At 68.5% G+C, this 46,607-nt stretch carries 38 protein-coding genes, 1 tRNA gene and 1 pseudogene; 19 read left to right on the plus strand and 21 right to left on the minus strand.

Features of this window, described 5'->3' with window-relative positions; translation table 11 throughout:
- Window positions 1–60 precede the first annotated feature (60 nt).
- The 6 genes and pseudogenes from RMN86_RS09660 to hutI form a co-directional block, all read right to left on the minus strand.
- Window positions 61–645, minus strand: a complete 585-nt coding sequence (locus tag RMN86_RS09660) for a HutD family protein (RefSeq protein WP_309605632.1) — start codon at window positions 643–645, stop codon at window positions 61–63.
- Entirely contained in the window at window positions 642–2,309 is a 1,668-nt protein-coding gene (hutU, locus tag RMN86_RS09665; protein ID WP_309605633.1) for a urocanate hydratase, read from the minus strand. Before hutU ends, RMN86_RS09660 begins: the two co-directional genes overlap by 4 nt.
- A complete protein-coding gene (gene hutG / locus RMN86_RS09670) occupies window positions 2,306–3,118 on the minus strand; it encodes an N-formylglutamate deformylase (RefSeq protein WP_309605634.1) in 813 nt (270 codons plus the stop codon). The genes hutU and hutG overlap by 4 nt, the downstream gene beginning before the upstream one ends.
- A pseudogene (hutH, locus tag RMN86_RS09675) lies at window positions 3,115–4,674 on the minus strand (histidine ammonia-lyase). The gene hutG and the pseudogene hutH overlap by 4 nt, the downstream one beginning before the upstream one ends.
- A complete protein-coding gene (locus RMN86_RS09680; RefSeq protein WP_309605635.1) occupies window positions 4,641–5,462 on the minus strand; it encodes a phytanoyl-CoA dioxygenase family protein in 822 nt (273 codons plus the stop codon). The pseudogene hutH and the gene RMN86_RS09680 overlap by 34 nt, the downstream one beginning before the upstream one ends.
- Complete coding sequence (gene hutI / locus RMN86_RS09685; RefSeq protein WP_309605636.1) at window positions 5,459–6,664, minus strand: imidazolonepropionase; 1,206 nt, start codon at window positions 6,662–6,664, stop codon at window positions 5,459–5,461. Before hutI ends, RMN86_RS09680 begins: the two co-directional genes overlap by 4 nt.
- A gap of 220 nt (window positions 6,665–6,884) precedes the next feature.
- Here hutI and RMN86_RS09690 point away from each other — a divergent pair, with 220 nt between their 5' ends.
- The 4 genes from RMN86_RS09690 to RMN86_RS09705 all read left to right on the plus strand — a co-directional run bounded on the left by RMN86_RS09690 (window position 6,885) and on the right by RMN86_RS09705 (window position 12,435).
- Window positions 6,885–8,243, plus strand: coding sequence for a formimidoylglutamate deiminase (locus RMN86_RS09690; RefSeq protein WP_309605637.1), 1,359 nt, complete (start codon window positions 6,885–6,887; stop codon window positions 8,241–8,243).
- Window positions 8,244–8,417: 174 nt separating this feature from the next.
- The gene (locus RMN86_RS09695; RefSeq protein WP_309605638.1) at window positions 8,418–10,601 is read left to right on the plus strand and encodes a TonB-dependent receptor; all 2,184 of its coding nucleotides are present in this window, start codon (window positions 8,418–8,420) and stop codon (window positions 10,599–10,601) included.
- A gap of 26 nt (window positions 10,602–10,627) precedes the next feature.
- On the plus strand, window positions 10,628–12,094 hold the full coding sequence (locus tag RMN86_RS09700; RefSeq protein WP_309605639.1) for a PepSY domain-containing protein: 1,467 nt from the start codon (window positions 10,628–10,630) through the stop codon (window positions 12,092–12,094).
- Window positions 12,091–12,435 (plus strand): DUF3088 family protein, encoded by a 345-nt coding sequence (locus RMN86_RS09705; RefSeq protein WP_309605640.1) that lies wholly within the window; start codon window positions 12,091–12,093, stop codon window positions 12,433–12,435. The genes RMN86_RS09700 and RMN86_RS09705 overlap by 4 nt, the downstream gene beginning before the upstream one ends.
- 5 nt (window positions 12,436–12,440) lie before the next feature.
- Here RMN86_RS09705 and RMN86_RS09710 read toward each other — a convergent pair whose 3' ends face one another.
- The 5 genes from RMN86_RS09710 to aroA all read right to left on the minus strand — a co-directional run bounded on the left by RMN86_RS09710 (window position 12,441) and on the right by aroA (window position 18,363).
- Window positions 12,441–13,202 (minus strand): UTRA domain-containing protein, encoded by a 762-nt coding sequence (locus RMN86_RS09710; RefSeq protein ID WP_309605641.1) that lies wholly within the window; start codon window positions 13,200–13,202, stop codon window positions 12,441–12,443.
- 112 nt (window positions 13,203–13,314) lie between these two features.
- The gene (locus tag RMN86_RS09715; RefSeq protein WP_309605642.1) at window positions 13,315–14,127 is read right to left on the minus strand and encodes a DUF4198 domain-containing protein; all 813 of its coding nucleotides are present in this window, start codon (window positions 14,125–14,127) and stop codon (window positions 13,315–13,317) included.
- 377 nt (window positions 14,128–14,504) lie between these two features.
- Window positions 14,505–16,211, minus strand: coding sequence for a 30S ribosomal protein S1 (rpsA, locus tag RMN86_RS09720; RefSeq protein ID WP_309605643.1), 1,707 nt, complete (start codon window positions 16,209–16,211; stop codon window positions 14,505–14,507).
- A gap of 161 nt (window positions 16,212–16,372) precedes the next feature.
- Window positions 16,373–17,026, minus strand: coding sequence for a (d)CMP kinase (gene cmk, locus RMN86_RS09725; protein ID WP_309605644.1), 654 nt, complete (start codon window positions 17,024–17,026; stop codon window positions 16,373–16,375).
- Window positions 17,027–17,037: 11 nt separating this feature from the next.
- Window positions 17,038–18,363: a 3-phosphoshikimate 1-carboxyvinyltransferase gene (gene aroA / locus RMN86_RS09730; protein ID WP_405041341.1), complete on the minus strand. Its 1,326-nt coding sequence runs from the start codon at window positions 18,361–18,363 to the stop codon at window positions 17,038–17,040.
- 144 nt (window positions 18,364–18,507) lie between these two features.
- Between aroA and RMN86_RS09735 the strand changes: the two genes are divergently transcribed.
- Entirely contained in the window at window positions 18,508–18,963 is a 456-nt protein-coding gene (locus RMN86_RS09735) for a TIGR02300 family protein (protein ID WP_309605646.1), read from the plus strand.
- Between the two features lie 134 nt (window positions 18,964–19,097).
- Window positions 19,098–19,173, plus strand: a tRNA-Ala gene (locus tag RMN86_RS09740).
- On the opposite strand, the gene RMN86_RS18155 is transcribed toward RMN86_RS09740, so the two are convergent.
- Both RMN86_RS18155 and RMN86_RS09745 read right to left on the minus strand, forming a co-directional pair.
- Window positions 19,144–19,335: a hypothetical protein gene (locus RMN86_RS18155; RefSeq protein ID WP_405041338.1), complete on the minus strand. Its 192-nt coding sequence runs from the start codon at window positions 19,333–19,335 to the stop codon at window positions 19,144–19,146. The genes RMN86_RS09740 and RMN86_RS18155 overlap by 30 nt on opposite strands.
- Window positions 19,336–19,491: 156 nt before the next feature.
- Entirely contained in the window at window positions 19,492–20,247 is a 756-nt protein-coding gene (locus RMN86_RS09745) for a LytTR family DNA-binding domain-containing protein (protein WP_309605647.1), read from the minus strand.
- A gap of 140 nt (window positions 20,248–20,387) precedes the next feature.
- Between RMN86_RS09745 and RMN86_RS09750 the strand changes: the two genes are divergently transcribed.
- The 4 genes from RMN86_RS09750 to RMN86_RS09765 all read left to right on the plus strand — a co-directional run bounded on the left by RMN86_RS09750 (window position 20,388) and on the right by RMN86_RS09765 (window position 23,727).
- Complete coding sequence (locus tag RMN86_RS09750) at window positions 20,388–21,011, plus strand: DUF2306 domain-containing protein (protein WP_309605648.1); 624 nt, start codon at window positions 20,388–20,390, stop codon at window positions 21,009–21,011.
- Window positions 21,012–21,135: 124 nt separating this feature from the next.
- Window positions 21,136–21,753 (plus strand): biotin/lipoyl-binding protein, encoded by a 618-nt coding sequence (locus tag RMN86_RS09755; RefSeq protein WP_309605649.1) that lies wholly within the window; start codon window positions 21,136–21,138, stop codon window positions 21,751–21,753.
- The gene (locus RMN86_RS09760; RefSeq protein ID WP_309605669.1) at window positions 21,753–22,214 is read left to right on the plus strand and encodes an HlyD family secretion protein; all 462 of its coding nucleotides are present in this window, start codon (window positions 21,753–21,755) and stop codon (window positions 22,212–22,214) included. Before RMN86_RS09755 ends, RMN86_RS09760 begins: the two co-directional genes overlap by 1 nt.
- Before the next feature lie 43 nt (window positions 22,215–22,257).
- A complete protein-coding gene (locus RMN86_RS09765; RefSeq protein ID WP_309605650.1) occupies window positions 22,258–23,727 on the plus strand; it encodes an efflux transporter outer membrane subunit in 1,470 nt (489 codons plus the stop codon).
- Here the strand turns inward: RMN86_RS09765 and RMN86_RS09770 are convergent.
- Window positions 23,717–25,708 (minus strand): elongation factor G, encoded by a 1,992-nt coding sequence (locus RMN86_RS09770; protein WP_309605651.1) that lies wholly within the window; start codon window positions 25,706–25,708, stop codon window positions 23,717–23,719. The two genes, RMN86_RS09765 and RMN86_RS09770, sit on opposite strands and share 11 nt — an antisense overlap.
- 248 nt (window positions 25,709–25,956) lie before the next feature.
- Here RMN86_RS09770 and RMN86_RS09775 point away from each other — a divergent pair, with 248 nt between their 5' ends.
- The gene (locus tag RMN86_RS09775) at window positions 25,957–26,382 is read left to right on the plus strand and encodes a PEPxxWA-CTERM sorting domain-containing protein (RefSeq protein WP_309605652.1); all 426 of its coding nucleotides are present in this window, start codon (window positions 25,957–25,959) and stop codon (window positions 26,380–26,382) included.
- An 81-nt stretch (window positions 26,383–26,463) separates the two neighbouring features.
- On the opposite strand, the gene RMN86_RS09780 is transcribed toward RMN86_RS09775, so the two are convergent.
- The 3 genes from RMN86_RS09780 to RMN86_RS09790 all read right to left on the minus strand — a co-directional run bounded on the left by RMN86_RS09780 (window position 26,464) and on the right by RMN86_RS09790 (window position 32,134).
- Complete coding sequence (locus tag RMN86_RS09780) at window positions 26,464–27,276, minus strand: sulfite exporter TauE/SafE family protein (protein WP_309605653.1); 813 nt, start codon at window positions 27,274–27,276, stop codon at window positions 26,464–26,466.
- A 338-nt stretch (window positions 27,277–27,614) separates the two neighbouring features.
- A complete protein-coding gene (locus tag RMN86_RS09785; RefSeq protein ID WP_309605654.1) occupies window positions 27,615–30,107 on the minus strand; it encodes a TonB-dependent receptor in 2,493 nt (830 codons plus the stop codon).
- Window positions 30,108–30,319: 212 nt separating this feature from the next.
- The gene (locus RMN86_RS09790; RefSeq protein ID WP_309605655.1) at window positions 30,320–32,134 is read right to left on the minus strand and encodes an aminopeptidase P family protein; all 1,815 of its coding nucleotides are present in this window, start codon (window positions 32,132–32,134) and stop codon (window positions 30,320–30,322) included.
- Window positions 32,135–32,390: 256 nt separating this feature from the next.
- Between RMN86_RS09790 and RMN86_RS09795 the strand changes: the two genes are divergently transcribed.
- Together RMN86_RS09795 and RMN86_RS09800 are read left to right on the plus strand one after the other, a co-directional pair.
- Window positions 32,391–32,963: a GNAT family N-acetyltransferase gene (locus RMN86_RS09795; RefSeq protein ID WP_309605656.1), complete on the plus strand. Its 573-nt coding sequence runs from the start codon at window positions 32,391–32,393 to the stop codon at window positions 32,961–32,963.
- 30 nt (window positions 32,964–32,993) lie between these two features.
- Window positions 32,994–33,338: a GIY-YIG nuclease family protein gene (locus RMN86_RS09800; protein WP_309605657.1), complete on the plus strand. Its 345-nt coding sequence runs from the start codon at window positions 32,994–32,996 to the stop codon at window positions 33,336–33,338.
- On the opposite strand, the gene RMN86_RS09805 is transcribed toward RMN86_RS09800, so the two are convergent.
- A complete protein-coding gene (locus RMN86_RS09805; RefSeq protein WP_309605658.1) occupies window positions 33,335–34,198 on the minus strand; it encodes a 50S ribosomal protein L11 methyltransferase in 864 nt (287 codons plus the stop codon). The genes RMN86_RS09800 and RMN86_RS09805 overlap by 4 nt on opposite strands.
- Window positions 34,199–34,239: 41 nt before the next feature.
- A complete protein-coding gene (locus tag RMN86_RS09810; RefSeq protein ID WP_309605659.1) occupies window positions 34,240–34,680 on the minus strand; it encodes a hypothetical protein in 441 nt (146 codons plus the stop codon).
- 266 nt (window positions 34,681–34,946) lie between these two features.
- On the opposite strand from RMN86_RS09810, the gene uvrB reads away from it, so the two are divergent.
- Window positions 34,947–37,208 carry an excinuclease ABC subunit UvrB gene (gene uvrB / locus RMN86_RS09815; protein ID WP_405041339.1) on the plus strand — a complete coding sequence of 754 codons (2,262 nt, stop codon included), beginning with the start codon at window positions 34,947–34,949 and terminating at the stop codon, window positions 37,206–37,208.
- 22 nt (window positions 37,209–37,230) lie between these two features.
- Here uvrB and RMN86_RS09820 read toward each other — a convergent pair whose 3' ends face one another.
- On the minus strand, window positions 37,231–42,099 hold the full coding sequence (locus RMN86_RS09820) for an NAD-glutamate dehydrogenase (RefSeq protein ID WP_309605661.1): 4,869 nt from the start codon (window positions 42,097–42,099) through the stop codon (window positions 37,231–37,233).
- A gap of 251 nt (window positions 42,100–42,350) precedes the next feature.
- Window positions 42,351–43,496 (minus strand): AI-2E family transporter, encoded by a 1,146-nt coding sequence (locus RMN86_RS09825; RefSeq protein WP_309605662.1) that lies wholly within the window; start codon window positions 43,494–43,496, stop codon window positions 42,351–42,353.
- A gap of 574 nt (window positions 43,497–44,070) precedes the next feature.
- On the opposite strand from RMN86_RS09825, the gene RMN86_RS09830 reads away from it, so the two are divergent.
- From RMN86_RS09830 to RMN86_RS09850, 5 genes are all read left to right on the plus strand, one after another.
- On the plus strand, window positions 44,071–44,355 hold the full coding sequence (locus tag RMN86_RS09830; RefSeq protein WP_309605663.1) for a DUF6516 family protein: 285 nt from the start codon (window positions 44,071–44,073) through the stop codon (window positions 44,353–44,355).
- Window positions 44,352–44,714, plus strand: a complete 363-nt coding sequence (locus RMN86_RS09835) for a hypothetical protein (RefSeq protein ID WP_309605664.1) — start codon at window positions 44,352–44,354, stop codon at window positions 44,712–44,714. Before RMN86_RS09830 ends, RMN86_RS09835 begins: the two co-directional genes overlap by 4 nt.
- Window positions 44,711–45,244, plus strand: a complete 534-nt coding sequence (locus tag RMN86_RS09840; RefSeq protein ID WP_309605665.1) for a hypothetical protein — start codon at window positions 44,711–44,713, stop codon at window positions 45,242–45,244. The genes RMN86_RS09835 and RMN86_RS09840 overlap by 4 nt, the downstream gene beginning before the upstream one ends.
- Before the next feature lie 128 nt (window positions 45,245–45,372).
- Window positions 45,373–45,810: an Hsp20 family protein gene (locus RMN86_RS09845; protein WP_309605666.1), complete on the plus strand. Its 438-nt coding sequence runs from the start codon at window positions 45,373–45,375 to the stop codon at window positions 45,808–45,810.
- A gap of 72 nt (window positions 45,811–45,882) precedes the next feature.
- A complete protein-coding gene (locus RMN86_RS09850; protein WP_309605667.1) occupies window positions 45,883–46,140 on the plus strand; it encodes a DUF1150 family protein in 258 nt (85 codons plus the stop codon).
- The last annotated feature ends 467 nt before the right edge of the window (window positions 46,141–46,607 follow it).

The following is a 46,607-nucleotide window of genomic DNA, read 5'->3' on the forward strand; positions in this document are numbered from 1 at the left end:
GTTCTCCGGTCCCTTGCCGGGCTATCGGATTCACCCCTCGGGACTGGACGCCGGACGTCGTCAGGCGGCCTGGCTGGCCTCCCGCCTCAGAGAGATTGTGATGCAGGGACCCCGGAGCGCAAAGAGTCGGACTCCCGGAAGGTCTGCGGCCGCCACCAGGGCGGCGTCGTACCGATGCAGGTCCCAACGCCTCTGAGCCGCCATCATCTCGACGACGCCAAGCGCCAGGAGCAGGTTGATGTCCCCTACGGGGTTCCAGAGGTTACCCTCCAGTCGCTCGACCTGCGCGCGATACCGACCCCGCAGGACCATGACATTCAAGTCCACGACCGGGCCGCCAGCCGGGGCGCCGTGGCACGCGATGTCGCCGGCAAACGCGTAGGGTGCTGACCTGTGGGTCAGCGTGACGGGGTCGCCGACCGCAAAGCCAAGCGTCAGTTGCCCTTCAAGAACCGACAGCGTGCGATCAACGCCGGGGAAGGTCGAGAACGGTCCAGGCGCGCTGACTTCGGCGAGGCTCACCCGCCAGTCGAAGGCGGCCAGTCCGGAACCGACCGGCCCGCAGGCGATTTCCCGCGTCACCCCGCCGCCATTTTTCCAGGACTGTTCCAGGCGGTCGGCCGCCCGAAGAAGGTGCGGCGTCACCCAAGGATACCCGGCAGGTCCAGACCTTGCTCGCGGGCGACCTGCAAGGCGATGTCATAGCCGGCGTCGGCGTGGCGCATGACGCCGGTCGCCGGATCGTTCCATAGGACGCGGGCGATGCGCCTGGCGGCGGCCTCGGTCCCGTCGCAGACAATGACCATGCCGGCGTGCTGAGAAAACCCCATTCCGACCCCGCCGCCGTGATGCAGCGACACCCAGGTGGCGCCGGAGGCGGTGTTGAGCAGCGCATTGAGCAGCGGCCAGTCGGACACCGCGTCGGAACCGTCTCGCATGGCCTCCGTCTCCCGATTGGGAGAGGCGACAGAGCCGGAGTCCAGGTGGTCGCGGCCAATCACGATCGGAGCCTTCAGTTCGCCTGACGCAACCATCTCGTTGAAGGCCAGGCCCAGCCGGTCGCGGTCGCCGAGGCCGACCCAGCAGATCCGGGCGGGCAGGCCCTGGAACCTGATCTTGCTGGCGGCCATGTCGAGCCAGTTGTGCAGGTGCGGATTGTCGGGGATCAACGCCTTCACCTTGGCGTCGGTCTTGAAGATGTCTTCCGGATCGCCCGACAGCGCCACCCAGCGGAACGGCCCCATCCCGCGGCAGAACAGCGGGCGGATGTAGGCAGGAACGAAACCCGGGAAGTCGAAGGCGTTGGCGACGCCGGCCTCCTTGGCCATCTGGCGGATATTGTTCCCATAGTCGACGGTCGGCACGCCCGCGGCCTGGAAATCCAGCATGGCCTGCACGTGCTCGGCCATTGAGGCGCAGGCTGCGGCCTCGACCTGAGCCGGATCCTGGTCTCGCATGGCGGCCCAACGTTCCAGCGTCCAGCCCTTGGGCAGGTAGCCGTTCACCGGGTCGTGGGCAGACGTCTGGTCGGTCAGCAGGTCGGGCCGCACGCCGCGCTTGAAAAGGTCGGGCAACAGTTCCGCGGCGTTTCCGAGCAGGCCGACCGAAACCGGCGCCTTCGCCGCGCATGCCCGTGAGATGATCGCAAGTGCTTCATCGACATCGTCCGTGGCCTGGTCGAGGTAACCGGTGCGTAGCCGCATCTCAATCCGCGAGGGTTGGCACTCGATCGCCAGGCACGAAGCGCCGGCCATGACCGCCGCCAGGGGCTGGGCGCCGCCCATGCCGCCGAGGCCAGCAGTCAACAGCCAGCGGCCGGCCAGGTCGCCGCCGTAGTGCTGGCGGCCCATCTCGACAAAGGTCTCGTAGGTGCCCTGAACGATGCCCTGGGCTCCAATGTAGATCCAGGAGCCGGCGGTCATCTGGCCATACATGGCCAGGCCCTTGCGATCGAGTTCGTTAAAGTGCTCCCAGGTGGCCCATCGCGGGACGAGATTGGAATTGGCGATCAGCACGCGCGGGGCGTCGGCGTGGGTGCGGAACACGCCCACCGGCTTGCCGGACTGCACCAGCAGGGTCTCGTCGTCCTCCAGCCGCCGCAGGGTCTCGACGATCTTGTCGAAGCTTTCCCAGTCGCGGGCGGCGCGACCGATGCCGCCGTAGACCACCAGCTCTTCAGGTCGCTCGGCGACATCGGGATGCAGATTGTTCATCAGCATTCGCAGCGGCGCTTCGGTGAGCCAGCTCTTGGCTGTTCGTTCGACGCCGGTGGCGGCGCGGATGACGCGGGTGGTGTCGAGGCGGGTCATGAGCGGGCGAAATCCAGACAGGCGTTGAGAACTTGGGTCAGGACCGCCCGCATCGGGGCGGCGCGGTCTTCGGAGTAGTCGGTGGGCCAGGCGCGCGAGGTGAGCAGGCCCGGCGGCTCGTCCATGTAGCCGCGGCAGGCGAGCTCCATCTGGATGGCGTGGACGCCGTCGCCGGGGCGGCCGTAACGGCGGGTGGTCCAGCCGCCCTTGAAACGGCCGTTGGTGACCCGGCTGAAGGGGCTGGCGTCGCAGGCCGCCTCGACGGCGGCGGTCAGGGCCGGGTCGCAGCTGGCGTTGGAATTGGTCCCGATATTGAAGTTGGGCAGCTTGCCCTCGAACAGCCGCGGGATCTCAGAGCGGATCGAATGGGCCTCGTAGAGCACGACCTTGCCATGGCGGGCGCGCAGGCGGGCGATCTCGCCCTGCAGGGCGGCGTGATAGGGCTCGAAATAGTCGACGCGGCGCCGGGCGATTTCAGCCTCGTCGGGCTCGGCCCTGCGATAGAGCGGCTCGCCATCGAACGTGGTCGTCGGGCACAGACCGGTCGTAGCCTGGCCGGGATAGAGCGACGCGCCTGACGGGTCGCGATTCACGTCGATGATGGTGCGGCTCATCGCCGTGCGGACCGTGGTGGCGCCGAGGTCGGGCGCGAAGTCGTACAGGCGCTCGACCCACCAGTCGGCGTCCTTACGCGCCAGCCACGGCGAGATCAGGCGCCCGGAGACCCGCGGGATCAGGGCCGTCCCGGTATGCGGAAAGCTGACCACGAGGGGCGCATCGCCCCGCACGATTTCGAGCCAGTCGGTCATGCGACCCCCGGGAGCGTACAGCCGGCGGCGTCAATGACCGCGCCGGACCGGACCAGATTGGTCGCCGCCTCGATGTCGGGGTGAAAGAGACGGTCGTCCTCCAGGTGCGGGACCTCCGCGCGCAACAGGCGGCGCGCGCGTTCGAGGGCTGGGCTGGACGTCAGGGGCGCCTGGAAGTCGCAGCCCTGCGCGGCCGCCAGGAACTCGATGCCCACCACAGCGGTGGCGTTGCGGGTCATGGTCAGCAACCGGCGCGCGCCGTGCGCGGCCATCGAAACGTGGTCCTCCTGGTTCGCGGTCGTCGGGATTGAATCCACGCTGGCCGGTTAGTCCATCTGCTTGTTCTCCGACACCAGGGCGGCGGCGGTCACCTGCGGGATCATGAACCCCGAATTGAGCCCGGGTTTGGGGGTGAGGAAGGCCGGCAGGCCCGACAGGGCGGGATCGACCAGCATGGCGATCCGCCGCTCGGCGATAGAGCCGATTTCGCAGATCGCCAGCGCGATCATGTCCGCGGCGAAGGCGACCGGCTCGGCGTGGAAGTTGCCGCCGGAAAGCGTCTCGTCGGTCGCGGCGAAGATCAGCGGGTTGTCGGTGACGCCGTTGGCCTCAAACCCGAGCGTGGTGGCCGCCTGGCGCAGGATGTCGAGTGCGGCGCCCATCACCTGCGGCTGGCAGCGCAGGCAATAGGGATCCTGCACCCGTTCATCGTTGGCCAGGTGCGAGGCGCGGATCGCCGACCCGGCCATCAAAGCGCGGAGCGCGTCGGCGGTCTCGATCTGACCGGGCTGTCGGCGCAGGATGTGGATGCGGGGGTCGAAGGGCGTGTCCGAACCCTTCGCCGCCTCGGTGGAAAGCGCTCCCGTCACCAGGGCGGAGCGGAACAGCACCTCGGCCTCGAACAGGGCGGCCAGCGCAGTGGCGGTCGAGAATTGAGTGCCGTTCAGCAGGGCGAGCCCCTCCTTGGGGCCGAGGGTCAGGGGTTGCAGGCCGGCCTCGGCCAGGGCCTGGGCGGAGGGCAGGCGGGCTTCGCCGACGAAGGTCTCCCCAACACCGATCATGGTCGCCGCCATGTGGGCCAGCGGCGCCAAGTCCCCGGAGGCGCCCACCGAACCCTGGGCCGGGATCACCGGGATGAGGCCCTTGGCAAGCAGGGCCTCCAGCAGGGCGATGGTGGCCGGCCGCACGCCAGATGCCCCCTGGGCCAGGCTCGCCAGCTTCAGGGCCAGCATCATGCGGACGACCGGAACCGGCGACGGGTCCCCGACGCCGGCGGCGTGGGACAGCACAATATTGCGTTGCAGGGTCGCAAGGTCGCGGGCATCGATCCGCACGCTGGCCAGCTTTCCGAAGCCGGTATTGATCCCATAGACCGGCTCACCGCGGGCGAGGATGCGGGCCACGGCGGCGGCGCTTTCGGCGATGGCCGGCCCGGCCTCGGGGGCAAGGGTCACCCGGGCGCCGCGATAGATCGCGCGCCAGTCGGACAGCGGCACGGCGCCGGGATTGAGGACGATCACGCTCACCGGGAGGTCTCCGCTGGCGGTCGAGGCCAGACGATGGGAAACAGGGGATGGTCCATGGGTGCGCCGGCTGGCAGTTCGTCCTCCAGGCCGGGAAACGGCGGCGAGGTGGTCCAGGCGCGGGGCGCGTGGACGGCGTCGTCGCCCAGGAACCGGACCGAGAACACCCGCCGCCGGCGGTCGGCCCCGGCCGAGGCGTGCAGGGTGAGCATATGGAAACAGACCAGGTCGCCGGGCTCCAGGGCCCAGCCCAGCAGGGGCCAGGCGGCGCGATCGGCCTCGATGTCTGGCAGGTCGGCCAGGCTGCCATCGGGGAACCAGCGGGCCTGAGCGTCCCTGAAACTGCGCGGCATCAGCCAGGGGCCGAGGTGCGAGCCGGCGACGAACTGCAGGGTCGAGGCCTGGCTCACCGGGTCCACTGGGATCCAGAAGCTGCAGGTCTGGCGGCCCTCGACGTTGTAGTAGGGCTGGTCCTGGTGCCAGGGGGTCGGCTGCAGGGTGCCGGCCTCCTTGGTGAGCATATGATCGTGATAGAGGCGCGCGGTTTGGGACCCCATCAGCCCAGCGGCGATCTCGCCCAGGCCGGACTCGAAGATGAACCGCCGGTAGGCCGGGTTGTCGCGCCAGTTACAGAAGTCCTCGACGAACCGGCCGGGATCGTCCTGGCGGCTCGCGATCTTCGCCCGCGGACTGGGGGTGGCGATATTGGCGTCGATACCCTCGCGCAACAGGGCGATCAGGTCCGCGCCGATCACGCCCCGCAGGCAGACGGCGCCGTCGCGGGCGAAGTCCTCGGCAGATGTCGCGGCGGCTGCGGTCATCGTCCTCTCCAGACACGGGCATGGAGCGGGTTGAACCCCATACGATAGACCAGTTCGGCCGGGTCCTCGATGTCCCAGATAGCAAGATCGCAGGACTTGCCGGCCTCCAGTGTGCCGGTCTCGGCCAGCAAGCCGAGCGCCCGGGCGGCCTGGCGAGTGACCCCGGCCAGGCACTCCGCGACCGTGAGGCGAAACAGGGTCGCGCCCATGTTCATGACCAACAGCAGCGAGGTGAGCGGCGAGGTGCCGGGATTGCAGTCGGTCGCCAGCGCGATCGGCACGCCTGCGGCCCGCAGAGCCTCGACCGGCGGGACCTGGGTCTCGCGGACGAAGTAGTAGGCGCCGGGCAACAGGGTTGCGACGGTTCCGGCCCGCGCCATCGCGTCGATGCCCGCCGCGTCCAGATGCTCGAGATGGTCGGCGGACAGCGCCCTGAACTCGGCGGCGAGCGCCGCGCCCTGGAGATTGGAGAGCTGATCGGCGTGCAGTTTCACCGGCAGTCCGTGCGCTCGCGCCGCGTCGAAGACCCGTCGGGTCTGAGCCGGCGTGAACCCGATCCCCTCGCAGAACGCATCGACAGCGTCGGCCAGGCCAGACGCGGCCACGGCCGGGATCATTTCGCGGCACACCAGGTCGATATAGCCGTCGGCGTCCCCGGCGAATTCCGGGGGCAGCGCGTGAGCGCCCAGGAAGGTGGTGCGAATGGAAATCGGGCGACGCTGTGCGAGTTCTCTCGCCACGCGCAGCGATTTCAGTTCCGGCTCCAGGGACAGGCCGTAGCCGGATTTGATCTCGACAGTGGTCACACCCTCGGCGATCAGAGCGTCCAGGCGGCGCAGGGCGCTTTCCACCAGATCGGCTTGGCCGGCCGCGCGGGTGGCTCGCATGGTGGAGACGATGCCGCCGCCGGCGCGCGCGATCTCCTCGTAGGACGATCCCGCCAGACGTAGTTCAAACTCGTGAGCGCGGTCGCCGCCGAACACCAGATGGGTATGGGGGTCGATCAGGCCGGGCGTGATCCAGCGCCCCTGGCAATCCAGGGTCTCGGCGGCGCTGAGGGCGGTCGGCAAATCGCCTTCCGGTCCGGCGAACAGGATACGGCCGTGGCGGGCGGCCACAGCGCCGTGCTCCACCACGCCAAGGCCCGCGCCGTCGGCCAAGGTCGCCAGTCGCGCGTTTCGCCAGATACGATCACAATTCATGGCCGCCACGGCCCTCCGTCCCGCCGGCTGGACCCTGTCCCGGCTGACTTAAATCACATCAGCCGGGAAGGCACAGGATCGTCGCCTATATCTGGAGCCCTTCTCCTCCGCTCGGGCTGAGCCAGCCTGGGCGGAAAGGACTCCAGTGATGAGAACGTCCCGTTCATTTGTCTAGTCATAAAGCGCGCGACGTTGCATATTGCCCGCAACGGGGATGGAAATGACCGTACTCTGGTTCCGCGCCGCGCTGCTGCCCTCAGGCTGGTCCGCGCGCGTGCGGGTGGTGATCCGGGATCGATGGATTGCGGCGGTTGAGGTGGGCGCCGCGCCAGCGGCTGGCGATGAAATCCATGGCCTTGGCCTGCCGGGCCTGCCCAATCTGCACAGTCACGCCTTTCAGCGCGCCATGGCCGGGCAGGCGGAGCGCCGGATCGCGGCGCAGGACAATTTCTGGAGCTGGCGCACGCACATGTACGCGCTCGCCCAGACCCTTGACCCTCCGGCCCTGGAGGCCATCGCCGCCTTGGCCTTTGCCGAGATGTTGGAGGGGGGTTTCGTGCGGGTGGGCGAATTCCACTATGTCCATCATGATCGCGACGGGACGCCTTACGAGGATCCCGCCGAGATGGCGGCAAGCCTGGCCGCCGCCGCGGCGACCACTGGGATCGGGCTGACCTTGCTGCCGGTCTTCTATGCAAACGCGGGCTTTGGCGGCCTTCCTCCGAGCTCCGATCAGCGCCGTTTCGTCCACGACACAGACGGCTACGCCCGCCTGCTGGAGGCCTCCGAACGCACGCTGGCGAACCTCGAGGACGGGCGCCTCGGCATGGCGCCTCACAGCCTGCGGGCGGTCACGCCGGATGCGCTCGACCGGCTGATGGCGCTGCGATCGGACGGCCCCATCCACATCCACATCGCCGAACAGACCATGGAAGTGGATGGCTGTATCGCCTGGTCGGGCCAGCGTCCCGTCGCCTGGTTGATGGAGAACCAGCGGGTCGATGCAAGGTGGTGCCTCGTCCACGCCACCCATGTGGATGCCGCCGAACTCGCCCAGATCTCGGCCTGCGGAGCCGTGGTCGGGCTTTGTCCCATGACCGAAGCGAACCTTGGAGACGGCGTCTTTCCGGCCGACGAGCTTCTGGCGCGCGCCGGCCGGTTCGGGATCGGATCGGATTCGAACGTCCTGATCGACGCCGCCCAGGAACTCAGGCTTCTCGAATACGGCCAGCGCTTGGCGCGGCGCGAGCGAAATGTGCTGGACGCCGCGCGGGGGGTCGGAACAGCCGATCACATCTACGCCCAGGCCTGTGCGGGCGGGGCGCAAGCCCTCGGCGCGCCGCTCGACAGGATCGAGGCGGGGGCGGCTGCGACCCTGATCAGCCTGGACGATCGCGACCCGTCGATGGTCGGGTGGACGCCTGACGAGATCCTTGCGCGCTGGGTGTTCGCGTCGCGCAAGCCGATCGTGGATTGCGTCTGGCGCCGCGGTCGCAAAGTCGTCTCGGGGGGGCGCCACCACGAACGCGAGGCGATCATCGCGCGCTACCGAGACACCCTCGCCCGGCTGCGCGAATAGCCGAGGGGCCTACGTCCGCGCGGCGCCTGGTTTTGCCACAAAAAGCTTTGCCACTGGCCATTTTACGGGCGACCAGCGCCCGGCCACGGGCCGGACTCAAATACACTTGACGGCGCACGGAGCCAGGAATCTTATTTGACTATACAAAATCTGAAGCGACAGAGGGGGTCTTCCATGTTCACGAAATCGAGTTGTTCCGTGCTGGCGCTCACCGTGGCGGCGTTCGTCGGCGCCGGGGCCTCGGCCGCGGCCGAGGCGGCGCCCGGTTCTTCAAAGGACTCAGTTTCCGAAGTGGTGGTCACGGGAGAGCATGTCCGGTCCCTGGAGCAGTTTACGCCGACCGGAAGCCGGTTGAACCTGTCGGCGAAGGAGACGCCCGCCACGCTCGATGTGATCAACAGCGCCACCATCACCACGCGGGGATTTCTGTTCGTCGAGGACGCCGCCAACAGCATGCCCGGCGTGACCTCCGGCGGCACGCCGGGCGACCTGGAGGACTTCCACATCCGCGGCTTTTCGGACACCCAGGTCACCGTCTTGCACAATGGGATCTATGTCGGCCCGTCGGACATGGTGAACCGGCCGCAGAACGCCTTCAATGTCGAAAGCGTGGAGATCCTGAAGGGTCCGGCCTCGGTCCTGTACGGCCAGGGCGCGATCGGCGGCGCGATTAATGTGGTCAACAAGGCGCCAAGCTTTGGCGCGGCGAGCTACAACATCTATGGGGCCGTCGGCAGTTTCGGAACGACGGCCGTCGGCGTCGGAGGCTCGATGCCGCTCTCCGACACGCTGGCGATCCGCGTGGACGTCAGCCGCACCTCGACCGACGGGTTCGTCGACCGCACGCGCGGCGACTCCACGGACGCGACCCTGTCGCTGCTGTGGAAGCCGACGGCGGACCTCGATGTGCAGTTCTCGATCGACGTGCTCGGCGACCACCCGTCCGGCTACTGGGGCACCCCGATCGTCCCGCAGGCCTTCGCCACCGCCCCGCTCAAGGGCGTGATCTCGACGACGACCGGCGACACGATCGATTCCCGGCTCAGATTTAAGAACTACAATGTCTCAGATGCGTACATTAAGTCGAACCAATATTGGCCACAGCTATTTGTGAAATGGCGTCCAATCGACGAAATCACCTTCGAGAACTATCTCTACTATTACTATGCCAAGCGGCGCTGGCTAGATGCCGAGTCCTACTCGTTCGATCCTACGACCAATCTGATCGGACGCGACCGGTTCTTCGTTTTTCACGACCAGAAGCTTTACGGCGACCAAGCCAGCGTGAGCCTGAAGTACCCGGTGTTCGGGATGAAGAACCAGCTGGTGGTCGGCGTCGACTACAGCCATCTGGATTTCAAGCGCAGCCGCGGCTTCCCCGATGGCGACAGCGTCGATCCGTTCCACCCGAACCCCGGCCTATTCGGACCGGTCGCGCCACGCGTCGCCCCGACAAAATGGGACGACACGGCGGTGTTCTTCGAGGACATTCTGAACATCACCGACCAACTCAAGCTCGTGACCGGCAGCCGATACGACTACCTCTCGCTGGACCGGAAGAACTTCAACGTCGACGGCTCCTTCAACGCCGGATCCAGTTTCTCCAGGGTCTATGAACCGGTCACCTATCGCGTGGGGCTGGTCTACGACATCAATCCCTACATCACCCCCTACCTGTCCTACACGACCGGCCAGGATCCTGTGGGCTCCAACATCTTCACAGTGAATGCCAGCGAGAATTTCTCGCTCGGCAAGTCGCGGCAGTACGAGGCCGGCGTGAAGGCGAACGCGCCGGGTAACCGGGCCTCCATGACCTTCGCGGTGTATGACATCAAGCGTAGCAATGTGCTGCAGGCGATCAGTCCCGACGTCTCCGTCCCTATTGGAAGCGAAGGGTCAAAGGGGTTCGAGGCGACGGGCGATGTGAAGGTCAGCGACCAGTTCACCGTCAACGCCAACGTGGCCTACACCGACGCCAAGTACGACAAGTTCACCTACGTCGACGCCAGCAACAACGTCATCGACGCCTCGGGCAAGCGGATCCCGAACTCGCCGAAATGGCTCTCCAACGTCTGGGCGAGCTACAACCAGGTCGCCGGCCTGCCGCTGGAACTTGGCGGGGGGGTGCGCTACGTCGGCGCCCGCGCCGGCGATACGGCCAACAAGCTCACGCTGGACGCCTATACGACGGTCAATGTCTATGCGACCTACAACATCACGCCCGGTGTGGCCGTGTCGTTCCGCGTCGACAACCTGTTCGACAAGGCGTTCGCTCAGGCGGCGGATGTGTTCTATCCCACGCAGGTGCAACTCGGCCGTCCCCGGTACTTCCAGGTCGACATTTCCGCGCGCTTCTAGCCCCGAGACCCAAGTCGCAGGCAATCATGAAAGCCTTGGTGTGGTTTCACAGGTGGGTCGGCATCGTCCTATGCCTGATGTTCGCCACCTGGTTTGCCACGGGCGCTGTCATGGTGTTCGTGGCGTTCCCCTCCCTGTCGCCGGCGGCGCGGGCCGCGGCAAGTCAGCGCGTCGATCTCGCCCGCGTGAACCTCGACCCCGCCCAGGCCGCCGCGGCGTTCAGCGGCGCGTCGGAGCTTCAGCTCGTGAGCGTGGACGGGACCCCCGCCTACCTGGCCAAGGGCGCCTCCGGGACGTTCCAGGCAATCTCCGCCGAAACCGGACGGGCGCTGGCCCCGATTTCCGCCCGCGCGGCAGCTGACATAGCGGCCCGGTTCGCCGGCGTTCCGGCCGACCATGTGGACGGCCCTTTCGACTACGATCAATGGATCGTCCACCAGCAATTCGACCCGTTGCGGCCCTTCTTCAAGGTGCGCCTCTCAGACCGAGAGCATACCGATCTCTACGTCTCGGCGCGCACCGGTCAGGTGGCGCAGCGCACCCTGGGGTTCGAGCGCGGCTGGAACTGGTTTGGCTCTGTCGTTCACTGGGTCTATTTCGTCCCGATCCGCAAGACCTTCGCGCTTTGGGACTGGAGCGTCTGGGCGATGTCTCTGGTCGGCCTGACAACCACCGTCGCAGGTCTTTGGCTCGGCGTTTCGCGCACCAGAACCAAGCTGCGGAGCCGGCGTCCAGATGTGTCGCCGTTTCGGGGCTTGCTTCGATGGCATCACATCTTGGGCCTGAGCGCGGGCGTCTTCGTCCTGTGCTGGATTACCAGCGGATGGCTGTCCATGGACCATGGCCGGCTGTTCTCCGAGGGTGTTCCTGCACAAGCTGTCGCCGCGGCCTATCGGGGCGGAACCGGCGACCGCCCGGCGGCGGGGTTCAGTGTCGCCGACCTACGAAGGCTTGGGCCCACGTCCTCGGTCGAGTTTCTGCGCGTTTCCGGCCATGAGGTCGCCGCCGCGACAAGCCCGCAGGGTCCGCGCGTTCTGGTCAAGGGACCGCGGGGCGTGACGCTTCACGACCACATTCCACAGAGCTTGGTCCTTACGGCCGCACGCGCGGCCTGGCCGGGACAAGTCAGCTCCGCCTTGACGGCGGTGCCCGTCGACAGCGCCTACGCAAAGGCCGAATCGCTTCCCGTCGGCGCCTTGATGCTGAAGCTCGATGGCGCACATCCCGCCCGCCTCTATGTCGACGGCGTGACCGGCAAGATCCTGGTGGTCATGGACCGCAGTCGCGAGACATACGCCTGGGTCTATTACATGCTGCACACTTACAACTATCCCGGCCTTGCGAGTCGGCCGGCGCTTCGAATAACCATTCTTCTCGTACCGTTGACCCTGGGCTTGGGGTTTGCCGTGACCGGTGTGCTGGTCGGTGTGCGACGGCTGCGGGCCAGGTTGCCGGCGGCGGCGGCCGTGGTGGCGCCAAGGAGCACGACATGAAGGATCAGCTGTTCCTGCTGAAACCCGGATTCCACAACGCGGGCTTGGGTCCTCTCTACTGCGGCGACTCGGTTTCAATCGAGGGGCTGCTGAGCTTCTGCCCGGACCTGCGGACCCTGGTGGACGTGCACTACCTGGATTTCCAGCGCCCGCGCTCGCCCCTCGTCAGCTGGCTGGGGAAGGATCATCAGTCGGTTCCCGTGATCATCCTGGCGGACGCGACCCGGGTCGACGATCCCGGCGTTGCGCCGCGGCAGGCTCAGGGCCGACGCTACATCGCCGACGAAAAGCTTATCCGGCGCTATCTATCGAGCCAATATGATCTGCCCCAGGCGGGTTGACGCCTTCAACGCTGGGGCTCGAACCGACCGACAAGCCTGTGTTCGGCGCCGGGGTGCCACAACCGCGCCAAGGTCACCGGCACGTCGCCGTTCCAGGTCCGGCGCTCGACCACCAGGCAGGCTGACCCCAGGCGAACCTCGAGCGCCGCGGCTTCCAGCGGCCCCGCCTCGCACGCGGAGATCGTGTGTTCGGCCTCGGTCCATGGCACGTGGGCCAGGAGCCACGGACCCGGCGCGACCTGTGCCAGAGGTTCGCAGGTGATGCCGGGCGCGGCATCGACGTTGACCAGGCGCTCCTCCATCTGAACCGGCCGTCCGTTCGAGAGGTGAACGCAGCGAAGCCAAAGAAGCTGGGTGGATCGGGTGACATTCAGCAGCGCCCGCTTTTCCGGATCGTCCCTTACGAACTCACATTCCAGCAGCCGGTAGCCATATTCCGCGCCGGATCGCGCCACGACGTCGGCGGTGTTCCAGATTTCGAACACCGGGCGCTCCTGCGCGCGTTCGGAAACGATCGTCCCGACCTTGCGCCGGCGCTGTAGCAGACCCTCGGCGGCCAGGCTCTGAATAGCCTTGTTGACCGTCATCCGCGAGGTCTGGAAGTGCGCCTTGAGATCCATTTCCGCCGGGATCCGCGTGCCCGGCCGCCAGTCGCCGTTCAAGATCGGTTGCGAGAGCGCGCGGCGGATCTGCAGCCAGATCGGGCCGCTGCCGTCCAGGCGCAGAGGTTCCAGACTGACGCTGTCCTTCCGGTTGGCGGAGAGCATGGTCCTGTCGAGATGGCTCGCGGCGGTTGCGCGCGCGTCAGAGGGCTCCTGGTCGCTGCGCGGTGCAACCGGTTTTGGAATGACGATCGCGAGCGGGATGGCGCGGCCCCGGCTAGCGGCGGACATCGAACAGCGTGGTGGCGTAGAAGGATTCGTAGTCGGCGGACCCATCTGTGAGCGGGCCCATGTGCACCAGATAGGCGTACCAGCGTCCCCGGTTCGAAATCCGGAAGGCCGCGATCCCACGACGATCCGTGCGCAGGCTCAGTTTGTTGATCGGCTCGCCCTTCGCGTCGTGCCCGAACCCCTCGTAGCCGCCGAGCACCAGTTGCCCCGCCAGGGGCGCGCCGTGGAAGAGCACTTCCAGCCTGGCGGTGTCACCGACCCGCAGCGTGGCCGGATTTCGGATCATCCGAATCTGCATGGGGTAGTCCAGCGGACGCCTGTAGTCGCCGGTCAGATTGCCGCCGACCTGGAGATAGGAGATGGCGTGCTTGGAATAGCGCTCCGTCACCTTGTCCGATCGAATCTCGGGCGTCGCGATCTCGATGTGTTCTTCTTTGATATAGTCCAGGAATTCAGCCTTCGACATTTCGAAGTTCTTGGGCTTCGTCGATACCCCAAGAAGGTAGGTGGCAGGGGTCGAGGCGTCGATTGTCAGCACCGAAGCCGGGCCGCTGACCCGCCAGTTCGACGGTCCAAGGGCTTCGGGTTCGCCGGCGCGGGCGACCGTGACATTGGCGACGTCCCGCCAGTCGATGCTGCTGATACTCTTGTCGATATCGCCGTTGCTGACCTGGATTTCGAGGGCGCCATGAACACCCTGCTTGGGCGGCTTCAGCAGCAGTTCGTGAGCGCTGCCGGGCAGGGCCACGAGCAGCGCGACGACGGTTGGCGCAATTGCGCAAGAACGAGATCGCGTCATCGGGAATCCCAGGCCGAGACCGGCAGAACATCGCACCGGAACGCTTATGTCTAGCCAAAATGGCGAGCACGCCCGGGCACACCCTTCCTGGCGCGGATATGAGAGCTTTGGGTCCGAGCCAGGGTGACGCGGGCGCTGGGAGCGCCCCGCCGCGCCGGCCTGCTCGAGCCGGGCATCCTGCGCCCGGATCTGCGCCGATCATAACCCGCGGCCAACGGTCGTCGCCGCAGCTGGCCGCGGACGCCAGGTATTGGACGCGATCCCTGGAGCCCTTCCCACTCAGGTCGGAGCAACTGTCCGTGGAGGAGGGCTCCAGACAACGGCGAAGACCCTGTCCTATCCCGGCTGACCTGCGTCGAGTCAGCCGGGACAGGGTCCTAGTCCTTCTGAGCCTTCTCGCGCAGGGCCGCACCGAGGATGTCGCCGAGCGAGGCGCCGGAGTCCGACGCGCCGAACTTCTCGATGGCTTCCTTTTCCTCAGCCATTTCCAGAGCTTTGACCGACAGGGACACGCGGCGCGCGGCCTTGTCGACGTTGGCGATCTGGGCGTCCAGGCGATCGCCGACGGCGAAGCGTTCCGGGCGCTGGTCGGCGCGGTCGCGGGACAGGTCCGACTTGCGGATAAAGGCGGTCATCGGGGCCTCATCCTCGCCGAACTTCACCTCGATGCCACCCGACGTGATCTCGGTGACAGTCACAGTGACCGTCTGACCCTTGCGGAAGGTGTCGCCGGTCATCGGGTCGCCGGCCAGCTGCTTGATGCCGAGCGAGATGCGTTCCTTCTCGACGTCGACGTCGAGCACCTTGGCCTTGACCATATCGCCCTTGCTGTACTTGGCGATGGCTTCCTCGCCGGACACCGCCCAGTCGAGGTCGGAAAGGTGGACCATGCCGTCGATCTCGTTGTCGAGACCGATGAACAGGCCGAACTCCGTGGCGTTCTTGACTTCGCCTTCCACGGTCGAACCGACCGGATGGGCCGCCACGAAGGCGTCCCAGGGATTGGCCATGGCCTGCTTGAGGCCAAGCGAGACCCGACGCTTTGACGGATCCACGTCGAGAACCACGACATCGACTTCCTGGCTGGTGGAGACGATCTTGCCCGGATGGACGTTCTTCTTGGTCCAGGACATCTCGGAGACGTGCACCAGCCCCTCGACGCCGGCTTCCAGCTCCACAAAGGCGCCGTAGTCCGTGATGTTGGTGATCCGGCCGGTGAACTTCGCGCCCACCGGATACTTGGCCTCCACGCCGTCCCAGGGGTCGGACTGCAGCTGCTTCATGCCGAGCGAGATGCGCTGTGTGTCGGGGTTGATCTTGACGATCTGCACCTTGACCGTGTCGCCCACCGCCAGCACCTGGCTGGGGTGATTGACGCGCTTCCAGCTCATGTCGGTGACGTGCAGCAGGCCGTCGATGCCGCCCAGGTCCACGAACGCGCCGTAGTCTGTGATGTTCTTGACCACGCCCTCGCGGACTTCGCCTTCCTGCAGCTGAGAAACCAGCTCGGTGCGTTGTTCGGCGCGGGCTTCCTCGAGGATCGCGCGACGGGAAACCACGATGTTCCCCCGGGGTCGATCCATTTTCAGGATCGCGAAGGGCTGTTCCTTGCCCATCAGCGGGCCGACGTCGCGGACCGGGCGGATATCGACTTGCGAACCGGGCAGGAAGGCCGAGGCGCCGCCGAGATCGACGGTGAAGCCGCCCTTCACGCGGCCGACGATGGCGCCCATCACCGGCTCGTTGCGCTCGTAGACGGCTTCCAGGCGCGTCCAGGCTTCCTCGCGGCGAGCCTTGTCGCGGCTCAGCACCGCTTCGCCCATGGCGTTTTCGACGCGTTCCAGGAACACCTCGACAGTGTCGCCGACCTTGATCGGATCCTTGCCCTCTTCGTCGCCGAATTCCTTCAGCGAGACGCGGCCCTCGGTCTTGAGGCCCACGTCGATGATGGCGATGTCCTTCTCGATCGCCACGACCACGCCCTGGACGACCTGGCCCTCCATGAAGTCGCGGCCGCCAAGGGACTCGTCGAGGAGCGCGGAGAAGTCGTCGCGCGTGGGGTTCATGCTCATATCGTCAGCCATGGAATCTCTTGTCTTTCGAATGACTTGAGGGTCCGCGCGCCCACAGGCGCCGGACGGAATCCCCCACGTCGGGTTAAGGGTTGAACCGAACACGCGGGGGAATACCCCCACGCTTAAGTGACTCTGCCCGCAGCTGCCGAGGGCAATGCGCGTTGGGATTGCTAGCTGGAGGTGTTCCAGCGGGCTCGCGCGGCCTCAACGATGCGGCGGGCCGCATCGGCGGCCTGCTCTATAGTCATTTCGGAGGTGTCCAGCAAGACGGCGTCGTCGGCGCGCCGCATGGGGGCTTCATCGCGGCCGCCATCGCGCGCGTCGCGCGTGCGGATGTCGGCCAGCACGTCGTCGTAGGTCACCGCCTCACCCTGGGCGGCGAGCTGCGACCAGCGCCGTCGCGCGCGGACCGGGGGCGTCGCGGTGACGAACAGCTTGGCCGCGGCGTCCGGGGCGATCACCGTGCCGATGTCGCGCCCGTCGAGCACCGCCCCGCCCGCCTGGCCGGCGAAGCCGCGCTGGAACGCCAGCAAGGCGTCGCGGACGCTGGCGTGCACGGCGACGCGGCTGGCGAGTTCGCCGGCGGCGCGGGTGCGAAGCGCCGGATCCTGCAGCTGCTCGGCGGTGAGCCGCGCCGCGGTCGCCCCGGCGAGACCCGCGTCGTCCGGGTCCTGGCCGCGGCCCTGCATCAGCACGCCCACGGCGCGGTAGAGCAGCCCGGTGTCGAGCACCGGCAACCGATAGTGCGCGCCGAGGCCGACGGCGATCGTCCCCTTGCCGGAGGCGGCCGGCCCGTCGACCGCGATCACGAAGCCGCCGCTCATCGCCCCCCGCCTCAATCTTCGATCTCGCCGCCGAGGCCGCGCATCAGGGGCAGGAAGCCGGGGAAGCTGGTGGCAATCATGCCCGGCTCATCGACGGCCACGGGCGCATCGGAGCCGAGGCCGAGGATCAGGTGGCTCATGGCGATGCGGTGGTCGCCGTGGGTGGCGACCCGCGCCCCGCCGCTGACGCCATGATTTGCCCGGCCCCTGACGCCCATGATCGTCAGGCTGTCCGCACCTTCCTCGACCCCCACGCCACAGGCGGCGAGGCCGGCGGCCATCAGGGCGATGCGGTCGCTTTCCTTGACCCGCATCTCGCCGATCCCGCGCATGACGGTGGGACCCCGGGCGAAGGCCGCGGCCACCGCCAGGATCGGATATTCGTCGATCATCGAGGGCGCGCGCTCGGGCGGCGTCTCGACACCGGTCAGCTGGGAGTACCGGGCGGTGACGTCGGCGATGGTCTCGCCGCCCGCCTCGCGCAGGTTGGTCACCGAAAGGTCGGCGCCCATCTCGCCCAGCGTGTCCAAAAGGCCGATGCGCAAGGGGTTGAGCAGCATGCCCTCGACCGTCACCACCGATCCGGGGGTGATCAGCGCCGCCACCAGCGGGAAGGCGGCCGAGGACGGATCGCCCGGCACCCGCACCTCGGTCCCGGTCAGCGTTTGGCCGCCCGCAAGCACGATGCGGCGTCCGGCCCCCTCGTCGGTCACCTCCACCCGCGCGCCGAACGCCCGCAGCATCCGCTCGGTGTGGTCGCGGGTGGCCTCCGGCTCAATGACCTCGACGCCGCCGTCGGCCCGCAGCCCGGCCAGCAGCACGGCGGACTTCACCTGGGCCGAGGGCTCCGGCAGGCGATAGGCGATGCGCCGCAGGTTTCCGCCCGCAAGCGTCAGCGGCAGGCGCCCGCCGGCCCGGCAGATCCAGCTCGCGCCCATCTCGCCCAGGGGTTTCAGCACCCGGTTCATCGGCCGGCCGCGCAGGGAGGCGTCGCCGGTGAAGGTGGCGGAAAGCGCGAACCCGGCCGCCGCCCCCATGATCAGCCGCACCCCGGTGCCGGCGTTGCCGCAGTCGATGACCTCCGTCGGCTCCGCCAGCGCGCCACGGCCCTCGATCCGCCAGCGGCCCTCGCCCAGGCGCTCAACGCCCGCGCCGAAGGCGGCCATGGCCGCGGCGGTGGCCTTGACGTCGTCGCCCTCGAGCAGGCCCTCGACGTCGGTCACCCCATGGGCCAGCGCGCCCAGGATGAGCGCGCGGTGCGAAATGGATTTGTCCCCCGGCGCGCGGACGGTCCCGATCAGCGGGCCGGCGCGGCTTGCCCGCATCTGGGCGCCCATCTGAGCCGCCGTCATCTGTCTGGAACGAGCCTCCGCAAGGCTGGCGGGTTCAGGAGGGGGGGTTTGCTTTTGACAGTCGGCCCCTCGCGTGGCAAGTGAGCCCGCCTTCGGGCGCCGCCCCAAAATTCTTAAGGATCATCGCCTTTGGCCAATCCCGAGCTGGGCTCAAAGCAAGTCTGCCCCAACTGCCAAGCGAAGTTCTACGACCTCACCAAGCGCCCGGCCCACTGCCCCAAATGCGCCAACGAGTTCGATCCTGACGAGGCGGTGCGCAACCGCCGCGTCCGCGCCCGCGCCATCACGCCCGAGCCGGAGGAAGAGCGCGAAGACCAGGTCAAGGCCGACGCCGAATCCGAGGAGGAGGACGACGTCGTCACCCCCGAGCTCGACGAGGTGATCGACGACCCGGTGCTGGCCGCCGACGATGACGACGAGGCCGAACCGGCCCCCGCCGTCTCCGAGGATCTGGGCGAGTTCACCGACGAGGAAGAGGTGGAGGACGACGCCGACGTGCCGTTCCTGGAGGACGACGACGAGGACGAATTCGACGAAACCGAGATCGAGGGCCTGCCCGAAGAGGGCGATGTCGACGACCGCTGACCCTCGGTGGTTTGCGGCCAGCCGCGAAAAACCCCAAATGGCGGGTTGATCGCGGGCGCCGGTTTGAATAGGTTCCGCGCCTTCCCGGCCGACCGATCGGTTTTCCGGGAAACTCAGAGAGCGTTTGAGACTCTGGGGCTTTAGCTCAGCTGGTAGAGCGATTGCATGGCATGCAATAGGTCAGCGGTTCGACTCCGCTAAGCTCCACCATGAAGGCCCGCCGGTAACCCGGCGGGCCTTCGCCTTTTCCGGGACCCTGTCTTGGGAACCCGCATTTGGGGAACCCGCATTTGGGGAACCCGCATTTGGGGAACCTGCATTTGGGGAACCCGCATTTGGGGAACCCGCATTTGGGGAACCCGCATTTGGCATGCTGACGTGGCCTCGATGAAACCGGAACGCTCCATCTTTGACGCGGTCGATGATGCGACTGGCGAGGCCGCCATGATCGAGGGCGAGGCGGGCGTCGCCGCGGTCCGGACCTGCTGACCGACCTCCGAAACATGGACGACAGCCTGGCCTGGCAACCTAGCGCCAGCCGGCCTGTTTGAGCGCGGCCGCATGGCTGCGGCTGACCGGGACCATCAGGCCTGAGGAGAGGCGCGCTTCGCCGCGCCCGCGACGCCAGCGGACGGCGTCCAGCGCCGGAGCCGCCACCCACCAGGACCGGTGGGTGCGGAAGCCCGGGGTCGCGGCCAGTTCCGCCAGGGCGTCTGCGAAGCGCAGCGTGATCAGGTCCTCGCCGGCGTCGGTGTGGACCCGCAGGTAGTGGTCCTCGGCCTGGACCGCGAGCAGAACGGCCTCGCGGCGCCGCGCCGACAGGCGCTGGCGAAAGGCTGCCGCGGTGTCGGGTTCGCCCGCGGGAACCTCGACAATCGTCACCTTGGAGTCGCGCCAGGCCAGCTGGCGCAGCGCCATCACGGCGATGCACACCACCAGCACCTGAAAGGCGAGCCCCGGGAGGGCGGGGAGCGGCGTCCCGACCCCGAACATCAGATGCGCCACGAGCTGGACCAGGCCGGTGACGGCGGGGGTCATCAGCAGGCTGTCCACCGCCAGGCGCCGCCAGAACCCAGCAAGCCGGCGGCCGAGCAGCTCGTCGATCGCAACGCCGAACACCCCGCCGCCGAGGATCAGGCTCAGCCAGTAGACGAACCGTTCCCCCATCGGGTTGGCGCCGGATCCGAACGGCCCCAGCAGCGCCATGAACACGCCCACCGCCGTCAGCAGCGCCATCTCGGCGGCTACGCGGCGAAGCAGGACGGGCACGACAGCTCTGGCCATTGCGGCTCCCGGGAGGCTCCAAGGGATTCGTCGACACTCTGCCATGATCCGTTCGCGCAGAAACTGCGCCGTTCGCGGGTTGGGGGTGGCGCGCTTCGAAACCGCCTGCGACCTCGGGGTGTCGCCAGGGGAATTTCGAGATGACCAGCAGGATATCGACCGGACTGTGGGCGTTACTCGCCGCCTTCAGCCTGTTCATCGGCGCCGGGTCGCTGCGCTATCTGCTGCCGCAGATTCCCGCCATCCCGCCCGACGTGGCAAAGAACCTGATGCGCCATCCCTGGCTGGTGCTGCATGCGGGCCTGGCGTCGGTGGCGTTAATCCTCGGGCCGATCCAGTTCGTACCGAAACTGCGGGCCGCGCGGCCACGGCTGCACCGCGCGCTGGGCCGGGTCTATGTGTTCGCCTGCCTCGCCGCCGGCGGCGCGGGCCTGCTGCTGGCCTGGGGCACGAGCGCCGGCCCGGTGGCGCAGCTGGGTTTCGGGACGCTGGCCATCGCCTGGATCGTGTGCACCGCCCAGGCGCTGCGCCTGGCCATGGCGCGCCGCATCGTCGAGCACCGGCGCTGGATGATCCGCTCCTTCGCCATGACCTTCGCGGCGGTGACCTTGCGCCTCTACCTGCCGATCGCCCCGATCCTCGGCTACCCCTTCGTCGAGGGCTATCGGATCGTCTCGTGGATGGCCTGGGTCCCGAACCTGATCGTCGCGGAGCTCTACCTGCGCCGCGCCGGTTTTCGGAAACCCACGACCGCGCGGGCCTGAGGCCCGCGGTCGTCCTGAGCCGGAGCCGCGCGCGGTCGCCGCGCGAGACGTTGCGCTCGGGCGTCAACACGTCGAAAACACTTATGAGGCCCGGATTTGGATTCATGAGCGGGATTTAAGCGACGTGAGCGAACCTGAAGTCATCCCGCTCCGCAGCGCGCCACAGGTCGATCCGACGCCGCGGCCGGGATTCATGCGCCGCTGGCGCTGGCCTCTGATCGTTGGCGGGCCGCTGCTGGTCCTGGGAACGGTAGCCTATTTCGTACTGACGTCCGGCCGCGTCCAGGCCACCGACAACGCTTATGTGCAGATCGCCAAGGCGCCCGTCTCGGCCTCGATCGGCGGACGGGTGACCGAGATCTATGTCCACGAGAACCAGCGGGTTACGAAGGGGCAGGTGCTGTTCCGGCTCGACCCGCGGGACTATCAGGCCAGCGCCGAGGCCGCCGCCGCCCAGGTCGCCGACGCCAGCCTGCGGCTGAGCGCCCTGCGCGCCGCCTATCGGCAGCAGCAGGCGTCCGTGCAGGCGGCCCGCGAAACGGTCGCCTACGCCGCCCGCGAAGCCGCTCGCGAGCGCCAGCTCGCCGACGCTGGCGTCGCCTCGCAGGCGCAACTGGACGAAGCCCTCACGCCGCCCAGCAGGCCCGCGCCCAGCTGTCGGTGGCCGAGCAGCAGGCCGCCCAGGCGTTGGCCAGTCTGGGCGGCGATCCAAACCTGCGTCCCGGCGGCGCGCCGGCCGTGATGCAGGCCCAGGCCCAGCTGGAGCGGGCCCGGCTCAACATCGCCTACGCCACGGTGGTCGCCCCTGCTGACGGCGTCGTCACCCGCGTCGAGCAGATGCCGGTGGGAACCTACCTCAACGCCTCGCAGACGGCGTTCTGGCTGCTGTCGGGCCGACCGTGGATTGAGGCGAATTTCAAGGAAGACCAGCTGGCGCACATGAAAGTCGGCCAGCCGGTCTCGATCCGGATCGACGCCGACCCGGACGCGAAGATCACCGGCAAGGTGGCGAGCTTCTCGCCCGGCACCGGCCAGGCGTTCTCCGCCCTGCCGGCCCAGAACGCCACGGGCAACTGGGTCAAGGTCGTCCAGCGCCTGCCGGTCCGTATCGACTTCGACCGGCCGCCGCCCGGCATGGCCGCGCGCGCTGGCCTTTCGGCAAGTGTGAAGGTCGACGTGCGCGCGCACGGCGGCGCGGGTTAGGCGCGTTCGCGGCATGGTCACAGACCGCCAAGACGTCCGGCCGATGCCCGTCATCGCCTGCCGATCCCGGCTTCGCGGCCTCCGAGTCGCCGCCTGGGCGTTGATGCTGGGCGGCTGTGCGACGGTCGGTCCGGACTTCAAGCCTCCCCAAGGCCCCGCGGGCGCGGCGGCGGTCGGTTATGCCATGGCTGGCGACCCCCAGGCGCCGGACCTGCGGCTGACGGCGCAAGCCCGCGTCCCCGGGCCGTGGTGGCAGGCGTTCGGCTCGCCACAGCTGGACGGCGCGATCCGCCAAGCCCTGGCGGACAGCCCGACGCTGGCCGAGGCGCGCGCGACGTTGGACAGGGCCCGGGCGCAGGCGCGGGCCGTGCGCGGCGCCGAGCTGATCCAGGCCGACGCCAAGGCCGACGCTCAGCGCGAACGGATCAACACCCAGGCGTTCGGCTTCACCGGCTTTCCCAGCCCGACGATCAACCTGTTCTCGGTGGGCGGGACGGTGAGCTATGACCTCGATCCGTTCGGGCGGCGCAAACGCGCGACCGAGCGTGGGCAGGCGGAGGCGCAGGCCGCCGCGCGGCGCGCCGACGCGGCCTATCTGTCCCTGACCGGGGAGGTCGCGCTGCAGGCGATGCGGATCGCGAGCCTGCGGGCGCAGATCGCCGCCGTGCGCGAGATCGTCGCCAGCGATCGAGCCCTGATCGCCATGATCCAGGCCGCCGAGGCGATCGGCGGGCGACCGCGGTCGGCGCTGTCCGGAGGGGTGGCTCAGCTGGCCGAGGACGAGGCCCTGTTGGCGCCGCTGCAACGCGGGCTCGACGCCGCACGCCACCGGATGGCGCTCCTGGCTGGCAAATCGCCCGCCGAGTGGACCGCGCCCGATTTCGACCTTGCCGCGCTGACCGCGCCGGCGGCGATGCCGCTGAGCCTTCCGTCGGTCCTCGTGCGACAACGCCCCGACATCCTGGCCGCCGAGGCCGATCTGCATGCCGCGACCGCTGCGGTGGGGGTGGCGATCGCCGACCAGTATCCGGACATCCGGCTCTCGGCGTCGCTGACCCAGGGCGCGATCAGGCCAGAGACGTTGTTCGGCTATTCGGCGAGCGGCTGGACCCTGATGGCCGGGGCTGCCGCACCGCTGTTCGACGGGGGGACGCTGAAGGCCCGGCGCGCGGCGGCGGAAGGCGAGGCTCGGGCGGCCATGGCGCGCTATCGGCAGACCGTGCTGTCCGCTTTCGTCCAGGTGGCCGACGTGCTGTCGAACCTGGGCAGCGACCAGCTTGCCGTCGACTTCCTGACCAAGGTCAACGCCGCTGCCGAAGCTGGCGCGCACGACGCCCAGACCGCATATCGCCTGGGCGGCGGCGCGCGGCTCGATGTCGTACAGGGGCAGCGCACGCTGAGCCGCGCCAAGCGGGCGCTCGTCGAAGCGCAGGGCCGACGGATGAGCGACCTGGTCGAACTCTACGCCGCCACCGCCGCCGATTGGCGCCCGGCGCCGGCGCCTAGGTCCTGACGCCCGATCCCGCGCTGGCCTCGGCGGCCAGGCGCCCGGACAGCTCGGCCATGTGATCGAAGTCGGCTTCAAAGGCGCCCAGGCCCTGGGTCAGGCCGCGCAGTTCGGCGATCAGGCCCAGTCGTTCGGATTGCGGCAGATAGGCCTCAATCCGCTCCCAGCCGCGCCAGTCCTCGCGCGGCGCCAGACCCAGGATCTGGCCGCGCCGGGCGGTGAGCGCGGAGGTGACGTTCGAGGCGCTGGGCGACGGCGAATAGACCGTCAGCTTTTCGATCGGCTCCAGCAGGATCGCGCCGCAACCGGGCAGGCCCTCGTCCATCGCCAGTCGCCCGGCCAGGCGGAAGGCCATCTCCGATGAATCGACGCTGTGGGTCTGGCCCTCGACCAGGATCACTTCCAGGTCGGTGACCGGAAAACCGAGTTGCCCTTTCTCCAGCCCGTCGCGGACGCCCTGCTCGACGGCCGGGATCCAGTGCTTGGGCACCGAGCCACCGACCACCCTCTGGCTGAACACGAAGCCGGAACCGCGGGGCAGCGGCCGGATCTCCACCGTCACGTCGGCGAACTGGCCATGGCCGCCCGACTGCTTCTTGTGCCGTGACCGCTGGGTCGCGGCCCGCTGGATGGTCTCGCGATAGGGGGTCTTTGGCTGCTCGGTGTCGATTTCCACCCCGAAGCGCCGCTTCAGCCGCTCCAGCGCCAGGCGGACGTGGCCCTCGCCCTGGCCCGCCAGGATCATCTGGTGGGCCTCGGGATCGTGGGTGAGGCGCAGGCCGGGATCCTCATCGATCAGTTTGCCCAGCGCGGCCGACAGGCGCACATCGTCCTTGCGGTTGGTCGCCGACAGCGCCACGGCGAACAGCGGACGGCGCGCTCCGGCCGCCGCGCGAACCGCCTGAGGCTGGCTTGTGGTCGACAGAATCTGGCCGGCGCGGGCCGCCTCGACCTTGCCGATCGCGATGACGGCTCCGATTGAGGCCGACGCCAGCTTCCTCAGCACGCCACCCTGCACCGCCGAGAGCCCGCCGGCGCGGCAGCGCTCGGCGTCCGGCAAGACGAACTCCGCCCCGTCCGCCAGGGGTTTGCCGAACACGCGGGCGTAGGCGAGCTTGCCCGACTGGCCGGCGTAGGCGGCCTTCAGCACATAGGCGCCGGTCTCGATCCCCAGGCGTTCCGCCGCGCGCTCCGGCGGCGGGGTCTCATGCCGCAACGCCTTCAGCAGCCGGCGCACGCCAAAGCCGTTCTGCGCCGAGCCGAAGAACACCGGCACGATCAGCCCTTCGTTCATCTCCCGCACCAGGTCGGCGAACACCGCGTCGCGGCTGGGGGTCACGTCCGACAGCAACTGCTCCAGCAGGTCGTCATCGAAATCGGCCATCTGTTCCAGCATGTGAAACCGCGCTTGGGCCTCGGCGTCGCGCAGGTCGCCGGGGATTTCCACCTGGGTCGAGGGCTCGTTGGCCCGGTAGACAAAGGCGCGCTCCAGCGCCAGGTCGATGAAGCCGTTGACCTTTTCGCCCTCCCAGGTCGGAATCTGGCGAGCGACCAGCGGCGCGGCGCTGACCGTGGCCAGGGCGGCGAGCAGGTCCGACAAGGCGCCGCGGGCCAGGTCCATCTTGTTGATGAACAGCGCGTGTGGAAGGCCCAGCCGTTCCAGCTCGCGCAGCGTCGGCTGTAACAGGCCCGCCTTGGCGGCGTCGGGCTCGGCCACCACCACCGCCAGATCGACCGCCGGCAAGGCGGCGTCAAGATCCGCGCAGAATTCCAGGGACCCGGGACAGTCCACCACGCAATAGCGGTCACCCATGAACTCGAAGCCCGCCAGGTTCAGCTCAACCGAGTGGCCGCGGGCGCGGGCCTCGGGACTGGAGTCGCCGACCTTGTCGCCGCCGACGCGGCGATCCACCGCGCCTGTGACCTGCAAAAGGGCTTCCATCAGGGTGGTCTTGCCGCTGCTTGTGGGGCCCACGAGCGCCAGCACGCGCACGGACCCCGCGGATTGGCCTCCTGCCGGAGTAGGCCCCACTGCCTGGATAGGCATGTCGTTCTCCCATCACCTTGGGCGCCAGGGACGCCCTTGCCGGGAAGACGCGCGCATCCATGGCGCGGGTTTGGGGCGGTCGCGGACCGTTGCAGGGGCTCGCGCCGCCCTGACCCTGGCAGCTAAGCCGGTTTTTTCAGCAGGGTCTGCTCACGAACCCGTGGGCGCGCAATCAATGAGCTCGCGCTTTGATCCAGCATGTGAACGTCGGACCGGAAAGCTACACTTTCGGCTACGGCCTTTGGGATCTCGGCCTCCTGGCCGACAACTTCGACGTCGCCTTCAACATCTTCGGCGCGACCGGCAAGCTGAGCGACACCTACCACCTCATCGGCAAGAAGGGCGACGCTCGTTTCCAGCCGCTGTTCACTTCCGATGTCGAGGGCGCGCCGGTGGCGTTTATCGATGGGGGCGCGTCGATCACCGAGACCGGCCTCTATCAGACGGTGTTCGATTTCAACACCACGGCGGGTGACCACTACACCCTGCAGTTCCGCTCCGACGCCGGCGGCGCCGTTCCCGAGCCGGCGACCTGGACGATGATGATCGGCGGCCTCGGCCTGGTCGGCGCCATGGCGCGCCGCCGCAAAGCCGCCCGGCTGCAGACCGCCTGAGCCTCAAGGCGACAGACGCGCGAAGGGCTCGCCCGAGAGGGCGGGCCTTTTCCATAGGTGATCGACGGCGCGCCGGAGCGGTCAGAGCCCCGCCATCTTCACCGCATGCTCCACGGCTGGATAGGTGTCGGCGGCCTTGATCAGCAGGCCCAGGCCCGAGATCCCCAGCAGGATGAAGGTCACCCGCCGGAAGTTCACGTCGGACAGCGAGTTGTAAAGCCGCACCCCCAGCAGGGTGCAGGGCAGCACCACGGGAATGGTGATCGCCAGCAGCAGCCAATAGGTCCGTCCGAAGGTCTCCGGCCGCTGCAGCGCCAGGAGCACGATCGACAGCACCTGCAGGCCGAAGATGTAGGGCTGCACGATCGCCCGGGCCTCGCGCTTGGGGACATGGCGCAGACCGTTCCACACCACCACGGCGGCGCCCGGAAAGGCGGTGAACCCGCCGATGACGCCCCCTGACATCCCTACCAGCGACGAGGCGATCCAGCCCCCGTGCACGGCCGCGCGCGCGCCATGCGGCCGCAGCAGGGAATAGCCGGCGTAGATCACCAGGAAGGCGCCGAACACCAGCATCAGGTCGGCGGTCGGCAGGGATCCGAGGATCGCCAGCCCCACCGGCACGCCCACCAGTCCGCCCAGCAGATAGGGCGCCGGCCCATCGGGCCACCAATGGCGGATCGGCTGCATGTCGGCTTTCAGCTGGCCCAGCGACATGATCTGGTTGGCCGCTGACAGGGTCATCAGCAGCGGCACCCCGAGCTTCGGCGGCAACAGGATCAGGCAGAACGCGCCAATGGCGGAAAAGCCGAACCCCGAAAGGCCGCTCATCAGCGCCGAGGCGGCGAGGATCGCCACCAGAAGCGCGATCGTCAGCGGTGTAAGCCCAGCCACCAACACTCAGAACACCTCGCGAAAAATACGGACCGATCCGACACCACCTCGGACTTGGTGGCCCCATTCAAGCGGCGCTTGTCGCCGGGGACGGCCTCGCCCCAGTCCACGATCCCAGGGTGCCCGAACGCCAGGACCCCACAGGTCTTACCCTGTGGCCGGGCCGGGTGAGGCGTGAGCCCGCCGGGCCAGGCGGAAATGGGCATATCGGCGCCGTCGCCGCTCAATTTTTGCTCAGTCCGCCCGCCCGGCGCCTGTCCGGAGGCAGGCCGAACTGCTTCCTTCCATGGCCGGGTGCGCGCCGGGCCGGCAAGGCTTGGGCGCACACCGTCTCGACCTCAGAAGGTCACCACGACCTTGGCGTAGTAGTAGCCGCCGTTGATGCCGAAGGGCGAAAAGCCCAAGGGGGCGTCATAGACGTTGCTGCCGTCCGAGAGGCCGCCGTTGGGTGGGAACTGGAGGGTGTTCGGCGGCTTCTGGTCGAACAGATTGTTGGCCCCGAGAGAGACGCGCACCGCCGCGGTCACCATGTAGGCGACGTCCAGGTCGGTCAGCGCCTTGACCCCGATCTTGTTGGTGAAATTGGGCGGGGCGCCGGTGCCGTCGGGGCTGACGATCTCGGAAGATTCGCCATAGACGGTTTCGCGTAGATTGACACTCCACTTGCTCATCGACCACAGGGCGCCCAGGGTGATCTTTTCCTTGGGCGCGGCGGTTGTCAGGTCGCTGATCGCGGTGGGCGAGAGCAGCGCGCCCTGCTTGGCGAGCGCCGCCGGGGGCGGGGCCTGTTTGGTGACTTTGGTGTCGTTGTAGTTGGCCGCGAGGCTCCAATCGACATGGCCCAGTTCGGCGAAGTCCGATGAATAGGTAACGGTCAGATCGACGCCGCGGGTGCGGGTGTCGACGCTGTTGGCGAACAGGCTGACGCCGACAAAGGTGACCGTAGGATCGAGAATGTTGCCGTGCGCCTTGATCGCGTCCAGCACCGCCTGGGACACCACCGTGGTCCCGTCGAGACCGAGGTAGAGGCCGCTGCCGATGATCCGGTTCCTGATGTCGATCTGGTAGGCGTCGACAGTGATCGCCAGACCTTCGGCCGGGTGGGCCACGAAGCCAAGGCTGTAGTTGGTCGATTTCTCAGGCTTTAGCGGCGCGAAGCCCAGCAGCGCCGCGGACGGGGAGTTCGGCGGCAACTGCACAACCGCCGCCGTCGGCGAGACGTTGGTGGCGGAGTAGTATTCCTCGGCGAGCGTCGGAGCCCGGAACCCGTTGGCGACGGTGCCGCGGACCGCGAACATCGGGCTGAAGTCATAGCGGGCGGTCAGCTTGCCGACGGTGGTGTCGCCGAAGTCGCTGAAATGCTCGAAGCGCACCGCGGCGTCCAGCTTCAGATTCTCTACCGGTGAGGCCGCGACATCCAGGTAGCCGGCGTAGTTGTGCCGGGTGTGCTTGCCGGCGTCGGTCGGCTGGAAGCCGGGATAGGACTGTGGTCCCTCCTTGTAGATCGAGGCCGGGTCGCCGTGCACGATCTCGTAGCTGTCCTCGCGTTCCTCGGCCCCGAAGGCCACGTTGAGCGGCGTCGCCATGCCGACGTCAAACGCCCGCGAGACGTCAAGGTTGGTGGTCCACTGGGTGGTGATGAACGAACCGTCGTAGAAGTGGGTCGGGGTGAAGTGCGTGTCGATATAGAGGGCCTTGTTGGCCGAGTTGAGCGTCGAGATGTCGTTCTTGTCGCGTCCGTAGGTGGTGGAGAGGTCCCAGGCCCAGTCGGCTATCGTACCGCGAAGGCCGCCGGTGAGCGCGTAGTCGGTCTCGACCAGGCCCTCCCGCGGGTTGAAGCCCTGCGGCGCGAAGATCAGCTCACCGGGGCTGGTGTAGGTCCCCTGCACCGCCAGCACCGTCGAGGCGATCACCTTGGAAGGAACCCGGTAGTTCTCGAATGCGGAGGCCTTGCGGTAGCCGTAGGTGCCGAAGCTGTAGGCCTCGACCCCGCCGAAATCGTAGCCGGCGTTGAACGCGACGTTGCCCATCTGTGACTGGGCGTCGCCGACGATGTTGTTGAGGTTCGGATAGCCGGGGATTGCGGTCCAAGCGGTCGGCGTGCCGGCCAGCTTGCTGCCGTCGACATTGGAGATCCGCGCGTCGGCGCCGCCGCGTCGGCTGAAACCGTGGAAGCGCGCCTCCCCGGTCAGGTTGATGAAACCCATCGGCCCCAGGGGCAGGCCCATGTTTAGCGAGATCGCGCCGGTGTCGCCGTCGCCCTTGTAGTACTGGCCGGCGGTGGCGCCGATCTGGCCGCCGCTCGAGCCCTTCTTGAGGATGATGTTGACGACGCCGGCGATGGCGTCGGTGCCGTACTGGGCGGCCGCCCCGTCCTGCAGCACCTCGACGTGGTCGATGGAGTCCACCGGGATCAGGCTGATGTCGGCGGTGGCGGCGCCCTGGTAGGGCCCGCCCAGGACGTGCAGGTTGCCGGTCGGGTGGCGTCGCTTGCCGTTGACCAGCACCAGGGTGTCGTTGGGGCTCAGGCCGCGCAGCCGCGCGGACAGGGTGAGGTTGGCGGTGTCGCCGCCCAACGCCTCGGCGGTAAAGGACGGGATGGTCTGGGCCAGGCCCTGGATCAGGTCCGGCTGGCCGATCCGCTTGAAGGTGTCGGAGCCGACGACCTGGACGGGCGCTGCGCTGTCGGCCGCCTTCAGGCCGACTACCCGGGTGCCGGTGACGATGACTTCGGAAACGCCGCTGGAAGCTTCGGCTTCCGCGGCGATGGCCGCCGATGATGCAAACACGGAAAGCGCGATCAGGCTCGCGCCGACGAATAGATTTCTCACGTTAAGGACCCCCATTGTTGTTGGCGGCCCAATGATGCGTCTACCCCGTATTTCCTTGTTGCCGTCAGCAGCGCCTGACACGTGGGCGGTGTCCAGATGCGGGCGGGCGATCGCGACGCCGACGATCAATTCCTCGGCGTTCGGGTGGATTCCAGTCAGGCCGGCGCCTGCATTTGCCGCAGTCACGAGATGGCGGGTCGACCGCCCCGGTCTCAGATCGGGGCGCAGACCTCGGTCAGCCAGACGCTCACCTCGGCGGGGACCAGCGGGCCCACCGTGGCCAGGACGCGGGCATGATAGGCGTCGAGCTGGCAGACCTCTTCAGACGTCATCAAGGCCTTGACCACCAGCCGCCGGTCGATGGGCGCCAGCGTCAGGGTCTCGAAGCCCAGCATCGGCCGCTCGCCGCCTTCGAGGGTCGCCGGGCCGGTGACGAATTGCAGCGTCTCGATGCGGATGCCGTAGGCGCCTTCCTTGTAGTAGCCGGGCTCGTTGGAGACGATCATGCCGGGCCGCAGCGCCACGCTGTTGGGCGCCTTGGCGATCCGGTGCGGGCCCTCGTGGACGCCAAGGTAGGAGCCGACGCCGTGGCCCGTGCCATGGTCGTAGTCCAGGCCGTGGGCCCACAGCGCCATGCGCGCCAGGGCGTCCAGCGCCGAGCCCGTCGTGCCGGCCGGAAACCGCACGCGGGCCAGCGCCAGATGGCCCTTGAGCACCAGGGTGAAACGTTCGCACATCTCCGCCGACGGCTCGCCGATGGCCACGGTGCGGGTGACGTCGGTGGTGCCGTCCAGGTACTGAGCGCCGGAATCCACCAGCAGCAGCGAGCCCGCCTCGGTTCGCTTGTTGAGCCTCGTGGTCGGCCGGTAGTGGACGATGGCGCCGTTCGCCGCCGCGCCGGCGATGGTGTCGAAGGACAGGTCCTTGAGCGCGCCGGTTTCCTCACGGAACCCTTCCAGCCGCGAGACCGCCTCGATCTCGTCGGGCGGGTTGATCTGGCCCTCGGTCGCCACCCAGTGCAGAAAGCGGGTAAGGGCGGCGCCATCGCGGATGTGGGCGCGCTGGGTCCCCGCGATCTCGACGGCGTTCTTGCAGGCGCGGGGCAGGACGCAAGGGTCCTCGGCGCGCTGCACCGACGTGCCCGCCGCGCGCAGCGCCTCGAAATACCAGGATGACGACTGGCTGGGATCGACCAGCACCTGCTTGCCGGCAAGCTCGCTCAGCGCCGCGGGCAGGTCGGCGGGGGTTTCCAGCCGGACCTCATTGCCGAGCCAGACCGGCAACTCGGGAGTCACCTTGGCGGGGTCGAGGAACAGCCGCGCCGAGCCGTCGGCGCCCAGGATCGCCTGAGCGATCGGCAGCGGCGAGCGGATCACGTCGCCGCCGCGCACGTTGAACAGCCAGGCGATGGAGGCGGGCGAGGTTAGCCCCGCGGCGTCCGCGCCGCGGGCCGCCAGGCTCTCGCCGATCCGGTGACGCTTGGCGGCGCTTTCCTCGCCGGCATATCGCAGCGGGTGCGGCACGACAGGCGCGGTGGGCTGGGCCGGGCGCGCCTGGCCCCAGGCGGTGTCCAGTGGGTTGGGGCTGACGGGCTTGAGCTCACCCCCGGCCTTCGCCACGGCGGCCTTCAGCCGGTCCAGCGCGTCAGGGCTGTGCAGCCGCGGGTCATAGCCGATCACCTGGCCGCGCGCGGTGGCGGATTCCAGGTAGGCCGGGACACCGCCCTCCACCAGATCGCGGATCTCGAAGGTCGCCTGGTCCACCTGGTCGCGGACCTGCAGGGTGTAGCGGCCGTCGACGAAGATCGCCGCCCTGTCCTTGAGGATCACCGCGGCGCCGGCCGAGCCGGTGAACCCCGTGGCCCAGGCCAGCCGGTCGTTGGCGGCGGGCAGGTACTCGTTCTGGTGCTCGTCCTCGTGCGGGGCGACGAAGCCGTCCAGGCCCTGGTCGGCCATGGCCTTGCGGATCAGCGGCACGTGGCGGGGCCCAAAGGAGCGGTCGGTGGATTCGTCGAAGGTCTGGCGCATGGGAGGGATGTAAGCCCTTCGGGGGGTCAGGGCCAAGGGCTCAGACTTGTCGGCGAACAGGGTTTGCGGTATCGGCCCGGACCATGGTCATCCGCGCGACTCCAGCCTGCCTGAATTCGTCCGGTCCCACCTGGGGTCCGGGTTCGATCAGCCACGCCTAGACGCTGACGAAGACCGCGACCCCGCCGCACCGGCAGGGTCGATGATGACGCCATCTCCTGCCGCCGGCTTACCCAGCCCCGAAAAGGAGACGACCATGAGCGAAGACCTGAAACCCTGGTTCCCCATCCGCACCGAGCGATTGCTGCTGCGCGCCTTCACCCCGGACGACTTCGATGATGTCCACGCCTACGCGACCGAAGATGCCGTGGTGCGCTACATGGACTGGGGGCCCAACACGCTGGAGGAAACCAAGGTCTTCCTCGGCCGCTCTCTGGAGGCCCAGCTGAGTTGGCCAAGATCCGACGTGAACCTGGCGATCCAGCATCTGGCAGACGGCAAGGTGATCGGCGCCATCCGCTTGGGCGTCAAGGACGAAGCCACCCGCACAGGCGACATCGGCTACAGCATCGCCAGCGCCTATTGGCGCCAGGGCCTGGTCACGGAGGCCGCTGGGGCGATGTTGCGCGCCGGCTTCGAGGTGCTGGGTCTCCACCGCATCTGGGCCGAGTGCGATGTCCGCAACGCTGGATCCTACGGCGTGATGGAAAAACTCGGCATGCGGCGCGAGGCGCATTTCCGAAAGGACAAGCGCGCCCGCGACGGTTGGCGCGACAGCTACCTCTACGCGATTCTCGCCGACGAATGGATTTTACCCGGACAAAATTGACATTGATCTCTTGGCGGCCTACGAGACTGCATGGACAAGCAGACCCGCCGCCAGGTCGTGCGCGACTACAAGGATCGCAAGGTTGCGCTGGGGATCTTCGCGGTGCGCTGCGCGGTGACCGGCCAGGTCTGGGTCGGGGCCTCGCGCAATCTGGACCAGCAGCAAAACAGCATCTGGTTCGCCCTGCGCCAGGGCGGCCACCCCAATCCGGCGCTGCGGGCCGCCTGGGCCGCGCACGGCGAGGCGGCGTTTGCCTTCGAGGTGCTGGAGACCGCGCCCGACGAGGCGATGACCGTCTATGCCCGCGACACCTTCCTCAAGACCCGCCACCTGCAGTGGCGCGAGACCCTGGGCGCCCCGAAGCTCGTCGGTTAGCGGCGCAGCACCAGCGTCGCCCAGGCGTCGCGGTGGATGCGGCGCTGCATCGAAAAGCCGCGCGAGGCGTAGGCGGCGAACACCCGCCGCTCCTGGGTGCGCAGCAGGCCGGACAGGATGGCGATGCCGCCGGGCTTCAGCGCGCCCTTGATGTCCTGGGCCAGCGCCACGAGCGGCGGGGCCAGGATGTTGGCGAACACCAGATCGTAGGGCGCGGACTTGCGGACGCGGGCGTCGTTCAGGCCGCTGGCGTGGACGAACCGGGCGCGGGCGCGGTTCAGCCTGGCGTTCTCATTGGCGATACGCACCGAGGGCGCGTCGATGTCGGTGCCGACGGCGGCCCGGGCGCCTGTGCGCGCCGCGGCGATGGCCAGCACGCCGGTGCCGCAGCCGACGTCCAGCACGCGGGCGAAGCGGCGGCGCTTGAGCAACTGGTCGAAGGCCTGCAGGCAACCGACGGTCGTGCCATGGTGGCCGGTGCCGAAGGCTGCGCCCGCCTCGATCCGCAGGTTGACGGCGCTGGGCGGCGCCAGCCCTCTGTCGTGGGCGCCGTAGACGAAGAACCGCCCAGCGCGGACCGGCGGCAGGCCCGACAGCGCCATCGCCAACCAGTCGGCGTCGGCGAGTTTCTCCACGAGCGTGCGCAGGGCGGGAAAACCGCTGAGGATGGCCAGCAGCGCGGCCTGTTCGTCCGTGGTGGTCGGGAAGGCGTCGATGCGCCAGACGTCGCGGTCCTCGTCCTCTTCCAGGATGGAATACGTCAGCGCCTCGGTGTCGGGGCTGGCGTCGATCGTCAGCGCCGCGGCCTCGGCGACGGCGCGGGGTCCGCGGGCGATGATCTGGACGGCGTCGGCGCTCATCGCCCGCCTCTAGCGGGGGATGGTCGGAAAGGCGAGGGGGTTCAGCCGAGGTCGGCGGCCGCCGTGTCGTCGGTGTCCACGCCGGCGTCGGCCGCCGAGACCGCGCGATGCGGCCGTTCGCCGGCAAGCGACGGATAGTCTTGATCGGGCGGAGCGGGGTCTCCGTAGGCGACCCGGGTCAGCGCGACGGTTTGCTCGGGCTGGCTCTGCCCGGCGGGGCGGATCTCGGCCACGCCGGGCGGCTGTGACACGGCGAACGGCTTTGAGGCGTCTGTCCCAACGACATAGGTGGGCAGCGCGCCGGGATAGCTGGCCATCTCCAGACCAGTATCGCCAAGGCCAGGCGACCGCGTCGCCCCGGCGCCCAGCAGCATCTGCGGACCCAACGGCCGGTCGTCCGCGACCAGGTTCGGATGCATGGCCCCGCCCAGCATCATGCCGATAGCCACCGCCATGCCAGCTCCGACCAACTCCACGCGCATGCCGATGATCCCCCTGCGAAACGTCCCTGCGCCTACAGCGCGTGAGAGCGGAGTTGGTTCAGCATGCGGCGTCCTTTGTGAAAACCCGGACGCCAGACTTACCCCGGCATGGGCAAACCTCCGCCAAGACGATGGGGGCCTCCCCCCGGTCGGCCGCACCGGGGCGGGAGGCAGGGGCGCGGGCCGCCACCCTGCGGCCACCCCGTTGGCAGCAGCGAACCTCGCCGGGCTGGCGCCGAGGCGGCGGAAAACCTACCTTGCGGTTCATGGCCCGTTCTCCCGCTCCCGTCGCCGCTCCAGGCGTCTCCGACATGTCGGCGACGTTCGACTATGACGAGCGCTCGACGCCGATGCTGTGGAAGCCGCATCGCCCCGACCGGCCGGCCAAGTCGGAGGGCGGGCGGCCGTTTCGGCTGGTCAGCGACTATGAGCCGGCCGGCGACCAGCTGACCGCGATCCCGGAACTGGTGGCCGGCGTCAACGCGCGCGAGCACGACCAGGTGCTGCTGGGGGTCACCGGGTCGGGCAAGACCTTCACCATGGCCAAGATCATCGAGCTGACCCAGCGGCCGGCGCTGATCCTGGCGCCCAACAAGACGCTGGCCGCCCAGCTCTACAGCGAATTCAAGAGCTTCTTTCCCGAGAACGCGGTGGAGTTCTTCGTCTCCTATTACGACTACTACCAGCCCGAGGCCTACGTCCCGCGCACCGACACCTTCATCGAGAAGGACTCATCGATCAACGAGCAGATCGACCGGATGCGCCACTCCGCGACCCGCGCGATCCTCGAACGCGACGACGTGATCGTGGTGGCGTCGGTGTCCTGCATCTATGGCATCGGCTCGGTCGAGACCTACACGGCGATGACCTTCACGCTGGAGCCCGGCCAGCGGCTCGACGAGAAGAAGCTGATGGGCGACCTGGTGGCCCAGCAATACAAGCGCAACGACCAGGCCTTCGAGCGCGGCACGTTCCGCCGGCGCGGCGACACCATCGAGATCTTCCCCGCCCACTATGAGGACCGCGCCTGGCGGATCAGCCTGTTCGGCGACACCATCGAGACGATCACCGAGTTCGACCCGCTGACCGGGCGCAAGACCGCCGACCTCAAGGCGATCAAGATCTACGCCAACAGCCACTATGTGACGCCACGCCCGACGCTCAACCAGGCGGTGCTGTCGATCAAGGACGAGCTGAAGGAACGGCTCGACTGGATGATCGCCAACGGCAAGCTGCTCGAGGCCCAGCGGCTGGAACAGCGGACCACCTTCGACATGGAGATGATCCAGGCGACCGGGTCCTGCGCCGGGATCGAGAACTACAGCCGGTATCTGACCGGGCGCCGCGAGGGCGAGCCGCCGCCGACGTTCTTCGAATACATCCCGGAAAACGCCCTGCTGTTCGTGGATGAAAGCCACCAGACCGTGCCGCAGATCGGGGGCATGTACCGCGGCGACTATCGGCGCAAGTTCACCCTGGCCGAATATGGCTTCCGGCTCCCGTCGGCGATCGACAACCGGCCGCTGAAGTTCGAGGAGTGGGAGGCCATGCGGCCCGACACCGTCCACGTCTCGGCCACTCCCGGGCCGTGGGAGATGGAGCGCACCGGCGGTGTGTTCACCGAGCAGGTGATCCGCCCCACCGGCCTGATTGACCCGCCGGTGGAGATCAAGCCGGTGAGCAAGACCGAGAACGGGGTCGCCTTCAGCCAGGTGGATGACGTGATCGACCAGGTGCGTCAGGTCGCCGCCCAGGGCTATCGCAGCCTGATCACCGTGCTGACCAAGAAGATGGCCGAGGACCTCACCGAATATATGCACGAGCAAGGCCTGAGGGTCCGCTACCTGCACTCCGACGTCGACACCCTGGAGCGGATCGAGATCATCCGCGACCTGCGGCTGGGAGCCTTCGACGCCCTGGTCGGCATCAACCTGCTGCGCGAGGGCCTGGACATCCCCGAATGCGGATTGGTGGCCATCCTCGACGCCGACAAGGAAGGTTTCCTGCGCTCGGAGACCAGCCTGATCCAGACCATCGGCCGCGCCGCCCGCAACGTCGACGGCCGGGTGATCCTCTATGCCGACCACATCACCGGCTCGATGGAACGGGCCATGGCCGAGACCCAGCGCCGGCGCGAGAAGCAGGAAGAATACAACGCCGAGCACGGCATTACGCCGGCCAGCATCAAGAGCCGCATCAAGGACATCCTGGCGAGCCCCTACGAGAAGGACAGGGTCACGGTCCCGGTGGGCGTAGCGGAGGACGGCTCCAAGCCGTTCCTGGGCGACAACTTCAAGGCCACCCTGCGCGACCTGGAATCCCGGATGCGCGAGGCCGCCTCAAACCTGGAGTTCGAGACCGCCGCGCGGCTGCGCGACGAGATCAAGCGGCTGAAGATGCTCGACCTGGAGTTCGCCAACGACGTGCTCACCGCCCCGGGCGAGGAGGTCGACCGTGGCGCGGTCAAGCGGGTCAAGGCCGAGGCCCGCGCCGAGGCGGCCGAGCGGTTCCGCAAGGCCCGCCGCTGAGGCCAGCCTTGGGGGGGCTCCGTCACCGCTTCTTCTTGACCGTCACCTGGGCGGACAGCTCCCGCAGCGCGGCGTTGGCGATGGTCAGCTTGGCGAAGGTCCAGCCGCCGCCGGCCGCCTCGATGTCGTCGATGGTGCGCCGCGCGACCTCGGCCTTGTCGTTGTGCATCGACGCCCACGAGGTCGCCGCGTGATGCGCGTGGCCGAGATCGTCGCCGGCCTGGGCGTCGCCGGCGAAGGCCATGATGGTCCGCGTCAGCCCGGTCTGTTCAAGCAACAGGTCCTCGATCAGCCGGCGCAATGCCGTGCGTTCGAAGGGGTCACCCACCGCGTGGGCGCCGGCGGCGGCCCGCACCCGGTCGAAGCCGAACACCTCGCCCACCGCGTGATAGAGCCGCGCGACGCTGGGCAGCGACCAGCTTGACGCCTCGCCCAGATCGACCAGGTCGCCGGCGGTGGTCAGGGTCTGCAGGACCGCGGCCGACCGCGCCATGGCCTCCGGCGCGCCGGCCTCGACCATGCCGCGCTGGCGCGCGGCGACAGCCGCCTGTTCGATCGGCGACAGCACGCCGGGCATCAGCCGATGGACCGTCGTGAACCCCGGACCGTAGCGCGCGATCAGCTCGGCGACGTCCAGACCCTCGCGCTGCGCCGAGCGCGCCAGCCAGAAGCTGGCGCCGCGCAGCGAGGCGGCGAGGCGGCGGAACACCGCCATCTGTCCGGCGGCCGGAATCTTACCGTCCAGCGCCGCCACCGCGTCCCATTGCGCCGGAATCTCCAGGATCTGCTTGGCGGCCTCGTAGCCGGCCGTGAACGCCTCCGCGCCGGCGCCGGCCGCAGCCATCAGCCGGCCCGGGAAGCTCGGCCCGCAGCGGTTGATCACGTCATTGGCGACCGCCGTGGCGATGATCTCGCGGCGCAGCCGGTGGCGGCGCATCGGCTCGGCGTAGCGGCGCAGGCCCTTGGGGAAATAGTCCTCGAGCAGCCGCTCGAAGAACGGATCGTCCGGCGCATCGCTGGCGACGATCGCCCGCTTCAATTCCAGCTTGCCATAGGCCAGCAGCACGGCCAGCTCCGGGCGGGTGAGCCCGCGCCCCGCGGCCGCCCGATCGGCGACGCCGGCGGCGTCGGGCAGCCCCTCGACCGCGCGGTCCAGGCGACCCTGCTGCTCCAGATCGGCCATGAACTGGGCGTAGGGGATCAGCTCGCCCACCGCGTCCATCTGCATCAGCGAGAGCGCCAGGGTCTGGTCGTAGTTGTGCGCCAGGACGTGGCGGCCGACATCGTCGGTCATCGACTTCAGCAGCGTATCGCGCCGCTTGCGGGTCAGCTGGCCGGTGCGTTCCAGCATCCCGGTGAGGATCTTGATATTGACCTCGTGGTCGGAGGTGTCGACGCCGGCGGAATTGTCGATGGCGTCGGTGTCGATCCGCCCCCCGGCCCCGCCTGCGCCCGACTGGGCGTATTCGATGCGGCCGGCCTGGGTCAGGCCGAGGTTCGCGCCCTCGCCCACCACCTTGACCCGAAGGTCACAGCCGTTCACCCGGACCGCGTCGTTGGCCTTGTCGCCGACATCGACGGCGGCCTCGTGCCGGGCCTTCACATAGGTGCCGATGCCGCCCAGGTAGAGCAGCTCGGCCTGCGACTTGAGGATCGCATTGATCAGGTCGGTGGGCGCGAGCGCATCGGCCGTCACCTCCAGCATCGCCTTGACCTGCGCGGTCAGCGGGATCGACTTCAGCGTGCGCGGAAAGACCCCGCCGCCCTTGGAGATCAGCTTCCTGTCGTAGTCGTCCCAGGACGAGCGCGGCAGGGCGAACATCCGCCTGCGCTCAGCCCAGGACGTGGCCGGGTCCGGAGCGGGGTCGAGGAAGATGTGGCGGTGGTCAAAGGCGGCCACGAGCTTGGTCTGTTTCGACAGCAGCATGCCGTTGCCGAACACGTCGCCCGACATGTCGCCGCAGCCGACGACGGTGAAGGGCTCGGCCTGGATGTCCTTGCCGAGCTCGCGGAAGTGGCGCTTCACCGCCTCCCAGGCGCCGCGGGCGGTGATGCCCATCACCTTGTGGTCGTAGCCGGCCGAACCCCCGGACGCGAAGGCGTCGCCCAGCCAGAAGCCGTAGTCCTCGGCCACGCCATTGGCGATGTCGGAGAAGGTCGCCGTGCCCTTGTCGGCCGCCACCACCAGGTAGGGATCGTCGCCGTCATGGACCACGACGCCGGGCGGCGGGATGACCTTGCCGTCGGCCGAGAGATTGTCGGTGATATCGAGCAGGCCGCAGAGGAAGGTCTGGTAGGCGCTGATCCCCTCGGCGCGGATGGCGTCCGGCGTCCCGCCTTTCGGCAGCTGCTTGGGATAGAACCCGCCCTTGGAGCCCACCGGCACGATCACCGCGTTCTTCACCTGCTGGGCCTTGACCAGGCCGAGCACCTCGGTGCGGAAGTCGTCGCGCCGGTCGGACCAGCGCAGGCCGCCGCGCGCCACCGGACCAAACCGCAGGTGGACGCCCTCGACGTTGACCCCCCAGACGAAGATCTCGCGGTGCGGCTTAGGGGCCGGCAGGTCGGCGAGTTCGCCCGACGCCACCTTGAACGAGATGTAGGCCTTGGCGCCGCCATCCGGGCCGGGCTGGTAGAAGTTGGTCCGCTGGGTCGCGCCGACCAGCAGCGCCAGGCGCCGCAGCACACGATCTTCGTCCAGGCTTTCCACCAGCTGCAGCGCCTCGACGATCCGGGCCATCACCGCCTCGGCCTGTCTGCGGCGCTCCGCCAGGTCGGCCTTGATCGCGGTGTCGAACTTGGCGCGGAAGAGGTCGAGGATCAACCGCGCCACGCCGGGATTGGCCGACAGCGCCTCCTCCTGCACGCGCTGGCTGGGATCGAGCCCGGACTGCTGGCGGTGGCGGGCCAGCGCGCGGATCAGGGCGGCGTCGCGCCAAGGGATCGACAGCTCCATCACCAGGCGGTTGAAGCCGTCATTCTCGGTGCGACCGGACCAGACGGCGACCACGGCGTCCTCGAAGGGGCCCTTCAGCTCGGCGAACACCAGCTTGGCCCCGCGCGGATCCTCGATCTCGAAGTCGTGGACCCAGACCGGCGGCAGGCCCGTCCGCGCGACCGGGAAGCCGGCTTCGGCCAGCGCCTTCAGACCCATGTTGTCGAGGATCGGCAGGACGTCGGCCAGCGGCGCCGGGACCTGCGGACGATAGAGCTTGAACCGGAACTGCAGCGCGCTGTCGATCTTCGAGCGATAGGCGCGGACCTCGACCGTCTGGTCGGACCCCATGGCCTCGATCACCGCCAGATCGGCCAGAGCCTCGTCGGCGTTGAAGCGGTCGCGATAGCCGGCCGGGAAGGCCTCGCCATAGCGGGCCAGCGTCGCGGCGACATCTTCCGGCGTCCGGCCCGAGCCTCGAACGGCCGCCTCGAAGCGGTCTTCCCAGGTGCGCGCGGCCTCGGTGATCGCGGTTTCGAGCGCCTTCAGGTCCGGCTCGTCATGGTCTCCGCGGGTGAAGCCGATGATGTAGTGAACGCGCGCCAGCGGGGCGTCGGAGAAGCTCGGATAGGCGGCCGAGACGCGGCCGCGATAGGCGTGCGCCAGGATCTGACCCGCCCGGGCCGCGAGGTCTGAATCGTAGTGGTCGCGCGGCAGGAACAGCAGCACCGAGGCGAACCGGTCGAAGGGATCGCGGCGTTCGAACAGGCGCACGCGCGGGCGGTCATAGAGGTGCAAGATGCCCAGCGCCTGGCTGAGCAGCTCGTCCTCGCTCATCTGGAAGAGCTCGTCGCGCGGGTGGTTTTCGACCAGGGTCTTCAGGCGCTTTTCGTTGTGGCTGCCGGCCGGCATGCCGGCCCGGGCCAGGACGTGGGCGACCTTCTCGCGGATCAGCGGCACGGCGCTGGCCGGCTGGTCATAGGCCTCGGCGGTGAACAGGCCGACGAAGCGGACCTCGCCAAAGGGTTTACCGGCGGCGTCGTAGCGTTTGACGCCGACGTAATCCATGTAGCCGCGGCGGTGCACCCGGGATCGCACGTTGGACTTGGCGACGGTCAGCGCCGGGTCGCTGAGCAGCCGATCCTTGACCTTGCCCAGCAGGATCGCCGGCTCGTTGGCGCGGCGCAGGACGGTGCGTTCAGGATCGCGCAGCACGCCCAGGCCGTCCTTGGCCTGGTAGAGCGGCTCTTCCGCCGCATAGTCCCCGTTCTTCAGGCGCGGATATTCGTAGACCCGGGCGCCGAGGAACACGAATTCATTGGCCTGCAGCCAGCTCAGGAAGGCCACTTCCTCGCCGGTGGCGCGCCCGGCGTTCAGTTTCAGCTCGGCGACGGTCTTGCCCATCAGTTCGAGCATCGCCGGGAAGTCGTCCACCGCGGCGCGCACGTCTTTCAGGGTCGCGGCTATGCCCCGCACCAGGGCCTGCTCGCGGTCCGCGCCGACCGGATCGAGGATCACCTGGATCATCGATTCGCGCCGGACGACGCCGGCCACGCCGCGCGCGCCGGTGCGATCGCGCTGGATCTCGACAATCGGGTGGAACAGCGCGCGCACCGACAGGCCCTGCTCGGCGATCTCGCCCATGATCGAATCGACCAGGAACGGTGCGTCGTCCTGGATGATCTCCAGCCGGTCGAGGCCGCCCGCGGCGGCGCCAAGCACCGGGGCGACGCGGATCGTCGGGCCGCGGCCGCGCCGGCGCTCGCCGAAGCGCCAGCAATCGGACAGGTTCTGCGCCAGATCGGCGTCGGAGAGTTCCGGCAGTTCGTCGGCCTGGGCGTCGGCGGCGGCCTGGCTTGCGAAGGCGCGGACGCCGGCTGGCGCCGGGTCGCCCGTCAGCGCGGCGACGATGGCCTTGGCCAGGGGTGGGCTCGCGGCGGGGGTCATGCGGCTCATCGCACGGCTCTCGCACAATCGATCCGAGGTCCGGAAACGAGGACGGCGCCGGAGGAGAGTGTCCGGCGCCGTGTGGTTCCACCGTGGGGGGGCGGCGGAACGCTCAGTGCTCGTCGCGTCCGCGGGCTTGGGGGGCGAACGCAACGTCCGGACCGCTGTGCGGCCGGGCCAACCATAGATAGGAAGCGTGGGCGCAAGTGGAAGTCCCCCTCCGTCAAAAACGCTTTCTGGGTCGGGCCTGCGCTGGATCGTCAGGCCCGCTTACTGCGAGGTCGCCGCGTCGTCGGGTTCGGTGTCGGGTTTAGGGCGGTCGTGTCGGGCGGCTCGTTCGGCATCCTGTTCTTCAACTGTTGAGGATCTCCGTCCGCCGACAGGATCACCGCGATCCATCGGCTGCCGTCGAACTGCGCCAGAACCACCATCGCCATCACCGTCAGCGGTGTTGAGAGGAAGGCTCCGGTCACGCCCCAGATGGCGCTCCAGAACGCCAGCGCCAGCAGCACCATCACCGGATCAAGGTTAAGACTCCGTCCCTGCATGCGCGGATAGATCACATTGCCGATGACCATGCCGATCAGCTGCAGGACGATGAACAGGATGATCGCCTGACCGTAGCCCGGGAACTGGACCAGCGCGAACAGCGGGGGCGCGACGCCGGCGAACACCCCGCCAGCCACCGGTATGTAGACCGCCAGGAAGATCAGGAAGGCCCAGAACAGCGCGTCGTGCAGACCGACGGCGGCCATGGCGATCCACGACAGCACCGCCACCATCAGGCCGGTGACCGTCTGGACGAAGAGATAGCGCTCGACCCCGTCGCGGATGCGCAGGAAGGCGACCACGGCCTCCTGGCGCTCCTCGCGTACGGGAAACAGGCCGATGGCCTTGCGCTCCCAGCCGCGCCGCGAGGCGATGATGAAGGCCAGGTAGACCAGCACGAACAGCGCCGTCGAGGCGAAACCCTGCACCGCCCGGGCGGCCAGGCCCAGGTACTTGCCGGCGTCGAGTCCATGGATGATGCCGAGCACGGTCGGCGGGGTCCTGATCCCCATCAGGCCGGAGACCTGGGCCATCACCGAATCCAGTTTCGGGCCATAGGTCAGAAGCTGGCTGGCGAACCCGGCGCCGTTCTGGGCGACGAAGAAGGCGGTTCCGCCGAACAGCAGGATCGACAGCACCACCGCCGTCGGCAGGGCCGCCTTGCGCGAGACGCCAGGCATCCGCCGCTCCAGGACGCGCGCGAACCCATCGATCATCACCGCCAGGAACAGCGCCAGCGCCAGCGGCGTGAGGATTCCCGCCAGCGCGTAGAGGGTCGTCCCCCCGGCGATCACCGCCAGGATCACCAGGGCGTTGCGGGCGACGGTGGACTCCGGCGCGGACGATGCGGCTGGCATGGCGAGCTTTCGAAAGCGGCGTCGGTTGTGCTGAAAGCGCTTCGTGTCCGAGCACGTTCCATCAACGTCAGCGCGAAGGGATCCTGGACGAGCCGACTGTCATCGGCGTCGCGGCCGGGGTCAATCCGGGCTGGCGTGGGCCCGGGGGGCCAAATTTTGGTTAACGGCACAAAAATTTCTCTGTCATCCCGGCCGCAAGCCTGCGCTTGCAGGCTGGAGAGCCGGGACCCAGAGGCTACCGCAAGCCGCACTGGGTCACTGTGTATTGCGGGCTGTGTTGAGCGTTGGCTTGATGGGTGGCGAGCGTAGCTCGTTGGGTCCCTGGTCTTGAGACCGCGGTTCCGGCAAGGGCGCGCTCGCCAGTCAGCTTTTCCGAACAGTCGCAGGGGCGAGGCGCTGAGCGCCTGAGCCCGAACACAGGAGCGGAGCTATGCCGACAGTTTGCGCGCGGACACTCGACATACCGCTTGTTGGACGTGGCTAAGCTCGAACGCGGCCAAGGCGCCATGACACACCGTAATTCTAGGTGTTGGCGGAATTGACAACGACGCCCATTGTTGGCGCGATTGCCAACGTGAAAGCTGAGCTGCTCCGCCGCCAGAAATCGGTCCTGTCGGACGGCGCGGTTCTGGAACTGGTGATCTGGCGGCTGCCTCGGCCGGTCGTCGGCAGTCGTCACAGCTACAAATACCGGCTGTTCTACGGGCGCGCCGGCGTGAGGATCGTGGGCTACGACAACGAACGTCCAAAGGGCGACCACTGTCATCTGGACGGCGTGGAACAACCTAACGGGTTCACCACCGTCGAGGCGCTGGTGCGGGACTTTCTGCCCAACGTCGCGATACGGAGGATGATATGAGAGTGGCGACGATCCAGATCCGCAAGGGCGACGACGCCGTCCTGCGCGATAGCGGGGCGGCCTTCGTTGACGCCTGGAAGACGGGCCGGTCGGACGCCGATCTCTTCACCTTCTCCTCGCCGGCCCAGTTGTTCTCGGTGCTGTCACCGCGCCGCTGGACGCTGATCGAGCGGTTGCAGGGATTGGGCGCCGTCAGCCTGCGCGGCCTGGCCCGCGAACTCGGCCGCGATGTGAAACGCGTCCACGAGGATGTCGCGATCCTGCTGGACTGGGGCCTGATCGAGCGTGACGACGACCGCAAGCTGGTCGTGCCCTACGCGGTGATCCACGCCGACTTCGACCTGAGCGCGGCGGCGTGAGGCGCGGAGTCGCCGTGATGGTGGCCGCGCTGTTGGCGCTGGGGGCCTGCGACAAGCCCCGGCCCCGGGTGGTTCCGGTCGACCCGATGGCCGCCGGCCCGGGCCAGGTAGAGGCCCCGCCCCCGCCGACCGAGGGCCTGTCGGCGGGCCTGCCCCGGCGCGTGGAGATGGCCGGCTTCACCCTCGACCGGATCGGGGCGGCGGCCGATCCGCTGAACCGGCGCCCGGCGGCGACGCCCGCCGGCGTGGCGACCCTGGTCGACGGCTTCGGCTTCGATCCGGCGGCCAAGGCGCCGGGCCGGGGCGTCGATGTGGTGGTCGACGGCCGGGCCTATGGGACCCGCTATGGCGCGGCGCGGCCGGATGTGGCGGACTATTTCAAGACGCCGGGGCTGGCGGCCGTGGGCTTTTCCGCGACCTTGCCGGCCGCGGCGATGGCGGCGGGGCCACACACCGTGGCGATCCGGGTGGTCGCCGCGGACGGCAAGGGGTTCTTCGAATCGCCGCAGATCCCATTCCAGGCGCAATAGGCGGCCCGCGTCCGCCGGCGCATTGAAAAGCCGGTCGACGCTTCCCACCTTGTCAGCTGTCCGGTCGAGCCGCGCCAAGGATGGGCGGCCCGTCCGGAGAGTCGCTTTCGACAAGGACTCCTTTGACGATGAACAGGTCGGTACTTTTCGACAGCCCGTTTTTGCTGGGCTTCGAGCACACGCGCGGGCTGATCGAGCGCGCCGCCAAGGCGGCGGCCGAGAGCTATCCCCCCTACAATGTCGAGGATCGAGGCGACGGCGGCCTGCGCATCACCCTGGCGGTCGCCGGCTTCGCGCCTGACCAGCTGGAGGTGACGGTGGAGGACCGACAGCTGACCATCGCGGGACGGCGGGAGGGGGGCCGGCGCGATGGGGGGACGGCGCCGGCCGAGGACGCCTTTCTTCATCGCGGCATCGCTGCGCGCGGGTTTATCCGCAGCTTCGTCCTGGCCGACGGCATGGTGGTGGAGGCGGCGAGCCTGGAGCACGGCCTGCTGCACATCGACCTCGTCCGGCCGGAGCCGGAGCGCCGGGTGCTGCGGGTGCCGATCCGCTCGCCCGGTTGACCTGGCGGGCTGACCTGGCGGGCTGAACCGTCCGCCGTCCCAAACGTTGCCGTCCCTAAGGAGGTGGTCTCAATGACGCCTGTTCTCTCGACCGAAGCCTTTGCCGCCCTGGGCGGACCCGACTTGGTCTATGTGCGGCCGGTCAGCGGCGCCGAGCTCCTGGCCAGCGTTTCGCCCGCCCAGGTCCAGCCGGGGTATGACCTGAAACCCAAGCAGATTCTCTATGCGGTGCATCGCGCCGACGGCGAGCGGCTGGCGGTGATGGCCGACCGCGCCTCGGCGGTGGCCGCCGCCCTGGCACACGAACTGGCGCCCGTCTCGGTGCACTGACGGTCGCCAGGGATCGAACAGCAGCAAGTCACGTCTGAGACTCTGTTCTCCTCCTGCGTAGGGCTGCCGGATCCACACAGTTCGCTGAAGCGGCGTCCTTCTACCCTTACGGAAATCCTCGGGCAAAGCCCCTTCCCCCACCGGGTCGATGTGCGACCCGGTGGGAGGAGAGGGCTTTTGGCGCCTGTGGCTCGCGTCAGACCGTGAACTCAGCCTGAATCTGCCGCGCTTCAGCGAGATGTGTGATTCCGAGCCCCCTACGCAGGAGGAGGGTCGATCCAGGCCAGGCGGATTTCTATTTGGCCTAGGCCGCCGAGGAGCGAGTGACCGGATCCTGCACCAGGAGCGCGTGCAGGGCGTCGGCGGAACGGGCCTGGCGCAACTGGCGGCGCAGGTCGGCCTGGCGCAACACCCGCGACACTCGGGCCAGCGCGCGCAGGTGCTCGACGCCGGGGGCGTCCTTCGGC

Source organism: Phenylobacterium sp. (assembly GCF_031360265.1).
GTDB lineage: Bacteria > Pseudomonadota > Alphaproteobacteria > Caulobacterales > Caulobacteraceae > Phenylobacterium.

Excerpts from the sequence above, each read along its gene's own strand:
- RMN86_RS09760 (WP_309605669.1), top strand. The coding sequence starts at position 21,753 with ATGCAGGCCCAGGCCCAGCTGGAGCGGGCCCGGCTCAACATCGCCTAC.
- RMN86_RS09765 (WP_309605650.1), top strand. The coding sequence starts at position 22,258 with ATGCCCGTCATCGCCTGCCGATCCCGGCTTCGCGGCCTCCGAGTCGCC.
- RMN86_RS09795 (WP_309605656.1), top strand. The coding sequence starts at position 32,391 with ATGAGCGAAGACCTGAAACCCTGGTTCCCCATCCGCACCGAGCGATTG.
- hutU (WP_309605633.1), bottom strand. The coding sequence starts at position 2,309 with ATGACCCGCCTCGACACCACCCGCGTCATCCGCGCCGCCACCGGCGTC.
- hutG (WP_309605634.1), bottom strand. The coding sequence starts at position 3,118 with ATGACCGACTGGCTCGAAATCGTGCGGGGCGATGCGCCCCTCGTGGTC.
- RMN86_RS09715 (WP_309605642.1), bottom strand. The coding sequence starts at position 14,127 with ATGACGCGATCTCGTTCTTGCGCAATTGCGCCAACCGTCGTCGCGCTG.
- RMN86_RS09810 (WP_309605659.1), bottom strand. The coding sequence starts at position 34,680 with ATGCGCGTGGAGTTGGTCGGAGCTGGCATGGCGGTGGCTATCGGCATG.
- RMN86_RS09805 (WP_309605658.1), bottom strand. The coding sequence starts at position 34,198 with ATGAGCGCCGACGCCGTCCAGATCATCGCCCGCGGACCCCGCGCCGTC.
- RMN86_RS09680 (WP_309605635.1), bottom strand. The coding sequence starts at position 5,462 with ATGACCGCAGCCGCCGCGACATCTGCCGAGGACTTCGCCCGCGACGGC.
- RMN86_RS09825 (WP_309605662.1), bottom strand. The coding sequence starts at position 43,496 with ATGCCAGCCGCATCGTCCGCGCCGGAGTCCACCGTCGCCCGCAACGCC.
- RMN86_RS09820 (WP_309605661.1), bottom strand. The coding sequence starts at position 42,099 with ATGAGCCGCATGACCCCCGCCGCGAGCCCACCCCTGGCCAAGGCCATC.
- RMN86_RS09835 (WP_309605664.1), top strand. The coding sequence starts at position 44,352 with ATGAGAGTGGCGACGATCCAGATCCGCAAGGGCGACGACGCCGTCCTG.
- aroA (WP_405041341.1), bottom strand. The coding sequence starts at position 18,363 with ATGGGCGCCCAGATGCGGGCAAGCCGCGCCGGCCCGCTGATCGGGACC.
- RMN86_RS09790 (WP_309605655.1), bottom strand. The coding sequence starts at position 32,134 with ATGCGCCAGACCTTCGACGAATCCACCGACCGCTCCTTTGGGCCCCGC.
- RMN86_RS18155 (WP_405041338.1), bottom strand. The coding sequence starts at position 19,335 with ATGCCAAATGCGGGTTCCCCAAATGCGGGTTCCCCAAATGCGGGTTCC.
- hutI (WP_309605636.1), bottom strand. The coding sequence starts at position 6,664 with ATGAATTGTGATCGTATCTGGCGAAACGCGCGACTGGCGACCTTGGCC.
- cmk (WP_309605644.1), bottom strand. The coding sequence starts at position 17,026 with ATGAGCGGCGGCTTCGTGATCGCGGTCGACGGGCCGGCCGCCTCCGGC.
- RMN86_RS09800 (WP_309605657.1), top strand. The coding sequence starts at position 32,994 with ATGGACAAGCAGACCCGCCGCCAGGTCGTGCGCGACTACAAGGATCGC.
- RMN86_RS09845 (WP_309605666.1), top strand. The coding sequence starts at position 45,373 with ATGAACAGGTCGGTACTTTTCGACAGCCCGTTTTTGCTGGGCTTCGAG.
- RMN86_RS09710 (WP_309605641.1), bottom strand. The coding sequence starts at position 13,202 with ATGCTCTCCGCCAACCGGAAGGACAGCGTCAGTCTGGAACCTCTGCGC.
- RMN86_RS09705 (WP_309605640.1), top strand. The coding sequence starts at position 12,091 with ATGAAGGATCAGCTGTTCCTGCTGAAACCCGGATTCCACAACGCGGGC.
- RMN86_RS09690 (WP_309605637.1), top strand. The coding sequence starts at position 6,885 with ATGACCGTACTCTGGTTCCGCGCCGCGCTGCTGCCCTCAGGCTGGTCC.
- uvrB (WP_405041339.1), top strand. The coding sequence starts at position 34,947 with ATGGCCCGTTCTCCCGCTCCCGTCGCCGCTCCAGGCGTCTCCGACATG.
- RMN86_RS09700 (WP_309605639.1), top strand. The coding sequence starts at position 10,628 with ATGAAAGCCTTGGTGTGGTTTCACAGGTGGGTCGGCATCGTCCTATGC.
- rpsA (WP_309605643.1), bottom strand. The coding sequence starts at position 16,211 with ATGGCTGACGATATGAGCATGAACCCCACGCGCGACGACTTCTCCGCG.
- RMN86_RS09695 (WP_309605638.1), top strand. The coding sequence starts at position 8,418 with ATGTTCACGAAATCGAGTTGTTCCGTGCTGGCGCTCACCGTGGCGGCG.
- RMN86_RS09850 (WP_309605667.1), top strand. The coding sequence starts at position 45,883 with ATGACGCCTGTTCTCTCGACCGAAGCCTTTGCCGCCCTGGGCGGACCC.
- RMN86_RS09745 (WP_309605647.1), bottom strand. The coding sequence starts at position 20,247 with ATGGCCAGAGCTGTCGTGCCCGTCCTGCTTCGCCGCGTAGCCGCCGAG.
- RMN86_RS09750 (WP_309605648.1), top strand. The coding sequence starts at position 20,388 with ATGACCAGCAGGATATCGACCGGACTGTGGGCGTTACTCGCCGCCTTC.